48 protein-coding genes and 3 tRNA genes (2 of these 51 only partly in view) are annotated in these 57,135 nt (G+C 73.1%); 32 read left to right on the top strand and 19 right to left on the bottom strand.

Going from position 1 to position 57,135, the window contains the following annotated elements; genetic code table 11:
* The 8 genes from QC385_RS27280 to QC385_RS27245 all read left to right on the top strand — a co-directional run.
* A protein-coding gene (locus QC385_RS27280; protein WP_279544017.1) for an SLC13 family permease crosses the window boundary here: on the top strand, positions 1-1,272 show its 3' portion. The gene continues 96 nt to the left of window position 1, outside the view; 1,272 of the gene's 1,368 nt are visible here — the last part of the coding sequence; its start codon lies beyond the left edge, outside the window; it ends in the stop codon at positions 1,270-1,272.
* A gap of 47 nt (positions 1,273-1,319) precedes the next feature.
* Positions 1,320-2,777, top strand: coding sequence for an acyl-CoA synthetase (locus QC385_RS27275; RefSeq protein ID WP_279544016.1), 1,458 nt, complete (start codon positions 1,320-1,322; stop codon positions 2,775-2,777).
* The gene (locus tag QC385_RS27270; protein WP_279544015.1) at positions 2,770-4,146 is read left to right on the top strand and encodes a carboxyl transferase domain-containing protein; all 1,377 of its coding nucleotides are present in this window, start codon (positions 2,770-2,772) and stop codon (positions 4,144-4,146) included. Before QC385_RS27275 ends, QC385_RS27270 begins: the two co-directional genes overlap by 8 nt.
* 80 nt (positions 4,147-4,226) lie before the next feature.
* On the top strand, positions 4,227-4,580 hold the full coding sequence (locus QC385_RS27265; protein WP_279544014.1) for a CU044_2847 family protein: 354 nt from the start codon (positions 4,227-4,229) through the stop codon (positions 4,578-4,580).
* Positions 4,577-6,301 carry a VMAP-C domain-containing protein gene (locus QC385_RS27260; protein WP_279544013.1) on the top strand — a complete coding sequence of 575 codons (1,725 nt, stop codon included), beginning with the start codon at positions 4,577-4,579 and terminating at the stop codon, positions 6,299-6,301. The genes QC385_RS27265 and QC385_RS27260 overlap by 4 nt, the downstream gene beginning before the upstream one ends.
* Before the next feature lie 70 nt (positions 6,302-6,371).
* Positions 6,372-7,391: an AAA family ATPase gene (locus QC385_RS27255; RefSeq protein WP_279544012.1), complete on the top strand. Its 1,020-nt coding sequence runs from the start codon at positions 6,372-6,374 to the stop codon at positions 7,389-7,391.
* Positions 7,381-11,712 (top strand): SAV_2336 N-terminal domain-related protein, encoded by a 4,332-nt coding sequence (locus QC385_RS27250; protein ID WP_279544011.1) that lies wholly within the window; start codon positions 7,381-7,383, stop codon positions 11,710-11,712. The genes QC385_RS27255 and QC385_RS27250 overlap by 11 nt, the downstream gene beginning before the upstream one ends.
* A gap of 164 nt (positions 11,713-11,876) precedes the next feature.
* Positions 11,877-12,914 (top strand): rod shape-determining protein, encoded by a 1,038-nt coding sequence (locus QC385_RS27245; protein ID WP_279544010.1) that lies wholly within the window; start codon positions 11,877-11,879, stop codon positions 12,912-12,914.
* 24 nt (positions 12,915-12,938) lie between these two features.
* Here QC385_RS27245 and QC385_RS27240 read toward each other — a convergent pair whose 3' ends face one another.
* Complete coding sequence (locus tag QC385_RS27240) at positions 12,939-13,892, bottom strand: sensor histidine kinase (RefSeq protein ID WP_279544009.1); 954 nt, start codon at positions 13,890-13,892, stop codon at positions 12,939-12,941.
* On the bottom strand, positions 13,889-14,245 hold the full coding sequence (locus QC385_RS27235) for an STAS domain-containing protein (protein WP_279544008.1): 357 nt from the start codon (positions 14,243-14,245) through the stop codon (positions 13,889-13,891). The genes QC385_RS27240 and QC385_RS27235 overlap by 4 nt, the downstream gene beginning before the upstream one ends.
* A gap of 185 nt (positions 14,246-14,430) precedes the next feature.
* On the opposite strand from QC385_RS27235, the gene QC385_RS27230 reads away from it, so the two are divergent.
* From QC385_RS27230 to uppS, 4 genes are all read left to right on the top strand, one after another.
* On the top strand, positions 14,431-15,126 hold the full coding sequence (locus QC385_RS27230) for an ANTAR domain-containing response regulator (RefSeq protein WP_279544007.1): 696 nt from the start codon (positions 14,431-14,433) through the stop codon (positions 15,124-15,126).
* Positions 15,127-15,663: 537 nt separating this feature from the next.
* Positions 15,664-16,233 carry a cytochrome c oxidase assembly protein gene (locus QC385_RS27225; RefSeq protein WP_279544006.1) on the top strand — a complete coding sequence of 190 codons (570 nt, stop codon included), beginning with the start codon at positions 15,664-15,666 and terminating at the stop codon, positions 16,231-16,233.
* A gap of 11 nt (positions 16,234-16,244) precedes the next feature.
* Positions 16,245-16,385 carry a hypothetical protein gene (locus QC385_RS27220; RefSeq protein WP_279544005.1) on the top strand — a complete coding sequence of 47 codons (141 nt, stop codon included), beginning with the start codon at positions 16,245-16,247 and terminating at the stop codon, positions 16,383-16,385.
* Between the two features lie 307 nt (positions 16,386-16,692).
* Positions 16,693-18,426, top strand: coding sequence for a polyprenyl diphosphate synthase (gene uppS, locus QC385_RS27215; protein ID WP_279544081.1), 1,734 nt, complete (start codon positions 16,693-16,695; stop codon positions 18,424-18,426).
* Positions 18,427-18,436: 10 nt separating this feature from the next.
* On the opposite strand, the gene QC385_RS27210 is transcribed toward uppS, so the two are convergent.
* Positions 18,437-19,051, bottom strand: coding sequence for an RraA family protein (locus QC385_RS27210; RefSeq protein WP_279544004.1), 615 nt, complete (start codon positions 19,049-19,051; stop codon positions 18,437-18,439).
* 123 nt (positions 19,052-19,174) lie between these two features.
* On the opposite strand from QC385_RS27210, the gene QC385_RS27205 reads away from it, so the two are divergent.
* From QC385_RS27205 to QC385_RS27185, 5 genes are all read left to right on the top strand, one after another.
* Positions 19,175-20,179 (top strand): ketopantoate reductase family protein, encoded by a 1,005-nt coding sequence (locus QC385_RS27205; RefSeq protein ID WP_279544002.1) that lies wholly within the window; start codon positions 19,175-19,177, stop codon positions 20,177-20,179.
* Between the two features lie 254 nt (positions 20,180-20,433).
* Complete coding sequence (locus QC385_RS27200) at positions 20,434-21,129, top strand: type 1 glutamine amidotransferase domain-containing protein (protein ID WP_279544000.1); 696 nt, start codon at positions 20,434-20,436, stop codon at positions 21,127-21,129.
* Between the two features lie 3 nt (positions 21,130-21,132).
* Positions 21,133-21,696: a TetR/AcrR family transcriptional regulator gene (locus QC385_RS27195; protein WP_279543999.1), complete on the top strand. Its 564-nt coding sequence runs from the start codon at positions 21,133-21,135 to the stop codon at positions 21,694-21,696.
* Positions 21,697-21,874: 178 nt separating this feature from the next.
* Positions 21,875-22,537 (top strand): NADPH-dependent F420 reductase, encoded by a 663-nt coding sequence (locus QC385_RS27190; protein ID WP_443033006.1) that lies wholly within the window; start codon positions 21,875-21,877, stop codon positions 22,535-22,537.
* 96 nt (positions 22,538-22,633) lie between these two features.
* Entirely contained in the window at positions 22,634-23,551 is a 918-nt protein-coding gene (locus tag QC385_RS27185; protein ID WP_279543997.1) for a LysR family transcriptional regulator, read from the top strand.
* Between the two features lie 56 nt (positions 23,552-23,607).
* On the opposite strand, the gene QC385_RS27180 is transcribed toward QC385_RS27185, so the two are convergent.
* From QC385_RS27180 to QC385_RS27170, 3 genes are all read right to left on the bottom strand, one after another.
* Positions 23,608-23,681 (bottom strand) — tRNA-Ile (locus QC385_RS27180).
* A gap of 189 nt (positions 23,682-23,870) precedes the next feature.
* Positions 23,871-23,943, bottom strand: a tRNA-Asn gene (locus tag QC385_RS27175).
* 5 nt (positions 23,944-23,948) lie between these two features.
* Positions 23,949-24,021: transfer RNA gene (locus QC385_RS27170), tRNA-Asn, on the bottom strand.
* A 160-nt stretch (positions 24,022-24,181) separates the two neighbouring features.
* Between QC385_RS27170 and QC385_RS27165 the strand changes: the two genes are divergently transcribed.
* From QC385_RS27165 to QC385_RS27150, 4 genes are all read left to right on the top strand, one after another.
* Positions 24,182-24,487, top strand: coding sequence for a YtxH domain-containing protein (locus QC385_RS27165; protein ID WP_037671666.1), 306 nt, complete (start codon positions 24,182-24,184; stop codon positions 24,485-24,487).
* Between the two features lie 153 nt (positions 24,488-24,640).
* Complete coding sequence (locus QC385_RS27160) at positions 24,641-26,086, top strand: FGGY family carbohydrate kinase (RefSeq protein ID WP_279543996.1); 1,446 nt, start codon at positions 24,641-24,643, stop codon at positions 26,084-26,086.
* 102 nt (positions 26,087-26,188) lie between these two features.
* Complete coding sequence (locus tag QC385_RS27155) at positions 26,189-27,922, top strand: ABC transporter ATP-binding protein (RefSeq protein WP_279543995.1); 1,734 nt, start codon at positions 26,189-26,191, stop codon at positions 27,920-27,922.
* Complete coding sequence (locus QC385_RS27150) at positions 27,922-29,850, top strand: ABC transporter ATP-binding protein (RefSeq protein WP_279543994.1); 1,929 nt, start codon at positions 27,922-27,924, stop codon at positions 29,848-29,850. Before QC385_RS27155 ends, QC385_RS27150 begins: the two co-directional genes overlap by 1 nt.
* A 153-nt stretch (positions 29,851-30,003) precedes the next feature.
* Here the strand turns inward: QC385_RS27150 and QC385_RS27145 are convergent, their stop codons facing one another.
* The 5 genes from QC385_RS27145 to QC385_RS27125 form a co-directional block, all read right to left on the bottom strand.
* On the bottom strand, positions 30,004-31,296 hold the full coding sequence (locus tag QC385_RS27145) for an RNA polymerase sigma factor (RefSeq protein ID WP_279543993.1): 1,293 nt from the start codon (positions 31,294-31,296) through the stop codon (positions 30,004-30,006).
* An 86-nt stretch (positions 31,297-31,382) separates the two neighbouring features.
* Complete coding sequence (gene dnaG / locus QC385_RS27140; RefSeq protein ID WP_279543992.1) at positions 31,383-33,305, bottom strand: DNA primase; 1,923 nt, start codon at positions 33,303-33,305, stop codon at positions 31,383-31,385.
* A 116-nt stretch (positions 33,306-33,421) separates the two neighbouring features.
* Entirely contained in the window at positions 33,422-34,687 is a 1,266-nt protein-coding gene (locus QC385_RS27135; protein ID WP_279543991.1) for an NAD(P)/FAD-dependent oxidoreductase, read from the bottom strand.
* A 179-nt stretch (positions 34,688-34,866) separates the two neighbouring features.
* Positions 34,867-36,144, bottom strand: coding sequence for a deoxyguanosinetriphosphate triphosphohydrolase (locus QC385_RS27130; RefSeq protein WP_279543990.1), 1,278 nt, complete (start codon positions 36,142-36,144; stop codon positions 34,867-34,869).
* A gap of 141 nt (positions 36,145-36,285) precedes the next feature.
* On the bottom strand, positions 36,286-37,059 hold the full coding sequence (locus QC385_RS27125) for a sirohydrochlorin chelatase (protein WP_279543989.1): 774 nt from the start codon (positions 37,057-37,059) through the stop codon (positions 36,286-36,288).
* Between the two features lie 213 nt (positions 37,060-37,272).
* Here QC385_RS27125 and QC385_RS27120 point away from each other — a divergent pair, with 213 nt between their 5' ends.
* Positions 37,273-37,959 carry a SanA/YdcF family protein gene (locus QC385_RS27120; RefSeq protein WP_279543988.1) on the top strand — a complete coding sequence of 229 codons (687 nt, stop codon included), beginning with the start codon at positions 37,273-37,275 and terminating at the stop codon, positions 37,957-37,959.
* A gap of 68 nt (positions 37,960-38,027) precedes the next feature.
* Here QC385_RS27120 and QC385_RS27115 read toward each other — a convergent pair whose 3' ends face one another.
* Genes QC385_RS27115 through QC385_RS27105 form a run of 3 tightly spaced genes read right to left on the bottom strand, consistent with a single transcriptional unit; the run spans position 38,028 to position 41,602 of the window.
* A complete protein-coding gene (locus QC385_RS27115; protein WP_279543987.1) occupies positions 38,028-38,795 on the bottom strand; it encodes an enoyl-CoA hydratase-related protein in 768 nt (255 codons plus the stop codon).
* Between the two features lie 21 nt (positions 38,796-38,816).
* On the bottom strand, positions 38,817-40,085 hold the full coding sequence (locus QC385_RS27110) for a hypothetical protein (protein WP_279543986.1): 1,269 nt from the start codon (positions 40,083-40,085) through the stop codon (positions 38,817-38,819).
* On the bottom strand, positions 40,082-41,602 hold the full coding sequence (locus QC385_RS27105; protein WP_279543985.1) for an amino acid adenylation domain-containing protein: 1,521 nt from the start codon (positions 41,600-41,602) through the stop codon (positions 40,082-40,084). The genes QC385_RS27110 and QC385_RS27105 overlap by 4 nt, the downstream gene beginning before the upstream one ends.
* A gap of 312 nt (positions 41,603-41,914) precedes the next feature.
* Here QC385_RS27105 and QC385_RS27100 point away from each other — a divergent pair, with 312 nt between their 5' ends.
* On the top strand, positions 41,915-44,095 hold the full coding sequence (locus tag QC385_RS27100; RefSeq protein ID WP_279543984.1) for a molybdopterin oxidoreductase family protein: 2,181 nt from the start codon (positions 41,915-41,917) through the stop codon (positions 44,093-44,095).
* Between the two features lie 18 nt (positions 44,096-44,113).
* Here the strand turns inward: QC385_RS27100 and QC385_RS27095 are convergent, their stop codons facing one another.
* Positions 44,114-45,760, bottom strand: coding sequence for a M4 family metallopeptidase (locus QC385_RS27095; protein ID WP_279543983.1), 1,647 nt, complete (start codon positions 45,758-45,760; stop codon positions 44,114-44,116).
* Positions 45,761-45,899: 139 nt separating this feature from the next.
* Between QC385_RS27095 and QC385_RS27090 the strand changes: the two genes are divergently transcribed.
* Positions 45,900-46,316, top strand: coding sequence for a gamma-glutamylcyclotransferase family protein (locus QC385_RS27090; protein WP_279543982.1), 417 nt, complete (start codon positions 45,900-45,902; stop codon positions 46,314-46,316).
* A 28-nt stretch (positions 46,317-46,344) separates the two neighbouring features.
* On the opposite strand, the gene QC385_RS27085 is transcribed toward QC385_RS27090, so the two are convergent.
* A complete protein-coding gene (locus tag QC385_RS27085; protein ID WP_279543981.1) occupies positions 46,345-46,962 on the bottom strand; it encodes an NADPH-dependent FMN reductase in 618 nt (205 codons plus the stop codon).
* Between the two features lie 271 nt (positions 46,963-47,233).
* Between QC385_RS27085 and QC385_RS27080 the strand changes: the two genes are divergently transcribed.
* Both QC385_RS27080 and QC385_RS27075 read left to right on the top strand, forming a co-directional pair.
* The gene (locus QC385_RS27080; RefSeq protein WP_279543980.1) at positions 47,234-47,755 is read left to right on the top strand and encodes a hypothetical protein; all 522 of its coding nucleotides are present in this window, start codon (positions 47,234-47,236) and stop codon (positions 47,753-47,755) included.
* 189 nt (positions 47,756-47,944) lie between these two features.
* Complete coding sequence (locus QC385_RS27075; protein ID WP_279543979.1) at positions 47,945-48,622, top strand: class F sortase; 678 nt, start codon at positions 47,945-47,947, stop codon at positions 48,620-48,622.
* On the opposite strand, the gene QC385_RS27070 is transcribed toward QC385_RS27075, so the two are convergent.
* Positions 48,560-48,952 (bottom strand): winged helix-turn-helix transcriptional regulator, encoded by a 393-nt coding sequence (locus QC385_RS27070; RefSeq protein ID WP_279543978.1) that lies wholly within the window; start codon positions 48,950-48,952, stop codon positions 48,560-48,562. The genes QC385_RS27075 and QC385_RS27070 overlap by 63 nt on opposite strands.
* Before the next feature lie 104 nt (positions 48,953-49,056).
* Here QC385_RS27070 and QC385_RS27065 point away from each other — a divergent pair, with 104 nt between their 5' ends.
* The gene (locus tag QC385_RS27065; RefSeq protein ID WP_279543977.1) at positions 49,057-49,959 is read left to right on the top strand and encodes an NAD(P)-dependent oxidoreductase; all 903 of its coding nucleotides are present in this window, start codon (positions 49,057-49,059) and stop codon (positions 49,957-49,959) included.
* A 20-nt stretch (positions 49,960-49,979) separates the two neighbouring features.
* Here the strand turns inward: QC385_RS27065 and QC385_RS27060 are convergent, their stop codons facing one another.
* Positions 49,980-50,762, bottom strand: a complete 783-nt coding sequence (locus tag QC385_RS27060) for a sulfite exporter TauE/SafE family protein (protein ID WP_279543976.1) — start codon at positions 50,760-50,762, stop codon at positions 49,980-49,982.
* Positions 50,763-50,937: 175 nt separating this feature from the next.
* Here QC385_RS27060 and QC385_RS27055 point away from each other — a divergent pair, with 175 nt between their 5' ends.
* The 5 genes from QC385_RS27055 (at position 50,938) to QC385_RS27035 (ending at position 57,112) form a co-directional block, all read left to right on the top strand.
* The gene (locus tag QC385_RS27055) at positions 50,938-52,155 is read left to right on the top strand and encodes an NAD(P)/FAD-dependent oxidoreductase (protein ID WP_279543975.1); all 1,218 of its coding nucleotides are present in this window, start codon (positions 50,938-50,940) and stop codon (positions 52,153-52,155) included.
* Complete coding sequence (nirB, locus tag QC385_RS27050; protein ID WP_279543974.1) at positions 52,155-54,752, top strand: nitrite reductase large subunit NirB; 2,598 nt, start codon at positions 52,155-52,157, stop codon at positions 54,750-54,752. The genes QC385_RS27055 and nirB overlap by 1 nt, the downstream gene beginning before the upstream one ends.
* Complete coding sequence (nirD, locus tag QC385_RS27045; protein ID WP_150480729.1) at positions 54,749-55,099, top strand: nitrite reductase small subunit NirD; 351 nt, start codon at positions 54,749-54,751, stop codon at positions 55,097-55,099. Before nirB ends, nirD begins: the two co-directional genes overlap by 4 nt.
* A 72-nt stretch (positions 55,100-55,171) precedes the next feature.
* Positions 55,172-56,017 (top strand): maleylpyruvate isomerase family mycothiol-dependent enzyme, encoded by an 846-nt coding sequence (locus QC385_RS27040; RefSeq protein WP_279543973.1) that lies wholly within the window; start codon positions 55,172-55,174, stop codon positions 56,015-56,017.
* A 153-nt stretch (positions 56,018-56,170) separates the two neighbouring features.
* A complete protein-coding gene (locus tag QC385_RS27035) occupies positions 56,171-57,112 on the top strand; it encodes an SMP-30/gluconolactonase/LRE family protein (protein ID WP_279543971.1) in 942 nt (313 codons plus the stop codon).
* Positions 57,113-57,115: 3 nt separating this feature from the next.
* Here QC385_RS27035 and QC385_RS27030 read toward each other — a convergent pair whose 3' ends face one another.
* Positions 57,116-57,135: the 3' end of an oxidoreductase gene (locus tag QC385_RS27030; RefSeq protein ID WP_279543970.1), read on the bottom strand. 907 nt of this gene lie beyond the right edge of the window; the window shows 20 of its 927 coding nt (coding positions 908-927); its start codon lies beyond the right edge, outside the window; the stop codon is at positions 57,116-57,118.

Raw genomic sequence — 57,135 nt, 5'->3', positions numbered from 1 at the left:
GCCTTCGGGGTCGGCGGGCTCGTCGCCGATCTCGACGCGGACGGCATCTTCGCCGGCTTCCCCGGCGACCTGTTCGTCGTCCTGGTCGGCGTCACGTACCTCTTCGCCATCGCCCGCGCCAACGGCACCACCGACTGGCTGGTGCACGCCGCCGTCCGGCTCGTGCGGGGGCGGGTGGCGCTCATCCCCTGGGTGATGTTCGCGCTGACCGGCACCCTCACGGCGATCGGCGCGGTCAGCCCGGCCGCGGTGGCGATCGTCGCCCCGATCGCCCTGAGCTTTGCCGCCCGGTACGGGATCAGCCCGCTGCTGATGGGCGCGATGGTGGTCCACGGCGCCCAGGCCGGCGGCTTCTCCCCGATCAGCATCTACGGCTCGATCGTCAACGGCATCGTCGAACGCGAGAACCTCCCCGGCAACGAGGTGGTCCTGTTCCTGTCGTCCCTCGCGGCGAACCTGGTGATCGCGGGGGTGGTGTTCGTGGTGTGCGGGGGCTTGAAGCTGTGGGCGCAGGGGGCGGTGGACGAACGTGACGGCGGCGGCAGTCCCGCCCCGGCTGCGGGCAATCGTGCCGCTGGGGCGGCACCCGTCCCGCAGAAAGCGGCACCCCGCACCGCCGAGCCGCGGACCGACCCCACCTCGGCAACCGGCACGCCGAGCCCGGAGACGACCACCCTCACCCCGGCCCGCACAGCCACCCTCACCTCCCTCCTCGCCCTGGTGCTCGCCGTCCTCGTCTTCGATCTCGACGCCGGCCTCACCGCCATCACCCTCGCCGTCGTCCTCAGCACGCTGTGGCCCGACGACAGCCGCAAGGCCGTGGGCGAGATCGCCTGGCCGACAGTCCTCCTCATCTGCGGCGTCCTCACCTACGTAGGCGTCCTCGACGAGATGGGCACCATCACCTGGGCAGGCGAGGGCGTGGGCAACATCGGCGTCCCCCTGCTGGCAGCCGTCCTGCTCTGCTACATCGGCGCCCTCGTCTCCGCGTTCGCCTCCTCCGTGGGGATCATGGGCGCCCTGATCCCCCTGGCCGTGCCGTTCCTGGAACGGGGCGAGATCGGCGCGATCGGCATGGTGGCCGCACTCGCCGTGTCGGCGACGGTCGTGGACGTGAGCCCGTTCTCCACGAACGGCGCACTGGTCCTGGCCGCCGCCCCGGACGTCGACCGTGAGCGTTTCTTCCGGCAGCTGATGGTGTACGGAGGGATCGTGGTGGCGGTCGTACCGGCGGCGGCGTGGCTGGTCATGGTCGTCCCCGGCTGGGGATAGCCGGCCGCTGACCGGTCCGACAGAAAACAGCTAAGGAGATGTGACGCGTGACCCCTCTCTTCCCGGCCCTGACCGAAGCCCCGGCCGACGGCTCGGCCGACCGCCCCGCCCTCCGCTTCGGCGAGCGCTCCCTGACCTACGCGCAGCTCGCCGCCGCGGCCGGCGCACTCACAGGCCGCATCGGCGACGCCACGCGGGTCGCCGTCTGGGCTACCCCCACCATGGAGACCGCCGTCGCCGTCGTCGCCGCGCTGCTGGCCGGCGTGCCCGCCGTGCCGCTCAACCCCAAGTCGGGCGAGAAGGAGCTCGGGCACATCCTGTCCGACAGCGCCCCCGGCCTGGTGCTCACGGCACCGGACGACCAACTCCCGGCCCCGGTAAGGGATCTGCCCCGCCTCGACGTCGACGTGCACGGCACCGGGCCGGTCCCCGAGGAGCACGCCGACGAGTCCGACCCGGCGCTGATCGTCTACACCTCCGGCACCACCGGCCCGCCCAAAGGCGCAGTCATCCCGCGCCGGGCGATCGCCTCGACCCTGGACGCCCTGGCCGACGCGTGGCAGTGGACCAGTGACGACGTACTCGTGCACGGACTGCCGCTGTTCCATGTGCACGGCCTGGTCCTGGGCGCCCTCGGCCCCCTGCGGCGCGGCGGCTCGCTGCGGCACCTGGGCCGCTTCAGCACGCAGGGCGTCGCCCGGGAACTGAACGCCGGGGCGACCATGCTGTTCGGCGTGCCGACGATGTACCACCGGATCGCGGAGTCGGTGACCGGCGACCCGGAGCTGGTGAAGGCGCTGACCGGGGCCCGGCTGCTGGTGTCCGGTTCCGCCGCGCTGCCCGTGCACGACCACGGGCGGATCGCGACGGCGACCGGACGGCGGGTGATCGAGCGGTACGGCATGACGGAGACGCTGATGAACACCAGCGTCCGCGCCGACGGCGAGGCCCGCCCGGGCACGGTCGGCGTGCCGCTGCCGGGCGTGGAGCTGAGGCTGGTCGAGGAGGACGGCTCGGAGGTCACCGCGTACGACGGGGAGACGGTGGGCGAGATCCAGGTGCGCGGGCCGAACCTGTTCACGGAGTATCTGAACCGGCCCGACGCCACCGCCGCCGCCTTCACCGCCGACGGCTGGTTCCGCACCGGCGACATGGCGGTGCGCGACCCCGACGGCTACGTCCGGATCGTCGGCCGCAAGGCCACCGACCTGATCAAGAGCGGCGGTTACAAGATCGGGGCGGGTGAGATCGAGAACGCGCTCCTGGAACACCCGGGGGTGCGGGAGGCCGCCGTCACCGGGGAGCCGGACCCCGACCTGGGCGAGCGGATCGTGGCGTGGATCGTGCCGGCGGAGCACCGGTCCCCGCCGTCCCTCGACGAGTTGGCGGATCACGTGGCCAGTCGTCTCGCCCCGCACAAGCGCCCGCGGGTCGTCCACCACCTCGACGCCCTGCCCCGCAACGACATGGGGAAGATCATGAAGCGGGCGCTGCCCCATGACTGAGCGCCTCCCCGCGACCGAGCGCACCTCCGCGACCGAGCGCCTCTCCGCCCGCGCGGTCGCCGACGCCCTCGCCGACGATGCCACCTTCACCGAACTGCCCGTCACCATAAGGAAGTCCAAGCCGGACGGCCCGCTCGCCTGGCCCGGCTACGACGCCTCCCGCGCCCGTGCCGCCGAGCGCACCGGCGAGCAGGAGTCCGTGGTCTGCGGCAGCGCCCGGGTCGGCGGCAGCCGGGCCGTGCTGATCGCGTTCGAGTTCGGCTTCCTCGGCGGCTCCCTGGGCGAGCGCACCGGCGACCGGCTGGAGGCGGCGTACGCCTACGCCCGTGAGCACCGCCTCCCGGTCGTGCCGCTGGTCGCCACCGGCGGCAGCCGGATGCAGGAGGGCATGCTCGCCCTCACCCAACTCCAGCGGGTCGCCCGTCAGTCGGCGCTCACCAGGGAGGCGGGTCTCGCGCAGATCGCCGTGCTGCGCGACCCGACCACCGGGGGCGGCTGGGCCACCCTGGGCGCGGGCGCCGACGTGGTCCTCGCGCTGCCCGGGGCCCAGGTCGGCTTCGCCGGCTCCCGGGTGCGGCCGGCGGACGCGGCCCCGGCGGCGTACACGGCCGAGGCGCAGGTCGCGGCGGGGGCGGCGGACGCGGTCGTACGACCGGAGGAGCTGCGGGAGACGCTGGGCCGGTGGCTGCGGCTGCTGACGTGCCCGTCCGGCACACCGGCGCCGCCGCCCGGGCCGCTCGGTGACGACGCGGGCCTGCCCGCCACCGGCTGGGACGCCGTCCGGCGCGCCCGCTCGCCCCGGCGCCCGCGCGCCGCCGCCTACTTGGACGCCTACTTCTCCGACCGGGCCGCGATCAGCGGCGACCGCTGCGGCGGCACGGACCCGGACGGCATGCTGTGCGGCTTCGGCACGCACGAGGGGCGCACGGTCGCGTACGCCGCGCAGACCGGCACCGCGACCCGCCCCGCCGGCTATCGCACCGCCGCCCGTCTGATCCGCCTCGCGGACCGGCTGGGCATCCCGGTGCTGACCCTCGTGGACACCCCGGGCGCCGCCAACGACGCGGAGGCGGAGCGGCAGGGCGCGGGCGCCGCGATCGCGGACCTGTTCGGCGCGGTGGCGGGCGCCCGCACCCCGCTGACGACGCTGGTGATCGGCGAGGGCGGTTCCGGCGGCGCGCTGGCGCTGGCCGCGCCCGGCAACACCTGGGCCACCCCGGACAGTTACTTCTCGGTGATCGCGCCGGAGCTCGCGGCGGCCATTCTCAAGCGGCCGCCGCGCGAGGTGGAGGCGACGGCGGACCGGCTGCGCATCCGGCCGCAGGATCTCGTGGAGCTGGGGGTGATCCGGGGGACCGTGGGACCGTGAGTTCGGTGGATGCCCCACGCGACATCAAGTACCTTCCGTAACAACGGAAACGCTGAGCGCAGTGGGACGACGGGGGTGCCGTGGACGGGTTGGTCGAGTTCAGGACCGGTGACGGTGGCGTGGTCGCGGTCGAGGCGGTGGAGGAGCGGTCCGGCTCCCGCCTGGTCTCCCGCGGCGACGGCACGGTCCAGGCGACCCGCACCTTCGAGGGCGCCCTGGACGGGGTGCGCTCGGCGGCGGAGTCCGCGCTGCGGGTGTTCCGGGACGGCTCGCTCAAGCCCGACGGCGTGGAGATCGAGTTCGGGGTGAAACTCTCCGCGGAGACGGGCGCGTTCATCGCCAAGGGCACCGCCGAGGGCCATCTGGTGGTCAAGCTGTCCTGGTCCCCGTCCGCTCAGCAGGCCGGCGCTCCGGAGGCCGGCGCCGCGTCATGAACAGCGCCGTGGACAGCGCACTGGTGGGAGCCCTGAACAGCGCCGAGTGGCACGCCCGGATCGAGTTACGGGGCCGGGTGGCCGGAGCGGGCTTCCTGGTCGCGCCCGGCACGGTGCTGACGTGCGCCCACGTCGTCGGGGACAGCGAGGACCTGACGGTGACCTTCACGGAGCGGCCCGGCTCCGCGCCCGTGCCCGCCCGGGTGGTCGCCCATGGCGGCTGGACCGGCTCCAGCACCGACCTGGGCGACCTCGCCGTGCTGGAACTCGACCGGGAGACGCCCATCGCCCCGGCCGCCCTGGCCCCGGTCGACGCCGCGCACGGCACAACGCCGCGCAAGCTCGTCGTCTACGGCTTCCCGGCCGGCTTCGACGAGGGCACCCTCGCCGAATACCGCGTCACCGCACCGCAGTTGATCAAACGGGAGTGGATCCAGCTGGAGGCCTGGCACCCGGGCGGCCAGCCCCTGGCCCCCGGCTTCAGCGGGGCCGCCGTCACCCTGGCCGACACCGGCGAGGTCGTCGGCATGGTCACGGCGGCGGCCGGCACCCGGGACGTGCGCAACGGCCGGATGATGCCCACCCAGGTGATGGCCCGCTACTGGCCCGCGCTCCAGAGCCTGGTCCCGACCTCGGACCACACCACCGCCGACCGGGCCCGGCTGCGCGCCCTGGTGGAGAAGGCGGAGCGCGCCGGCGTGGACTGCGACCCGGTCCGGCTCTACACCGCGGCAGCCGACCCGTTCGATCCGCCGGCGCCCGAGGAGGGGTTCGACTCGCTGTGGTCGGCGGCCCTGTTCGTGCTGTGCGAACTCGACGGCCCGGGCGCGGCGCGGACGGTGTCCCGGTTCGCCGACCGGCTTCAGGCCCTGCTGCACACCCCGGCCGTGGAGCCGTCGGGGCCCGACTGGTCGCCCATCCTCGTGGAGCTCGGGCACAGCGGCGCGGGTGACGGCCTGGTCCGCGTCGAGGTGTCCGCGTACAGCGAGGGGCGGCGGCACCCGGTGGACTCGGGCACGGTCGAGCAGCACCGGCTGCGGGCGTACGTGCGGGACCACATCGAGGCGGCCTTCCGGTATCTGACGCCCGGTGCCGACGAGTTGGTCGCCTTCGCGCTGCCGCGGGACTGGCTGGACTGGCCCGTCGACCGCTGGGAGAGCGCCCCCGACGACCCCACCCCGCTCGGCTGCCTCTATCCGCTGGTCGTCACCGACCACGCCCGGCGCAAGGCCAGCACCCGGCATGTCCTGACCCGGGCCTGGAAGCGCCTGGACACCTTGCCGGGCGCGCGCATGCACCGTGTGGAGTGCGGCGGGCCGGAGGAGCCCGGGCGGCTGCGGCTGCGGCTGCGACGCCCCGACGCCTGCCTCGCCGGGTTCGGCGCCGCCCCGGCCGCCTCGCGCACCCGGCCGCACTTCGACACCTCGCTCACGGCGCCGGCCCCGGTGATCGTGTGGTCGCGCGACGGCTGCGGCTCGGGGCAGGAGGACTGCTCCGGAGCGGACGGCTGCACCGGCAAGGCCTTCCTCGACGCGCTCGACGCCTGCCTCACGGCCGTACCGCCCGCCGAACTGCCCCGGCAGATCCTGGCGCTGCGCGAGGAGGCCGACGCAGAGGAGGAGCACTGGGCCCACGGCATCCAGCTGCTGTGGGACGACCCGCGCGTCTTCACCGACCCGCACGCCGTCGCCGCGACCCACGCCCGGACCCCGGTGGCCTGACCCACCGCGGACCCGGCCCGGCGCCCTTGAGAACCACCAGCTCGAAAACGGAGAGCGGAGACCATCCCCCATGCCGCACTGGTCCGTCTACACCGGCAGGAACGAGCCGCACGACGGCATCGACGACCTCCCCGCCCCACCGCCCTGGCGTGCCTTCGACGGCGGGCCCGCCGCGTCACCGCCCGAGGAGGGCGAGGACGCGACGGCCGTCTCCCCCGACCGCGTGCACCGGGCGAAGTCGTACGTGGCCACCCCGGAGAGCGTCCGGCTCGTCAACGCCGCGCTCTGCCTGCGCCGCCCCCTGCTCGTCACCGGCCCGCCCGGCACCGGCAAGTCCTCGCTCGCGTACGCGGTGGCGCGCGAGCTGCGCCTCGGCCCGGTCCTGCGCTGGAACATCACCAGCCGCAGCTCCCTCGCCGACGGCCTCTACCAGTACGACCCGCTGTCCCGGCTGTACGCGGCCCGGGAGCGGCGGGACGGGTCCGGCCCGGCCGCCGGTGACGTCGAGGACCACCTCCGCCTCGGCCCGCTCGGCACGGCCCTGCTCCCCTACGAACGGCCGCGCGCCCTGCTCGTCGACGAGATCGACAAGAGCGACCTCGACCTGCCGAACGACCTGCTGAACGTCCTGGAGGAGGGCCAGTACGAGATCCCGGAACTGGTCCGTGCCGCCCGCCACTCCGGCGACGGCGCGGCCGAGGTCCTCGCGGACGGCACGGACACCCCGGTCACCGTCCACCGCGGCCGGGTCCGCTGCCGGGCCTTCCCCTTCGTCGTGATGACCAGCAACGGCGAACGCGAGTTCCCGCCCGCCTTCCTGCGCCGCTGCGTCCGGCTCAAGCTGCGCCGCCCCGACCGGGACCAGCTCACCGACATCGTCCGCGCCCACCTCGACACCCCGGACGGTCACGCGGACCGTCTGATCACCCGCTTCCTGGAGCGGGCGGGCGGCGGCGAACTCGCCACCGACCAGCTGCTGAACGCCCTCTACCTCACGGGCGTCGCGGGCCTCGACGCCGAGTCCCTGGACGACCTCGCCGAGCAGCTGATGCCGTACCTCAGCGCGACGGCCGACGGCGATGGCTTCTGACCACGGCACCGGGCCGTCCCCGGTCGCCCGGCTGGCCGCGGCCCTGTCCGCGGCCGGTGCGTCGCCGACGCCGCGGGAACTGGCCGAACTGCTGTGGATGGCCGCCCGGTTGGAACCGGCCCGACAGGAGGATGAGCCTTCGGAGCAGCCCGGCGGCGACGGCGACACTCCACCCGCACACGAGGGAAACGCCCCTGCGGAGGCGGAAACCCCCGCCCCCGTGCCCCCGCAACCGGAACCGGAGCCGGTCCGCCCCACCCCCGACCGCGTCCCGCTGGTCCTGCCCGCCCCGCAGTCCCCGCACCATGGGCACGACTCCCCGGGCGGCGGCGGATCCCCCCTCCTCGCCCCCGCGCCCCCGATGCTGCCCCACCCCCTCGCGCTCCAGCGCGCCCTGCGCCCGCTGAAGCGCAAGGTGCCCTCCCCGCACGCCCGGGTGCTGGACGAGCGGGCGACGGCAGACCGCATCGCCCGGCTCGGCGCCCACCCCGACGTGTGGCTCCCGGTGCTGCGCCCGGCCCCCGACCGCTGGCTGCGCCTGAACCTGGTGCACGACACCGGCCCCACCATGCCGGTCTGGCGCCCACTGGTGAGCGAACTGCACACCGCCCTCGCCCAGTCGGGCATCTTCCGTACGGTCACCCTGCACCCGGCGACCCCGGACGGCCGGGCCCGCCACGTCCCGGTCCTCGACGACGGCCGCACCGTCACCCTCGTGATCAGCGACTGCATGGGCCCGCAGTGGCGTCCGGGCGAGGCGGGCGACCGCTGGTACCGCACCCTGCGCCACTGGGCGCACCGCATGCCCCTCGCCGTGGTGCAGCCCCTGCCGGAGCACCTGTGGTCCTCGACCGCGCTGCCCGCCGAGCCGGGAGTGCTGACGTCCCCGTCCACGGCGGCGCCCTCGGCGGCCCTGGCCTTCACCCCGTACGAAGCCGCACCACCTCCAGACCTGGCCCTCCCTGTCCCGGTCCTGGAACCGGGTGCGCCGTGGCTCGCCCACTGGGCGGCCCTGGTCGCCGGCCCGGGCGGTGCCCGCGCCCAGGGCGCGGCGGCGTGGCTGCCGCCCGCTCCCGCACCGCCCGCGGAGCCGGCCCAGGACATCGCCGCTGCCTCCCCCGAGGACCTGGTGCTGCGCTTCCGGGCGACCGCGTCCCCGGAGGCCTTCCGGCTCGCCGGGCACCTCGCGCTGGCGGTCCCCTCGGTCCCGGTGATGCGCCTCGTGCAGCGCGCCGTGGACCGCGACCCGCGCCCGCAGCACCTGGCCGAGGTGATCCTCAGCGGCATGCTCACCGCCGTCCCGGGCCCGCCCGGCTCCTACGCGTTCCGGCCCGGCGTACGGGAGTTGCTCCTGCGCTCCCTGCCCCGCACGGCCCGCGGCCGGACCCGGGAGTTCCTCGCGCGGATCGGCAGCCTGATCGACGAGCGGGCGGGACTCGCGGCCGGGGAGTTCCGGGCGCAGACGGACGGCGGACAGGACGGCTCGGGACCGGCGTTCGCGACGGTCAGCGAGGAGACCGTGCGCCGGCTGGGCGGGCAGGGGCCGGCGGAGCGGTTGTTCGCCGGGCGCTACCGGCCGACCGGGCTGCGCGGGGCGAACCGGAGCCTGTGGAAGGCGGTGGACGTCCACACCGGCCGGCAGGTGGTCGTACGCCGGTACCGCGAGCAGCCCGCACCACAGGAACGGTTCCTGAGCGAGGCGCGCACCCTGGCCGGGCTGGCGGACCCGCACGTGGTGCGGGTGCTGGACTTCGGCGTGGCGGACGGCGTCCCGTACGTGGTCACGGAGTTCGTGGACGGGCTGACCCTGGCCGAGGTGCTCTCGGGTCTCTCCTTCCGGACGTTCGCCCGCCTGGTGAGCCAGGGCCTGGCCGGCCTCGAAGCGCTGCACGCGCACGGCCTGGTGCGCGGGGAGCGCGGGCCCGCTGGCCTGCTGCTGCGGCCCGACGGCACGGTGCTGCTGAGCCGGGTCGCACTCGGCGAGGAGTCGCGGGGCAAGGACCCCGAGTCGGACCTGGCCGAGTTCCGGTGGCTGCTCAAACAGCTGGCGACGAGCGTGTCGGTGCCCGCCGAGCACCGCGAGCTGCTCGACCTGATCGACGGGCGCAGGCTGCCCGCGGCCGCCCGGTACGCCGCCGGCCCGGCCGCGACGACCCAGTGGCCGCCCCCGCTCGACGTCACCCTGCTCGGACCCCTGCGCATCAGCCACGGCACCCGGCCCGTCGAGCCTCCCGCGCCGGAGGCCCAGGCGCTGCTGTGCATGCTGCTCCTCGCCCACGGGCGCCGTGTGACGCACGCCGAGCTGGCCCGGGGCCTGTGGGAGGAACCGCCGGCGGAGCGCCGGGCCGCGGCCCGCATCGAGGACCTCGTTGCGGAGCTGCGCCGGGTGCTGCCCCCCGGTGCCCTGGTCACCCTGCCGGACGGCTGCGCCCTGCACGCGCCGGACGTCCACGTCGACGTGTTCCACTGCGAGAAGCTGCTCGACGGCCCGGCGCGCGGCCCCGCCGAGGTCCAGCGCGCCCTCGACCTCTGGTACGGCCCGCCCCTGGACGGCGTCCCCGGCCCCGCGGCGGCGGCGGCCCGGGACCGTCTGCGGGTCCTGAAGTCGAGGCTCCGGGCCCTGCACGCCGAACTGGACGAGGCCCGGGAGGCCACCGCCCCCACGATTCTCTTCGAGGCCGACGACCTGAACCGGCCGGAGGCCCGGATCACGCTCGAGTACGCGGTGCACGAGATGCTCGCGCGCGGCGCCCTGGCCGCCCACCAGTTCGACGTACGCGTCCGCCCCGACGGCTACGTCGTCCACACCGAACCCGGCACCTACGTCCTCCCCGTCCTGGTCGCCGTCCTGCGCGGCCTGCCCGAGGTCCTCACCGGGCTCGCGGACCCGCCGTCCCTGACCGTCACCTTCTGGGACCGGTCCGCCCCGCCGCCGGACGTACCGCCGGTGCCCGCCGGCATCCAGGTGGTCGTCGCCCCGGCCGTGTACGAGGAGTTCGCCGCCAGCTCGGCCGCCCAGGGACCCCGGCGCTTCCAGCCCCTGTTCCAGGACGGCGCGACGGACACCCCGCCGGTCGCCTGGTCCTGCCCGCTGGCCCCGGCCGCCGCCCCGCGGCCCGAGACCCGCGACCTGGTGCAGGGTCCCTTCATCACGCACGACCTGCGCCGGCTCGGGATACCGGCCCCCGGCCGCACGGCCGTCGTCCACACCCGGCCCGACGGCCCGCTCACCCTCCTCGACCCCGCTCAGCCGCACGGCGACCGGCAGCCGAGCCTCGTGACGTACTACGAGGTGGACCTCACCACCCACCAGTCCCACCACCGGGTCTCCCTGCCGAGCTCCGGCAAGGGCGCGTTCACCGCCGCGGTCGAGCTGTCCTGGCACGTGGACGACCCGGTCGCCTTCGTGCGCGCCGAGGTCGGCCGGGTCTCCGAGCCGCTGCTCGGCCATCTGCTGGAGGAGGCGGCCCGGATCACCCGCCGCCATCCGCTGCGCCGGGCGGGCGCGGCCCAGCGCGCGGTCAACGCCGGGCTGCGCCGCTGGCCGGTGCCGGGGCTGTCGGTGGCGGCGTCGGTGCAGTTGGCACCGGAGGGGGCGGCTCTGCCCGGCATGCCGCAGGACCCGGCCCCCACGCAGCGCCCGCTGTCCGATCTCCTCGGCGAGGCCGAGACCGTCCTGATCGGCTTCGACGGCCCCATGGCCCGGCTGTTCTCGGCGCAGGCGGCGAGCGAGGCCGCGCTCGACCTGCTCGCCCTGGTCGCCGAGCACCGCGACCCCGAGGGCGCCCCGCCCGCCGCGGCGCGGGACACGTTCACGCATCCGCTCGACGTCCTGCGGGCCTTCGCCCAGGACCGGCTCGCCCCGCTGCTCCGCGACCGTCTCGGCGCCATCGAGCTGCGCGCGGTCCCCGACGCGCCGACGACCCACAACTCCGTGCCGCTGGTCCGGGCCCTGCACGGCTCCGGCCGCCGCGTCAGCGTGGTCACGGACGTCAGCGCACCGGCCGTGCACAGCTACCTGGAGCCCTACCGCCTCCCCCTGGCCGGCATCCACGCCCGCGGTGAGGACCTCACCCTGCTGACCCCGCATCCCGACTGCCTCCTGCGCGCGATGCACTCCCTGGGCGGCGCCGCCGCGACCGGCGTGCTCATCGGCTCCACGGTCGCCGAACTCACCGCCGCCCAGCAGGCCGGAGTGCGCTTCATCGGCCTCGCCCGCAACACCACCGCCGCCCGGCAGCTCGACGAGGCGGGCTGCGAGACCACCGTCACCTCGCTGGCACCGCTCCTGGAGGCGGCGCGCTCCCTCCCGGCCCGGTGAGGGACAACCGCCCGTTCGGCGGCGCCCCGCCCGGCCCCCTCAGAAAGGCGCCCCCGTCCCCTCCCGCGCACGATGCGAGGGAGGCCCGCCAGCCCGGCGGCCTCACGTCGCGAGGCCCGCCACCTGGCGGCCTCCCACGGTCTGTGCTCTCGGGAGGACCTGCCATGACCGCCAGTCTGGAGCAGTTGCGCCGCTGCCACTTCGCCGTCGACCTGGGGGCGGCCCGTACACGCGTCTACGTCAAGGGCGCCGGGCTCGTCGTCGACCAGCCGTCCGCCGCCGCCGTGAACACCCGCACCGGCGCGCTGATCGCGGTCGGCGAGCTCGCGGAGAAGATGACGGGCCGCACACCGGACTTCATCCGGGTGGTACGGCCGGTCTCCGGCGGCACCGTCGTCGACATCGAGATGGCGCAGCGCATGCTGCGGCACCTGCTGGGCGACAAGATGCGCCGCAGCCTGCGCCGCAAGCCGATCCTGCGCGCCGCGGCCTGCACCCCGCACGACGCCGACCCGCTCGCCCAGCGTGCCGCCATCGAGACACTGGTCGGTCTCGGGGCCCGCCGCGTGGAGCTGGTCGACACGCTGATCGCCGCCGCCGTGGGCTGCGGACTGCCCGTGGAGCAGCCCGAGGCCACGATGATCATGGTGTGCGGTGCCGCTGCCACACAGGTGGCGGTGCTGTCTCTCGGCTCGATCGTCACCGCCGAGCGCATCCCGGTGGGCGGCGAGGCCGTCGACAACGCGATCGTGCAGCACCTGCGGCACGAGCACGAGCTGATGCTGCCCAGCCAGTCGGTACGGCCCTTGCAGCTCGCCCTGTCCGGCAACGGCCTCACCTCGCAGGGTCCGGCCTCGACGGAGATCCACGGGCGGGACGTCGCCACCGGCCTGGCCCGCTCCGTCCAGATCGACACCGCCGCCGTACGGGACGCCATCCAGACGCCGCTCACCGCGGTCCTGGACGGCATCGGCAAGGTGCTGCGCTCCTGCCCGCCCGACCTGGTCGCCGACCTCGCCGACCGGGGAATCATGATGGTCGGCGGCAGTGCGCTGCTGCCGGGCTTTGACCAGATGCTGCGTCAGGCGACCGGCATGCCCGTGCACATCGCCGAGCGGCCGGACGTGTGCGCCGTGCAGGGCATCGGCGCGATGCTGGAGGGCAGGATCGAACCGCTGGCGCTGGATCCGCTGGGGTCCTGAGCGGCCGGGGTACGTGCCCTGCCCTCAGCGGGCGAACCAGCAGCGCACGGTCGTCCCGTCGTCTCCCCGGTGCACCCGCACCAGGTCGGCGATGAGGTTCACCAGCAGCAGTCCGCGCCCGCCTCGCTGGTCGCGGGGCACGGGTTGGCGCCCGGCCAGCGGATCCGCGAGCCGCCCTTCGTCGCGCACGTCGCACACCACGTACCCGTGCTCGGCCCACACCCGCAGCACCCCGGAACCGCCGCCGTGCACCACGCTGTTGGTGGTGAGCTCGGCCATGGCGAGGGCCAGGTCGTCCAGCTTGACGCCGGTGAGCCCGAGCCGCGTGCCCTCCGCGACGGCCACGTGCCGGGCCTGGGAGAGCGAGTCGGAGTCGAAGGTGAACGTCAGCGCGTCCGGTACGGGCGGCAGCGCCTCGTTGTACCGGTCGACGACGTCCCCGGGGGCGTACGCGTCACTGCCCTGCTCCACCCGGGAGCCGGAGGGGATGACGGTCGGGTGGGTGGCGTAGGCGTCGGCGAGGACGTGCTCGGGGAGCCGCCCGACGTCGTACGGGCACAGGATGGTCGCCGTACGGCCCCGGAAGGCCGCGTTGATGAGCGCCTCGTGCTGGACGCACGCGGGGTACTCGGTGTCGGAGCGCCCGGCCCAGATGGGCTCGCCGATGATCCGCACCCGGCGTCCGGCCGGCTGGGCGTCGGTGAACGCGCGTAGCACACCGGGAATGATCCGCCCGGGATTGCGGCCGGCCTCACACATGTCCAGCAGCCGCACCGCCGCGGCGGCCTCGCCCAGCGCGTCCCGGATCAGCGCGAGGTTCTTGCCGGGCACCGCCACCGCCACGGGGTCGCCCGCCGCCAGGCCCTCGCGTACGAAGGGCACGGTGACGTCGAGGTACTCGTCCTCGTCGCGGTAGAAGAGCGCGGGATGGACGAAGGGCTCCAGGGGGCCGAACGGTTCGGCCACGGCAGCGGTCATGACACCGATACCTCGATCCCGGCATGGCCGGGCCACAGCAGGTCCAGCGTCCGCCGCAGGGCCGCGGGCGGACGTCGTACCACGAACCGCCGGCCGTCCCCGAGCTGCCCGGCGGCGGTCGCGAGCGCGCCCGCGCCCGCGACGTCGACGAACGTCACGTCGGACAACTCCAGGTAGTACACGTCCTCATCCTCGCGAACGGCCTGCTCCAGTACGCCTTCCCAGATCGCACGTGTCGTCAGGACGACCTCGCCCGCCGCCCGGACACCCTGCCGCCCGGGCAACGGGAACACCGCCAGGCCCGGCACGGGACCACGGGCCCCGGCGGCCGGCACCCGATACTGAGTGTTCAAGCCCTCTCCCCACGTTTGTGGACCACGGCGCTGGTACCCGCCCGGGGCAATTTCATTCCCCGTGGTGGTGTGTAGTACGCCGTACGGCGGGCAGGCGCATCTCACACCGGCGTCGACGGGGGCGAGTGACGTCGGGCAGTTCCCGCGAGAGGAACACGACCGACGAGGACCGAAAAGGCGGTGACATGACGTCAGCGGCATCACCACATCGCACAGGAGGGTCGAACACACTGGTCATCAGTGGCCGCGTGGACGCGGACCGGGCCGAGCTCACCCCGTGCGGTGAGCTGGTTCGCGGCTGCGCGGAAACTCTGACCAGGACCCTGGCCGAGCTGCCGCCCACGATCACGCGGGTGGACCTGGACATGGAGGGCGTGCACTTCATGGACACGGCGGGTCTGCAGTTCCTCGACGTGCTGGGCGACTTCGCCCGGCGGCGGTTCGTGACGGTCACGACCGTCAACTGGAACGGCCAGCCGCGCCGGATCCTGGAACTGGCGGGCCTGGACACGACCGACCCCCTGCGTCCCGCGCCCCACCCCGAGCCCGAGCCCGCCCAGCCGTCGGCCCCGGCCCCCTCCGCGGTCGCCCTGGAACGCTCGGAGCGCCTGCACGTCCTCCAGGAGGAGGTCGAGCAGCTCCGCCAGGCGATCGCCTCCCGCCCGGTCATCGACCAGGCCCGGGGCATCCTCATGGCCAGCCACGGCTGCACGTCCGACGAGGCCTGGCACATCCTGCGCGAGACCTCCCAGCTGTCCAACACCAAGCTCCGCGACGTGGCCGCCGCCGTGACGGCCGGCGCGAAGCCCGACGGCCCCCGCCCGGCCCCCGAACTCCGCGAGGCCTTGCGGCGAGCCATCGCCCGCCGCCGCCCGACCTGAGACCGACCCCGCAGACTTCACCCCGAGCCGCCCGGCCCGACCGTGGCGGCCCCGACGTCCTTCGCGAAACCACCCACCGGTCCCGGCCACACCCCACCCCGCCCCGGACCGACCGCACACCGGCCACGGCCGACCGACCGTTCCCCGGACGGTCCGGCCACCACCCCAGGCGAATCCAACGGCCTACGCCACACCGCCCCACCGGCCCTTCTCGCATCCACCCCACCGGCCCCGACCACACCCCACCCCGGGCGAACACAACGCCGACGCCACCCCGCCCCACCGGCCCTTCTCGCATCCACCGCCGCACCGCCCCACCGCCCCCGACCACACACCACCCCGGACCGGACCGACCAGACACCGCCCCGGGCGAACACAACGCCGACGCCACCCCGCCCCACCGGTCCCTCTCGCATCCACCGCCCATCACCCCAGGGCGCAGCGCACCCGAACCAGGCCCGACCGCCCTCCATCCCGCACCGCCCACTCGGCAGCCCCAGCGGCCGACGCCACCCCGCCCCGCCGTTCACCGCGCACATGGCCGCCCACCTCACGGTCGGCATGGCGGCACCGATCCCGGTCGTCCTGTCCCGCCCCGTCACCCTGGCCCTGCGCGTCCTCCCCCTCCCGGCCCGCCGCGCCCTGGTCTCCTTGACGCGCTCCCGCCTCGTCACGGCCCTGGTCTTCCCACCGGTGGCCGCCGCCCTGGACATCGGCGGCCTGTGGCTCCTCTACCGGGCTCCCCTGCCGACGTCCCTGCACCACAGCCCCCTGCTCCTGCTGCACCTCTTCCTCGCCGGAACGCTCTTCACCTTCGCCCTGCTCGCCGTGGACCCGGTCCGCCACCGGCCGGGCTTCGCCGTGCGCGCCGGCACCCTCCTGACGGCCGCCGCGGCCCATGCCGTCCTGGCGAAGAGCCTGTGGGCGACGGGCCCGCCCGGCACGGCCTTCCTGCCCGCCGACCTGCGCCTCGCCTCGCAGCTCATGTACTACGGCGGTGACGCGGTGGAGGTCGCCCTGGCCGTGCTGCTGGCATCCCAGTGGTACCGCGCGCAGGGCCGGTCGCTCCGGCCCCACCGGGGTACCCGGCAGCCTGCACCGGCATGAGGAGACACACGATGAGCGACCAGACCCCGTCCCAGGCCGAAGGCGACCGCGAGGACGACCAGAACACGGACCCCACCCCCACCCCGACCCCGTCCCAGGCGGAGGGCGACCGCGACGACACCGCCGAGGAGGAGGACGACAGCAACTCCTAGGGCGTGTCCGCAAAGTCCCGTCGTCCGCCCGGAGGGCGGGCCTCGCGGCGTCCGGTGCGTGCTCTCGGCGTGCCGGGCGGACGCCCGCGTACTGGTTGTACGTGGGTGTTCGCCCGGTGCGGCGAGAGGGCGTGCCGGGCGTCGCGGGGCAGGCGGGACTTTGCGGACACGACCTAGGCCTGGTCCGACGCGGCCCCGGCCCACATGCACTGGCCACCGCACAACCTGACGTACCGTCCTCGTTGTGAGCGATGTACCTCCCGCGAACACCCGACGGGCAGCCAGGCGAGCGGCCTCCGCGCGCGCGGTGATCGGCGACGATCCGGCACTGCGGGCGGCCTACGGGCTGTGCCGGCGCCGAACCAGGGAGCAGGACCCGGCGGAGTACGCGCTGATCGAGCTGGTGCCCGCGGCGCTGCGCCCGGCCTGCTGGGCCCTGTGGGCGGCGGCCAGCGCACTCGACGACCTGGGCGACGACCGCACCGCGCCCGCCGCCGAACGGGCCGCCCGGGTCGAGGAGTGGATCACCGCCCTGCACCGCGAACTGCCCGTCGGCACGAGCCCGGACCCGATCCGCCACGCCCTCGTCGACACGGCGGCGCGCTGGCGGCTGGACCTGTCCGAACTGCACGGCGCCATGGTCCAGGTCCGGGACGACACCCACGGCAGGCACTTCGCCGACTGGGCCGCGTGGCGCACCTGGGGCCGGGACAACCTGCTGCCCTGGTTCGGCCAGGTCCGTACCCTCTTCGACCGGGCCGGCGTCCCCGTGGCACTGCGTCTGGACACCCGGGAGAGCTACGAGGAGTTCCTGGACGGCGTCCGGCTCACGGACATCCTCACCGACCTGTCCGCCGACCTCGCCCAGGGCGACCTCCTGCTGCCCGACGAGGCGCTGCGGCCCTTCCCCGGGGCCGCGGAGGACCTGGCGCACCGGCGCTGGAGCCCCGCCGTCGCCGCCCTGGTCACCGAGCTGACCGGCCTGGCCCGCCAGTGGGTGAGCCAGGACGCTCTCAGCCGCGGGATGCACCCCGGGCCCGCCACCGTCCTGCACACCCTGGCCGCGCTGCTGCGCGCCCAGCTCGACGCGATCGGCTCCGCCGGCCCGGCCCTCCTGCGGCGCCCGCCCCGGCCCGCGCTCGGCACCCGGGCCCGGATCCTCGTCCCCGCCCGGGCCCGCGCCGCCCTGGCCTGGAGCCTGACCTCGCTGACGGTGCCGCCCGCACGGCCCGCCGGGCACGGCAGCCCGCCCCCGGCCGACCGGACGGCACGCACCCGGAGCTTCCGGCCCCCGCCACCCCACCCCGACGGCCACCGGCCCCCGGACATCCCGCCGGACCGGCTTCCCGCCCACGTCGCCGTGATCATGGACGGCAACGGCCGCTGGGCCGAGCAGCGCGGCCTGCCCCGGCACGAGGGGCACCGGGCCGGCGCCACCGCCGTCCGCGAGGTGGTGCACGGCGCCCTGGAGATCGGCCTGCGGCACCTGACGCTCTACACCTTCTCCACCGAGAACTGGCACCGCGATCCCGAGGAGGTCGACGCGATCCTCGACCTCGTGCGCCGCGAGGTCGTCGACGACCCCTTCCGCGACCTCGACGTCCGGCTGCGCTGGCACGGCCGCACCGGCCGCCTGCCACCCGACCTGTCCGACCTCCTCGACCTGCGGGAGCGCGGTACCCGCACCCGCACCGGCCTGACGCTGACGATGTGCATCGACTACGGCGGCCGCGACGAGCTCACCCGCACCGCCGCCGCCCTCGCCCGCCGGGCCCGGGCCGGTCACCTCGATCCCGACCTGATCGGCGAGGAGGACTTCGCCCGGCACCTGCCCCGCCCGGACATGCCGGACGTCGACCTGCTCTGGCGCACCGGTGACGAGCAGCGCATCTCCAACTTCCTGCCCTGGCACACCGCCTACGCCGAGCTGCACTTCACGCCGGACCTCTGGCCCGACACCGACCGCCGCCACCTGTGGCAGGCGATCACCACGTACACCCGCCGCCAGCGCCGCCACGGCACCGTCCCGGCGGGCACATGAGGGAGTCCGGTCAGCCGGCGAAGCCCTGGTCGCTCAGCGCCTTCTCGACACGGGCACGGTGGTTGGCCTCCCAGGCGTCGAGGGACTCCTCGGCCTCCTTGGCCAGCTTCGCCCGAGCCGCCGCGAGGATCTCCTCCCGGCGGGCGGCGGGGGTGACGACGACGCCTTCCTCGTCGGCGACCACGATGTCGCCGGGGTGCACGAGCACGCCGCCGACGCGGGCCGGCTCACCGAGCGCGCCGGCCTTCTCCTTGGTTCCTGGGATCGGTATGACACCGCGTGAGAAGACGGGAAAGCCCGCCTCGCGCACCTCGCCGAGATCGCGGATGACACCGTCGACCACGAAGCCCGCGACCCCCCGGCGCTGTGCGACGGCGCACACGTTGCCGCCGGCCAGCGCGTAGTCCACGTCGCCCGACTCCACGACGATGACCGAGCCGGGCTCGGCGCGGTAGATCGCGGCGTGCAGCATCAGGTTGTCGCCGGGCACGCACCGCACGGTGTACGCCGGGCCCGCGACGCGGGGCGAGTCCCACAGCGGGCGGATGCCGGTGTCCATCACCTGGGCGCGGCCCAGCAGGTCGGCGAGGATGGTGGGAGGAATGTCCTGGAAGGGAGAAGTCACACCGGGGATCCAAGCAACAAGGCATCAGCCGACGCCACTTGGTTTCAGCCAGTGATCACGCCGGGCCGGCCGGAGCAGAACGCCCGCGGGTACGGTGACGACGTCGTACCAAGGGGGAGCGGAATGCGCTACGTCATCATCGGGTCCGGGGCGGTCGGCGGTTCGATCGGGGGGCGGTTGCACGAAAGCGGCCGGTCCGTCGTCCTGGTCGCCCGCGGCGCGCACTTCGAGGCGCTGCGCGACAACGGGCTGCGGCTGAAGGTCCCCACCGGCACGCTCACCCTCGACGTGCCCGTGGTGGCACGGCCGGAGGACGTCGGACTGTGCGAGGACGACGTGCTCGTCCTCGCCGTCAAGACCCAGGACACCGTGGCCGCCCTGGACGCCTGGGCCGCGCGGCCGGTGGCGGGCGGCGGCACGGCGGGCGACCGCCTGCCTCTGGTGTGCGCCCAGAACGGAGTGGAGAACGAGCGCCTGGCACTGCGCCGCTTCCGTGAGGTGTACGGCATGTGCGTCGTCCTGCCCAGCAGCCACCTGAACCCGGGCGAGGTCGTCGCGCCCTGCGGCCCGTACACCGGCGCCCTGGTCATCGGCCGGTACGGGACGGGCCCGGACGCGACCGCCCGGCGGATCGCGGACGACCTGGAGAAGGCCTGCCTCCTGGCTCCGGTGGTGACGGACGTGATGCGCTGGAAGTACGGCAAGCTCCTCGGCAACCTCGCCAGCGTGGTCGAGGCCGTGTGCGGCTCCGCCTCGGACGCCGCCGCGCGGGACCTGGTCGCCCGGGCGCAGGCCGAGGGCGCCGCGGTCCTCGACGCCGCGGGCATCCCCTACGCGAGCGAGGCCGAGATCACCGAGCTGCGCAGCGGGACGGTCGACCCGCAGCCGATCGCCGACGAGCTCACGCGCGGCTCGTCCTGGCAGAGCCTGGCGCGGGGCGCGGGTTCGATCGAGACGGACCACCTCAACGGGGAGATCGTGCTCCTCGGCCGGGAGCACGGCGTGCCCACCCCGGTGAACGCGGCCTTGCAGCACGCCGCCCGGGAGAGCGTGTCCCGGCGCCGCGAGCCGGGCGGCCTGACGGCCGAGGACCTGAACAGGCGCATCACGGAGGGCGTCACCGCCTGAGGACGATGGTCGATTTTCGCCGAGGGCCGGATCGGCTCACCGAGGCGCCATTGGAATTCCGATGCCAGGCATTGGATTCCTCATTGGATACCTATCGGACCGCGGCCTACTGTCGAGGACATCGCCGCTCTGACGAACTGCACTCACCGTGTCAGTGATCGCAGAGTGTCAGCGGACGCGGCACTGCGGAGCGCGCGATACGCAACCACCCTCCAGGCCCCGGCGAGCCGGGCCCGTACCCTCGGAGAAACACCATGTCGAAGATCCTTTTCGTGATGACCGGCGTCGACCACTGGACGCTGGCTGATGGCTCCAAGCACCCGACCGGCTTCTGGGCCGAGGAGGCCGTCGCCCCGTACAAGTCGTTCAGGGCCGCGGGCCACGAGATCGTCGTAGCCACCCCGGGCGGCGTCGTCCCCACGGTGGACAAGGCCAGCCTCGCCGCCGAGGCCAATGGCGGCCAGGAGAACGCCGACAAGATCGCGAGCGCGCTCGCCGCGATGACCGAGCTGTCGAACCCGATCAAGCTCGAGGACGTGAACCTCGACGACTACGCCGCCGTCTTCTACCCCGGCGGTCATGGCCCGATGGAGGACCTGGCCGTCGATGCCACCTCCGGCAGGCTGCTCATCGACACCCTGGAGTCGGGTAAGCCGCTGGGCGTGGTCTGCCACGCCCCGGCCGCCCTGCTCGCGGCCGTGAAGACCGACGGGTCCAACGCCTTCGCGGGCTACCGGGTGGCGGCGTTCACCGACGCCGAGGAAGCGCAGGCCGGCCTCGCCGACAAGGCGAAGTGGCTGCTGGAGACCCGCCTGACGGAGGTGGGCGTGCAGGTGCAGCCGGGCGAGCCGTGGGTTCCCAACGTGGTCGTCGACCGCAGCCTGGTCACCGGCCAGAATCCGGCCTCCTCCGCCCCCGTCGCCGCGGAACTGCTCAAGAAGCTGGCCTGAGCCATGGGCACTGACCGGCTGGACGAGGTCCTGGACGCCACCTACGACTGTCTGACCCGGTACGGCGTGCGGCGCACCACCATGGACGACATCGCCACCACCATGGGCGTGTCCCGGTCAGCGGTCTATCAGTACGTCCGAAGCAAGGACGACGCCTTCCGGCAACTCGCCCACCGGCTGCACACCCAGGCACTGGAGCGCGCCCGGCGGGCGGCGGCCGCCGAGGACACCCCGTACGCCGAGCGCGTCCGGGGCGTCCTGGCCGCCAAGCTCGACCTGGCCCTCCAGCTCGCCGGGGACTCCCCGCACACCGCCGAACTCCTGGACGAAAAGGCCCGGCTGTTCGGGGAGATCTGCACCGCCTTCACCGCGGACCTGCGACGTCTGCTGATCGGCCTGTTCACCAAGGCCGGCACCACGGGCGGTATCGATCCCGGCAAGGCGGCGGATATCGCGATCGCCCTGGCGATCGGACTGGAGTCGGTGGGCGACGGCAGGCTGCTGCTGGGGCCCGCGACCGACGCGCTTGTGTCCGGCCTGCTGGGCGCCCCGGTCGCGACCCGCTGACCGCGCGCCCCGAGGCGTTCGTTCTCCCGTTTCCCTGTCGTTTCGCTCTGTGCCGCTGAGCCATGCCCGTTTCCAGCCGGTTCGGCCACCGCCCGCCCGCCTGGGCGCCTCCCGGCTCCGCCGGCACCGCCGCAACCACCCCGCCCTCCGCACCCATCCCGACCCAAGGAGCCCCCTCATGAAGATCGGCATCATCGGCGCCGGAGCCATCGGCGGCAATCTCACCCGGCGGCTGACCGCCCTCGGGCACGACGTCTCCGTCGCCAACTCCCGTGGCCCGCACACCCTGACCGCGCTGGCCGAGGAGACCGGCGCCACCGCGGCAGCGGTGACCGAAGCGGCCCGCGGCGCCGAGGTCGTCGTGGTCACCATCCCGCTCAAGAACGTCCCCGACCTTCCCCCCGGCCTGTTCGACGGGGCCGCCGAAGGCTTCGCCGTGATCGACACCGGCAACTACTACCCCAAGCAGCGCGACGGGAGGATCGCCGCCATCGAGGACGGCGGGCTCACCGAGAGCCGCTGGACCCAGCAGCACCTCGGTCACCCGGTGATCAAGGCGTTCAACGGCACCTACGCCCAGGACATCCTCGACAAGCCACGCCCGGAGGACGACACCGAGCGGATGGCGCTGCCGGTCGCGGGCGACGACGAGGCCGCCAAGAGGATCGTCCGCGATCTCATCGACGAGCTCGGCTTCGACACCCTGGACGCCGGCGGCATCGACGACTCCTGGCGCCAGCAGCCCGGCACCCCCGTGTACGGCCTGCGCGGCGGCGTCGACGCGGTGAGGAAGGCCCTGGCCGAGGCGTCCTCCAAGCGCCCGGCCGCGTTCCGGGCCTGAGGCTTCGGATTCCGCTACAGCCCCCTTGCCATAGGAGGCGGATAGGATTTCCGGATTTCCCACGTGAGACATAGGGGTTCCGATGGCCCGATCGGGGTGCGGCAGTCCGCTGCGGCACCCCCACCGGACCTGAACCTGCTGCGCACCTTCCTGGCTGTGTACCGCTCCGGTTCCTTCACCGCCGCCGCAGCACTGCTGGGCCTGTCCCAGCCCACGGTGACCACCCAGATTCGCGCCCTGGAACGGCAGACGGGCCGCGAGCTGTTCCAGCGCCTGCCGCGGGGCGTCGCCCCGACACCCGTCGCCCACGACCTCGCGGCCGGCGTGGCCGCGCCCCTGGACGCGCTCGCCGCCGTCGCTGGGCACGACATCGCACCGGACGAGCCGGCCGCCCCCGTCCATCTGGCAGGTCCTGCCGAACTGCTGTGCACCCGGGTCCTGCCGACGCTCGCTCCGCTGGCCGCCGACGGTGTACGGCTGCGCGTGACCACCGGCCTGACCGACCCGCTCCTGGAGGAGTTGCGCTCCGGACACCATGACCTGGTGATCGCCACCGTCCGGCCGCGCGGGAGGGCGCTGGCCGCCGTGCCGTTGATGGACGAGGAGTTCGTCCTGGTCGCCGCGCCCGCCTGGGCCGACCGCCTGAGGGAACGGCTGGCCGCCGACGGCCCGGCCGCGCTGCACGCCGTCCCCCTGGTCACCTACGCCGAGGATCTGCCCATCGCCCGCCGCTACTGGCGGCACGTCTTCGGCACCCGGCTGTCCCGCCCCGCCGCGGTCACCGTGCCCGACCTGCGCGGCGTACTCGCCGCGGTCGCCGCGGGAGCCGGTTTCACCGTCCTGCCCCGCTTCCTGTGCCAGGACGAACTCGCCTCCGGCGCCCTGGTGCCCCTGCACGAGCCAGACGATCCGCCCATCAACACCGGCTACCTCGTCCAGCGCCCCGGCAGGCCCGGCAACCCCGACGTCACCCGGGTCCGCGACCTCATCCTCGAGGCGGGCCGCACCTGGTGAGTTCGCGACTCAAGGCCACCGAAGGGACGTTTCCGCGAGTCAGATCACTGCTGAGGTGGGGCGGGTGGGACTCGAACCCACGGCCGACGGATTATGAGTCCGCTGCTCTAACCGGCTGAGCTACCGCCCCATAGCGGCGTGTCGCGTACATGTGTGCGCGCCGTCTGCCGCAGCATAGCCGCTCATACGATCTCCTGCTTCGCGTGGTCGGCTTCGCACGGCCCTCGTGACCATGAGGACTCCGACCAGCGCCGCACGGTTCCCAGGAGATCGGAACGGACATGAAAAAGGACCCCTGTGGGGGTCCTCGTTCAGCGTGCTCCCCCGACTGGACTCGAACCAGTAACCTGCCGGTTAACAGCCGGCTGCTCTGCCAATTGAGCTACGGAGGACCGAGCTCCCCGGACTGGACTCGAACCAGTAACCTGCCGGTTAACAGCCGGCTGCTCTGCCAATTGAGCTACCGAGGAAGGTCTCGTTTTGCATCGAACGCACCTACCTGGGTATTCGCCAGGGGGCGCGCGCTCGCTGCGACACATACATTAGCGCAAGCAGGGGGGTGCTTCGCCAATCGGTACTCCCCGGCGCCCGCGCCGCACCGGAGACCCACGCAAGGGAAGGGTGACAGCCATGCGTTACCGGCTCACGTTCGTCGCCGGAGTCGTCCTGGGTTACGTGCTGGGCACGAGGGCCGGACGCGAGCGCTACGAACAGCTGAAGAAGTCGGCCCGCCAGTTCGCGCAGAACCCCGCCGTCCGCAACACCGCGGAGTCGGCGGCCCACCAGGGCCGCGAGTTCGCGGGCAAGGCGTACCACGTGGTGAGCGACAAGGTCGGCGACCGTGTCCCCGACTCGGTGGCCGAACGAGTCCGCCACCTCAAGGAGCGCGCCACCCACAACGGCGGCGAGGACGACTGGGGTACAAGCAATACGTAACAGTTCCTTGTCAGGCGCCGGGCACAGCCACGCCCTCAAGGGGCGCGGGGAACTGCGCGACCAGCCACGACGAGGCCCGCACCCGGAACCCGGCGACATCCCCCACGGCGCCCACGGCTCGAGCCGGCGCAGCGGTACGGCAGAATTTTGGCCATGGGGATAGTCGCCGGGTTGGACAGTTCACCCGATTTCACTCGCATCGTCGTCTGTGACTCGGACACCGGAGCCGTGCTCAGGCAGGGATACGCACCGCATCCGGTGGAGAGCCCCGACGGCGGTCGGCCGTCCGACGTCGACCCGCAGGCCTGGCTGCTGTCCCTGGGCGAGGCCGCGGGCGGCGGACTGCTGGAGGGCGTGCAGGCCATCGGCGTCTCGGCGCAGCAGAACGCCGTCGTGCCGCTGGACGCGCAGGGCAACACCGTCCGGCCGGCGATGGTCGGCGGCGACAAGCGCACGCAGGTCGCGGCGGCCGATCTGATCGACGCGCTCGGCGGGCGCGAGGCATGGGCGCAGGCGGTGGGGTGTGTGCCGCAGGCCGCGCAGCCGGTGACGAAGCTGCGCTGGCTGGCCCGGACCGAGCCCGAGAACGCGCAGCGCACCGCGATCCTCCTCCAGGCGCACGACTGGCTGGTGTGGCAGTTGCTGGGCCGCCCGATCCGCAGGACCACCGACCGGGGCGGGGCGTCCAGCACCGGGTACTGGTCGGCCGCGACCGGCGCCTACCGGCCCGACCTCGTCGAGCTGGCGCTCGGGCACCAGGCCATGCTGCCGGAGGTGATCGGCCCGGCGGACGCGGCCGGCAGAACCCCGGAGGGGCTGCTGATCTCCGTAGGCACCGGCGAGACCATGGCGGCGGCGTTCGGGCTGGGCATCGGCCTCGGGGACGCGGTCGTGTCGCTGGGCGCGTCCGGGTCCGTGATGGCCGTGCACCCCGAGGCGCTGGTCGACGGCTCCGGGATGATCACCGCCCTCGCCGACGCGACCGGCATGCACCTGCCCGTCGTCACCACGCTGAACGCCGTACGGACGCTGCGCGGGACCGCCGAGCTGCTGGGGCTGCCCGATCTGGAGAGCCTGTCCGAGCTGGCGATGAAGTCGACGCCGGGGTCGCACGGGCTGGTGCTGCTGCCCTATCTGGAGGGTGAGAGGACGCCGAACCTGCCGCACACCGCCGGGACCCTGGCGGGGCTGCGGCGCGAGTCGATGAAGGCGGAGCATCTGGCGCGGGCCGCGTTCGAGGGCATGCTGTGCGGGCTGGCGGACGCGCTGGACGTGCTGCGCGCCCGGGGCGTGGAGGTGCGGCGGGTGTTCCTGCTCGGGCCGGCCGCCGAGCTGCCCGCCGTGCAGGCCGCCGCGCCCTCGCTGTTCGGGACGCAGGTCGTGGTGCCGCAGCCGGCGGACTACGCGGCGATCGGCGCCGCCCGGCAGGCGGCCTGGGCACTCGGGATGTCCCAGGGTTCGCTCGACGCACGGACCCCGCCGACCTGGCAGGGCGCGGTCGCGCAGGTACTGGAGCCCGGGGAGGAGCTGGCCGTGGGGCAGGCGGTGCGGCAGCAGTTCGTGGCGGTGCGGGAGCAGACTCACCCTGGGGCCTTTTGACCGCCTGTTGGGTTAATTCAGTTGAGGTAACGCGGGTGGAGTGTTCGACGATAGGGGCCAGGGGCAACCAACCGCCCCGTCGTCCATCTTGAGAGAAGCAGCGTGCTCATACGACTCCTGCGCACCCACCTCAGGCCCTACAAGAGGCCCATCACCCTGCTGGTGCTGCTGCAGTTCCTGCAGACCTGCGCCACGCTCTACCTGCCCACACTCAACGCGGACATCATCGACCAGGGTGTCGTGAACGGCGACACCGGCTACATCCTGGGCTACGGCGCGCTGATGATCGGCATCTCGCTGGTCCAGGTCGTGTGCAACATCGGTGCCGTGTTCTACGGCGCCCGTACGGCGTCGGCGCTCGGGCGGGACGTGCGCGGGGCCGTGTTCGACCGCGTGCAGTCGTTCTCCGCGCGTGAGGTCGGTCACTTCGGGGCGCCGTCGCTGATCACCCGCACGACGAACGACGTCCAGCAGGTGCAGATGCTGGCGCTGATGACGTTCACGCTGGTGGTGTCGGCGCCGATCATGTGCGTGGGCGGCATCGTGCTGGCGCTCGGCCTGGACGTGCCGCTGTCCGGGGTGCTGGTGGCGGTCGTGCCGGTGCTGGGCATCTGCGTGACGCTGATCGTGCGGCGGCTGCGGCCGCTGTTCCGTTCGATGCAGGAGCGGCTGGACACGGTGAACCGGGTGCTGCGCGAGCAGATCACCGGCAACCGCGTCATCCGTGCCTTCGTCCGGGACGAGTACGAGCAGCAGCGCTTCCGGAAGGCCAACACCGATCTCACGGACTTCGCGCTGGGCACCGGCAACCTGCTCGCGCTGATGTTCCCGATCGTCATGACGGTGGTGAACCTGTCGTCGATCGCCGTGGTGTGGTTCGGCGCGCACCGCATCGACAGCGGCGGGATGCAGATCGGGGACCTGACCGCGTTCCTCGCCTATCTGATGCAGATCGTCATGTCCGTGATGATGGCCACCTTCATGTTCATGATGGTGCCGCGCGCGGAGGTGTGTGCCGAGCGCATCCAGGAGGTGCTGGACACCTCGTCGAGCGTCGTGCCGCCGTCGGCGCCCGTGCGGGAGCTGCGCCGGCACGGTCATCTGGAACTGCGCGGGGCGGGCTTTCGCTATCCGGGTGCCGAGGAGCCGGTGCTGCGGGCGGTGGACCTGGTGGCCCGGCCGGGCGAGACGACCGCCGTCATCGGCTCGACCGGCAGCGGGAAGTCCACGCTGCTCGGGCTGGTCCCGCGGCTGTTCGACGCGACCGACGGGCAGGTGCTCGTGGACGGGGTCGAGGTGGCGCGGATCGACCCGGAGCTGCTCGCGAAGACCGTCGGGATGGTGCCGCAGAAGCCGTACCTGTTCGCGGGCACGGTGGCGACCAACCTGCGCTACGGCAACCCGGACGCCACCGACGAGGAGCTGTGGCACGCGCTGGAGGTGGCGCAGGCCAGGGACTTCGTGGAGCGGCTGGAGGGCGGGCTGGACGCGCCGATCTCGCAGGGCGGGACGAACGTCTCCGGCGGTCAGCGGCAGCGGCTCGCGATCGCCCGGACACTCGTGCAGCGGCCCGAGATCTACCTCTTCGACGACTCCTTCTCCGCGCTCGACTACGCCACGGACGCCGCCCTGCGGGCCGCGCTCGCGCGGGAGACCGCCGAGGCGACCGTCGTGATCGTCGCCCAGCGGGTGGCGACCATCCGGGACGCCGACCGGATCGTCGTCCTGGACGAGGGCCGGGTCGTCGGCACCGGCAGGCACCACGAGCTGATGGCGGACAACGAGACCTACCGGGAGATCGTGCTCTCCCAGCTCACGGAAGCGGAGGCTGCCTGATGGCGGGGCCCATGGGGCGGATGATGGCCGGGGGCGGCCCCGACCAGCGCTCGCTGGACTTGAAGGGGTCGGGCAAACGGCTCGTCGCGCAGTTCCGGCCGGAGCGGCTGACCATCTGCGTGCTGCTGCTGTGCGTGGTGCTGAGCGTCGGCCTCAACGTCGTCGGACCGAAGATCCTCGGCAAGGCGACCGACCTGGTCTTCGCGGGCATCGTCGGGCGGGACATGCCGGCGGGGGCGAGCAAGGAGCAGGTCCTCGACTCCATGCGGCAGCGCGGGGACGGGGATGTCGCCGACATGCTGCGCAGCACCGACTTCACCCCCGGCAAGGGCATCGACTTCACGGCCGTGGGGAACGTGCTGCTGCTCGCGCTGGCCGTGTTCACGGTGGCCGGGCTGCTGATGGCGGTGGCGACGCGGATGGTGAACCGGGCCGTGAACCGCACCATGTTCCGGATCCGCGAGGACGTGCAGACGAAGCTGTCCCGGCTGCCGCTGTCGTACTTCGACAAGCGCCAGCGCGGCGAGGTGCTGTCCCGCGCGACGAACGACATCGACAACATCGGGCAGACGCTCCAGCAGTCGATGGGGCAGCTCATCAACTCGATGCTGACCATCATCGGCGTCCTCGCGATGATGTTCTACGTCTCCTGGATCCTCGCGCTGGTCGCGCTGGTGACCGTGCCGCTGTCGTTCGCCGTCGCCAGGCGCGTGGGCAAGCGGTCGCAGCCGCACTTCGTGCAGCAGTGGCGCTCGACGGGCAAACTCAACGCGCACGTCGAGGAGATGTACTCCGGGCACGCGCTGGTGAAGGTGTTCGGGCGGCAGGAGGAGTCGGCGCGGCAGTTCGCCGAGCAGAACGAGGCGCTCTACGAGGCAGGGTTCCGGGCGCAGTTCAACAGCGGAGTGATGCAGCCGCTGATGTTCTTCGTGTCGAACCTCAACTACGTGCTGGTCGCGGTCGTCGGCGGGCTGCGGGTCGCCTCGGGCTCGCTGTCGATCGGTGATGTGCAGGCCTTCATCCAGTACTCGCGGCAGTTCTCCATGCCGCTGACGCAGCTCGCGTCCATGGCGAACCTGGTGCAGTCGGGTGTCGCCTCGGCGGAGCGGGTCTTCGAGCTGCTGGACGCGGAGGAGCAGAGCGCCGATCCGGTGCCGGGCGTGCGGCCCGAGGAACTGCGCGGGCACGTGGCGCTGGAGCACGTGTCGTTCCGCTACGACCCCGACAAGCCGCTGATCGAGGACCTGTCGCTGAAGGTCGAGCCCGGGCAGACGGTGGCCATCGTCGGCCCGACGGGTGCCGGCAAGACGACGCTGGTGAACCTGCTGATGCGGTTCTACGACGTCACCGGCGGGCGCATCACCCTCGACGGCGTCGACATCGCGCGGATGTCCCGGGACGAACTGCGCGCCGGGATCGGCATGGTGCTCCAGGACACCTGGCTGTTCGGCGGCACGATCGCGGAGAACATCGCTTACGGGGCGTCCCGGAAGGTGACCCGAGGGGAGATCGAGGAGGCGGCCCGGGCCGCGCACGCGGACCGGTTCATCCGCACGCTGCCGGACGGGTACGACACGGTGATCGAGGACGAGGGGGCGGGGGTCAGCGCGGGTGAGAAGCAGCTGATCACCATCGCCCGGGCGTTCCTGTCCGATCCGGTGATCCTGGTGCTGGACGAGGCGACGAGTTCGGTCGACACGCGTACGGAGGTGCTGATCCAGAAGGCCATGGCCAAACTCGCGCACGGGCGGACGTCGTTCGTCATCGCGCACCGGCTGTCGACGATCCGGGACGCGGACGCGATTCTGGTGATGGAGAACGGGGCGATCGTGGAGCAGGGCACGCACGGGGAGCTGCTGGCGGCGGACGGTGCGTATGCGCGGTTGTACAAGGCGCAGTTCGCGCAGGCGGTGGCTGAGGTCGACTGAGTCGCCTTCGGGGGTGCCATGTGGTGTCGTGGGGCGACTGCGGGCCCGTTGCGGCTGGTCGCGCAGTTCCCCGCGCCCCTGGGTACGTGCAGCTGACGCCCTTCAGGGGCGCGGGGAACTGCGCGACCGACCCCCACCGGCCCGCAGACGACGTCAGTCCAGGTAGCCCCTCAGCTGGTCCGCGAAAGCGTGGTCCCTCAGTTTGTTCAGGGTCTTCGACTCGATCTGCCGTATGCGCTCCCTGGTCACGCCGAAGATGCGGCCGATCTCCTCCAGCGTGCGGGGGCGGCCGTCGGCGAGGCCGTAGCGGAGCTGGACGACCTTGCGCTCCCGCTCCCCCAGTGTCGACAGGACCGCCTCCAGGTGCTCCTTGAGGAGGAGGAACGCGGCGGATTCGACGGGACTGGTGGCGTCGCCGTCCTCGATGAGGTCGCCGAGGGCGACGTCGTCCTCCTCGCCCACGGGCGCGTGCAGCGACACCGGTTCCTGGGCGAGGCGCAGCACTTCGCTGACGCGCTCCGGGGGCAGGTCGAGGTGGGCGGCGACCTCTTCCGGCGTCGGCTCGTAGCCCCGTTCCTGGAGCATGCGGCGCTGGACGCGGACGACCCGGTTGATGAGCTCCACGACGTGGACCGGGACGCGTATCGTGCGGGCCTGGTCGGCCAGGGCGCGGGACATGGCCTGGCGGATCCACCAGGTGGCGTAGGTGGAGAACTTGTAGCCGCGGGCGTAGTCGAACTTCTCGACGGCACGGATGAGCCCGAGATTGCCCTCCTGGACGAGGTCGAGCATGGTCAGCCCGCGCCCGACGTAGCGCTTGGCGACGGAGACGACCAGGCGCAGGTTGGCCTCGATGAGGCGCCGCTTGGCCATCCGGCCCATGACGACGAGGCGGTCGAGATCCAGCGCCAACTGGCTGTCCAGGTCGGGGGCGAGCCGCAGCTTCTCCTCCGCGAACAGGCCGGCCTCGACGCGGCGGGCGAGCTCGACCTCCTCGGCGGCGGTCAGCAGGGGGATGCGGCCGATCTCCCGCAGGTACTGGCGGAACAGGTCCGAGGAGGGGCCGCTGGTGTCGGCGCGGGCCGGCGGCGGTTCGACGGCTTCGGGAGCATCGGCCGCCTCGACGGCCTCGGCGGGCGGCTCCTCCGGTTCCGGCTCGGGGCGGAGCACGACGCGGCCCTGCGCCGGGACCGCGGGAAGGACGTCGTCCTCCGCGTCCGGTGCGGTGCCGTCGGCGCCGACGGCAGCGCTGACGTCGGTCTGGGTGAGGGTCTGGGTCTGCACGGGGGCGACCTCCAGGATGATCGCTGCCAAGGAGTACGGCAGCGGTACTTCGGGGACGGAGTCGGCGGCCTCGCCGCTGTCCGTCCCGTACGCGATGAGCGGAACCGCGGGGGTCTGGGACCCGTCGGGGACGGATCGGCCGCGCTCCGAGGACTCAGGCACCGGAACCCAGTGTGGGGTAAGACACATCGTCGCCACGAGGGGCGTGCGATGACTTTTTGCTTCCGGTCCGTGACCGCGCGGTGACCTCAGAGCGCGGCGGCGCCGTGTTCCCGCAGAGCCTGGTCGTACTGCTGGAGGACCCAGAGTTCGTTCTGCACGGCGGCCAGCTGGGCCGCATCGCCGTGGCTGCCGAGGCGGGTGAGCTGGCTCGTGATGTCGCGGATGCGGCGTTCCACGGCGCGGCGGCGGACGGTGACCAACTGGGCGCCCGCGTAGGTCTCGTCGACGCCCTTCACGCCCTTGTGCAGCAGGATCGCCTCGACGGCCAGCTCCGTCACCATCGCGCGGACCGCGTCGTCCGGGGCGGCCTCGCGCACCTTGACCAGGTAGTCCTGGGGGTCCGCGACGCCCGGTTCGGCGCCGCCGGCGTCCATGATGGCCTGGCGTACGGCGGCGTAGGGCGGGGCGGTGAACTCGTCGACGCCGTAGGCGTCGAAGGCCGGGGAGACCAACTCGGGTCGCTGGAGGGCGAGTTTGAGGAGTTCTCGTTCGGTGGCGTAGACGGGGTTGCGGAGGTTGAGGGCCGGGCCGCGGGGGCCGGCGGACGGCTGGGCGGAGGCGTACTGCTGCGATCCGTGCTGCCGACTGTCCGGGGCCGGGCCCTTGCCGCCGCGGTCGCGGGCCCAGCGGGCCAGCTGCGCCACGCGCTTGACCACGAACTGGGTGTCGAGGATGCCGAGCATGCCGGCGAGCTGGACGGCGACCTCGTGCTGGGCGCCGCTGTTCTTGATGCGGGCGACGATCGGGGCCGCCTCGTCCAGGGCGGCGGCGCGGCCCGCGGGCGTGTCCAGGTCGTAGCGGACGACGATCTGGCGGAGGGCGAACTCGAAGAGCGGGGTGCGGGGTTCGACCAGGTCCGCCACCGCCTCGTCGCCCTTGGCGAGCCGCAGGTCGCAGGGGTCCATGCCGTCGGGGGCGATGGCGATGTACGTCTCGGCGGCGAACTTCTGGTCGTCCTCGAACGCGCGCAGGGCCGCCTTCTGGCCTGCCGCGTCGCCGTCGAAGGTGAAGATGACGCGGGCCGAGCCGTTGTCCATCAGCAGCCGGCGGAGGATCTTGATGTGGTCGCCGCCGAAGGCCGTGCCGCAGGTGGCGATGGCGGTCGTCACCCCGGCCAGGTGGCAGGCCATCACGTCCGTGTAGCCCTCGACGACCACCGCGCGGCTCGTCTTCGCGATCTCCTTCTTCGCCAGGTCGATGCCGTACAGGACCTGGGACTTCCGGTAGATCGCCGTGTCGGGCGTGTTGAGGTACTTGGGGCCGTTGTCCGCCTCGTACAGCTTGCGGGCGCCGAAGCCGACGACCTCGCCGCCGATGTCGCGGATGGGCCACATCAGGCGGCCGCGGAAGCGGTCGATGGGGCCGCGGCGGCCCTCCTGGGCGAGGCCGGAGAGGATGAGCTCCTTGTCCGTGAAGCCCTTGCCGCGCAGATAGCGCGTGAGGTGGTCCCAGCCCTGGGGGCTGTAGCCGACGCCGAAGTGGACGGCGGCGGCCTGGTCGAAACCGCGCTCGGCGAGGAAGACCCGGCCGGTGTCGGCCTCGGGGGAGGTCGCGAGCTGTTCCGCGTACCACTCGGCCGCGATCTTGTGGGCCTCGACCAGGCGGATCCGTTCGCCGCGCTGGTGGGAGGGGTTGTACCCGCCCTCCTCGTAGCGCAGGGTGATGCCCGCCTGACCGGCCAGGCGCTCGACCGCCTCCGAGAAGGAGAGGTGGTCGATCTTCATCACGAACGTGATGGTGTCGCCGCCCTCCTGGCAGCCGAAGCAGTGGAACAGTCCCTTGCTGGGGCTGACCTGGAAGGACGGTGACTTCTCGTCGTGGAACGGGCAGAGACCCTTGAGGTTGCCGCCGCCCGCGTTGCGCAGCTGGAGGTACTCGGACACCACGGCGTCGATCGGGACCGCGTCCCGTACCGCCTTCACGTCCTCGTCGTTGATCCGTCCAGCCACGCAGTGATTCTACGGGGCAGAACTGACACTCCTGCGGCGGTGACCGCCCCCCGGCCGGGGGTCCGGGGGTTGCCCCCGGGAATTGCAGCACGGTGGTGCAGTGACAGTCCTGACGGCTACGAGCCGAGGCCGTCCAGCGGCACGTGCGGGTCGGCCAGCGCCTCCGTGTTCACGCGGGCCTTGGAGCGGATCAGCTGCTGGATCTTGTCTGTGACATCCCACACGTTCACGTTCATCCCGGCCAGCACCCGGCCTTCCTTCACCCAGAAGGCGATGAACTCGCGCCGGCTCGCATCGCCCCGGATCACCACCTGGTCGTACGTCCCCGGCGGCGCCCAGCCGGAGTACTCCATCCCGAGGTCGTACTGGTCGGAGAAGAAGTAGGGCACACGGTCGTACGTCACGTCCCGGCCGAGCATGCAGCGGGCGGCGGCGGGGCCGCCGTTCAGCGCGTTGGCCCAGTGCTCCACCCGCATGCTGGTCTCGAAGAGGGCGTGGTGGAAGGAGGCCACGTCGCCGGCCGCGTAGATGTCAGGGTCGGAGGTGCGCAGCCGCTCGTCGACCACGACGCCGCCGCCCCGCGCCCGGTCGGCGATCTCCAGCCCGGCCGCCTCCGCGAGAGCGACCCGCGGTGCCGCGCCGATCGCGGCCAGGACGTCGTGCGCCGGGTGTTCCTCGCCGTCTTCCGTACGGGCCGCGAGGACCATGCCGTCCTGGCCGACGATCTCGGTGAGCCGGGTGCCGAACTGGAAGCGGACGCCGTGGTCGCGGTGCAGGTCGGCGAAGAGCTGGCCGAGCTCGGGGCCGAGGACCGAGTGCAGCGGGGTCGGCCCGCTGTGGATCACGGTGACCTCCGCGCCGTACTCGCGGGCCGCCGCCGCGACCTCCAGGCCGATCCAGCCGGCGCCCGCGATCACGAGGTGGCCGTTGTCCCGCCCGAGGTTGGTCAGCACGTGTTTGAGCCGTTCGGCGTGGGCGAGGCGGCGCAGGTGGTGGACACCGGCCAGGCTCGTGCCCGGGATGTCGAGACGGCGGGGCTCGGCGCCGGTCGCCAGGAGCAGCTTGTCGTAGCGGACGACCGTGCCGTCCTCGCCGAAGCGGACCGTCTTGGCCGTGCGGTCGATCGCGTCGACGGTCTGGCCGAGGTGCAGCTCGATGTCGTTCGCCGCGTACCAGGCGGGCTCGTGCACGAAGACACTGTCGCGTTCCTCCTTGCCGAGGAGGTAGCCCTTGGACAGCGGCGGGCGCTCGTAGGGGTGGTCACGTTCGTCGCAGATCAGTATCACGCGGCCGGTGAAGCCCTCCGCCCGGAGCGTCTCGGCCGCCTTGGCGCCGGCGAGTCCGCCTCCGACGATGACGAATGTCTGATCCGCGTCGACCACTTGGTGCCTCCTCGTAAGGGTGTCGCCACTTGCGAGCGTCCCGCACGGAGCGTGATGCGGGAAGAGGGAGTGACCCGATCAGGCCACGGAGGGTCACGATCGGGCGTGCCGTGTTCCCTTGTATCCCGGGTGTTGTGCCCTGTTTCCCGTCGTTTTTCCCGTTGGTTTTCCCGCCAGTCTCATGCGTGCCCTGTCAGACGGGCGTGAAGCGAGCGGGCGGAGGTGTCGGTGAGGGAGGCGATGTGGTCGACGATCACCCGCTTGCGGGCCCGGTCGTCCGGCGCCCGGTCGAACAGGGCGCGGAACTGCGGGTCCAGGCCGTCCGGGGCGCGGGCGGTGAGCGCCTCGGCCAGTTCGGCGACGACGATGCGCTGGTCGGCGCGCAGGCGTTCCTGCTCGGCGCGCTGCATGACGTAGAGGTCGGCGACGGCCTTGAGGACGGCGCACTCCAGACGGGCCTCGCGCGGCACGACCAGTTCCGCGGCGTACCGGGTGAGCCGTCCGGCGCCGTACATGGTGCGGGTCGCGCTCTCGGCGGCCAGGCAGAAGCGGCCGATGAGCTGGCTGGTGGCGTCCTTCAGCCGGGCCTGGGCGACGGCGGTGCCGTCGTAGCCGTGCGGCCACCACTCCTGGGCGAGGAGCCGGTCCAGGGCCTCGGCGAGTTCGGCGGGGTCGGTGTCCGCCGGTACGTACCGGTCGCGGGCGACCTGGAAGACGTCCTGCCGTTCGGGTTCCGCGTGCAGGCAGTTCGGGTCGATGTGGCCGGCGTGCAGGCCGTCCTCCACGTCGTGCACCGAGTAGGCCACGTCGTCGGACCAGTCCATGACCTGCGCCTCGAAGCAGATACGGGCACCGGGGGCGCCTTTGCGGACCCAGTCGAAGACCGGGCGGTCGTCGTCGTAGACACCGAACTTGCGGGACGCCGGGTCACTGGGGTGGGCGCCGCGGGGCCAGGGGTACTTCGTGGCGGCGTCGAGGGCGGCGCGGGTGAGGTTGAGGCCGACGGAGCCTTCGGGGGTGAACCTTTTGGGCTCGATGCGGGTGAGCAGTCTGAGGGACTGGGCGTTGCCCTCGAAGCCGCCGCAGTCCGCCGCGAACTCGTTGAGGGCCTGTTCGCCGTTGTGGCCGAAGGGCGGGTGGCCGAGGTCGTGGGAGAGGCAGGCGGCTTCCACGAGGTCCGGGTCACAGCCGAGGGCCGCGCCCAGTTCGCGGCCGACCTGGGCGCATTCGAGGGAGTGGGTGAGGCGGGTGCGGGGGCTGGCGTCCCAGGCCGGGCCCATCGTGCCGGGCGTCACCACTTGGGTTTTGCCGGCGAGTCTTCTCAGGGCGGCGCTGTGCAGGACTCGGGCCCGGTCGCGTTGGAAGGCGGTGCGGCCGGGGCGTTTGTCTGGTTCCGGGGCCCAGCGGTCGGCTGACGCCGGGTCGTAGGCCGGGGGGGTTTGTGAGGTGCCTGCCATGGGTCGACAGTACGGGCATGGGTGTGCTGTGTGCCTGAGCGTTTGCCGGGTTCGGGTGTGTGGCGGGTGCGGGTCGGGGTGGCTGGTCGCGCCCACGCGGCGGAGCCCCGCGCCCCTCAGGTACCTGCACCAACCCGCGTTTTAAGCCGAAGCCAATTCGGGCACAGCCGACGAAGCCGCCGCCAGGGCCTCGTCGTAGCGGTGGAGGAGGAGGTGGGCCATGGACGAGTGCGTGCCGAGGGGGGCCGCCGCTATCCAGGGGGCCGACTGGGCGCACTCCGTGGCGAAGCGGCCGGGGGCCGTGAAGTAGGAGGCCAGGGCTATGTGGCGGCGGCCCCTCGCGAGCAGGGTGCGGACGGCCGTCTCGACCGTCGGGGCCGCTGCGGAGGCGTAGGCGGGGATGACGGGGACGCCCAGGCGAGCGGCGAGGAGGTGGGCCGTGCGGCCGGTGTCCGTCTTGGCGTCCGGGTCGCGGGAGCCGGCCGCGGCGAGTACCACCGCGCTGCTGCTGCGGGGCGTGCCGCCCCAGCCTGCCTCCGTCAGGCGGGCCTGGAGGGCGTCCACCAGGAGGGGGTGCGGGCCCAGCGGGGCCGCCACGTGGGTGCGGGCCCGGGAGGCCGCGGCCATCTCGGGGATGTCCTGCTTGACGTGGTAGCCGCGGCTGAGGAGGAGGGGGACCAGGACCGCCTCCGTGTCTCCCAGGGCGGCGAGCGTGTCGGGGAGCAGGGGGGCGTTCAGTTCGATGTGCCCGAGGTGCACCGGCACGTCGGGGCGCAGCGCGCGGACCCGGTCCAGGAGCGCGCGTACGGTGCTCAGCGCTCGGGGGTCGCGGCTGCCGTGCGCCACGACCACGAGGGCGGGCGCGGCCGGGCGGCGCGTGGCGGGCTGCGGGACGAGGCTGAGCTGACTGGGCATGCAACCGATGGTCGCCGCCGCACGTTGCCTTCCCGTTGCGTGGGCGTCACGGGTGTTTTCCGGCGGTTCACGATGTGGGACGGGTGGAGTGTGAGGCGGCCTGACCTGGCGGTTCCGTGTAACGCGTGAAGCTGGTCACGCGGAGGCGGATGAACCGGGCGGTCCGTGTGGACGTCCCTGACTGCGAGGGGCCGACCTGGGGAGGGACCGCCGATGCGTCGTGTGACGTTCCGCAGACCACGGCTGCCGCGTACCCGGCGGGGGCAGCGGCGGCTCGTGCAGGCCGTGATGGCCGGGTGCGTGCTCGCGCTGCTTCCGGCGACCTGGATGTACGTGGCCGCGGGTGACCGGCTGCGGACGGCGGCGGACGTGCCGCGTACCGAAGTGGCCGTGGTGTTCGGTGCCGGGTTGTGGGACGGGGAGCCGTCGCCGTACCTCGCGCACCGGCTGGACGCGGCGGCCGGGCTGTACCGGCAGGGCCGGGTCGAGGTGGTGCTCGTCACCGGGGACAACAGCCGCGAGGACTACGACGAGCCGGACGCGATGCGCGTGTACCTGACGCGGCACGGGGTGCCCGACGGGCGGATCGTCAGCGACTACGCGGGGTTCGACACCTGGGACTCCTGCGTGCGGGCGAAGAAGATCTTCGGGGTGGACGAGGCCGTGCTGATCAGCCAGGGGTTTCACATCCGGCGGGCGGTGGCCCTGTGCGAGGCGGCGGGCGTCGAGTCGTACGGGGTGGGGGTCGACGCCGTGCATGACGCGACCTGGCACTACGGGGGCGCCCGGGAGATCCTCGCCGCCGGGAAGGCGGCTCTGGACGCGGTGTTCCGGCCGGATCCCCGGTTCCTCGGGCCCCGGGAGCCGGGTGTGGAGCGGGCGTTGGCCACGGTCGAGTAGCGGACCGGGCCGTCCGCCGGGGGCGGGAGCGCGGTCGGTGCGCTCCCACCCCCGGCCGGACTGTGACATCAGCGTCCGTGGAAGCGCGGGGGGCGCTTCTCGAGGAACGCCGTCATCCCCTCCTTCTGGTCGTCGGTGGCGAACAGGGCGTGGAACACCCGCCGTTCGAAGCGGAGGCCGTCCCGCAGGCCCGTCTCCAGGGCCCGGTCGACGCACTCGCGGGCCGCCCTGACCGCCGTACGGCCGTACGAGGCGATGGCCGCCGCCGCTTCCAGGGCCTCGGCGAGGACCCGGTCGTCGGGGACCACGCGGGAGACCAAGCCGCAGCGCTCGGCCTCCCGGGCGTCCATCGTGCGGCCGGTGAGCACCAGGTCCATGGCCTTGGCCCGGCCCACCAGGCGGGTCAGCCGCTGGGTGCCGCCGATGCCGGGTATCACGCCCAGCTTGATCTCCGGCTGACCGAACAGGGCCGACTCGCCCGCGACGACCAGGTCGCACATCATGGCCAGCTCACAGCCGCCGCCGAGCGCGTAGCCGGCCACGGCGGCGATCTTCGGGGTGCGCAGGTCCGCGAAGTCCTCCCAGGCCGCGAAGTAGTCCTCGGCCATCATGTCCACGGCCGACCTGCCCGCCATCTCCTTGATGTCCGCGCCGGCGGCGAAGACCTTCTCCGAGCCGGTGACGACGAAGCAGCCGGCGTCAGGGTCGTCGTCCAACGGGCGGAGGACGCCGAGGAGTTCGGCGAGCAGTTCGGAGCTGAGCGCGTTCAGGGCGTGCGGGCGGTGCAGGCGGACGGTCACCACACGGCCGTCCCTTTCGACTTTCAGGTGGTTCATCTTTCCTCCCTGGAAGGTGGGTCACGAGTCCCAGATCGCGCCGTACGCCGGAATCCCCCGCCGTTCCAGGCCGTGCACCACCTGCCAGGTCAGCCGCTTGTTGGAGATGCAGATGACCGCCTCCGCACCGAAGTCGCGGTACGCGGCGTGGGCGAGCCGCACCATGTCGGGCTTGCCGTGCCGGGAGGTGTCCCAGACCAGGGCGTGCGGCTGGACGGCGAGGATCTCGTCGACGAGGGCGTCACCGTAGGTGGCGCGGGGGTCGCGGGTCGCCCAGACCAGGCGCGAGGGGACCTCGGCGGCGAGCAGATGGGGCAGGCAGGGGCCGATGCCGCTGCCGGTCGCCACGTAGACCACCTTCCTGAACAGGACCTCGATGTTGGCGACTCCGGCCGTGGTGATGCCCTTCACCCACACCCGCGGGGGCAGGTCGTCGATGAAGGAGCCGGTCCAGTCACCGGCGCGGGAGATGGTGAGCCGGAAGCCGGAGCGGCCGGGGGCCGGGACGTTGGCGAAGGAGTGCCACTCCTTCAGCGGGCTGCGGCTGATCGCGGTCGAGGAGCCGGCGAAGGGGGTCTCGCCGTAGTCGAAGTGAGCCAGCGTCACGTGCGGGGAGGGGCGTTCGGTGCGGACGTCCACCTTGCGCAGCCGCAGCCAGGGCAGCGCCACGCTGAACGTGACGACGGCGAGGACCGCGAGCGGTACCGGTCCCTGGCCGGAGAGCAGGGTGTGGGTCCAGAAGAGCGCGAGGGCGCTCCAGCCGCCGAAGCGGTGGATCTTCTCGAAGTGGTCGTGGTGGCGGGAGCGGAAGGGTGGCAGGGCCGTGGCGACGATCAGGGCGAGGAGGGCCACCAGGGTCCAGCTCACCGTGATCAGCGGCAGGTCCGTCCCGGCGCGGGTCACCGCGACCGTCAGGGCCAGGAACCAGGCCGCCCCGGCCAGCGCCCCGCCCACGTGCAGCCCGCCGAAGTGGTACACCTTGCCGAGCGTCCAGCGGACCTTCAGCGGCCAGCTCACCGGGGCCGAGGTCGCCAGCCGGAACAGCAGGTTGATGACGTACTGCTGGCGTACGAGGACGGCCAGGGCGAGGTTGGCGAGGGCCGCGTGCCCGAGGGTCGGCGTGGCCGGGGGTCCGGCGGCCCACAGGAACGCCGCGTTGGCCAGGAGCACGAGGGCCGCGAGGCGGTTGTAGTGCATCAGGCGGGGGTGCTTGAGCAGGCGGCGGGGGGCGGGCAGGAGCGGCGGGAGGTCGCCCGTGTCCTGGCGGGCCCGGGCGGGTGACGTGGTCATCGGGCCACCGCCACGCGCTCGTCGAGCATGCCGAGCAGGGCTTGTTTGTCGACCTTGCCGCGGTCGGTCTCGGGAAGGAAGGCGAGGGGCAGGACCTGCTCGGGGACGCAGTAGTAGGGCAGGGCGTCCGCGACGGCGCGGCGGGCCGTGTCCGGGTCGACGTCGGCGGGGCAGACGAAGGACACCAGGGTGCGGGCGTCGCGTTTCAGGGTGACGGCGCGGGTGCAGCCGGCGGCCGTCTCCAGGACGGAGGAGACGGAGTCCAGCTCGACGCGGAAGCCGCGCACCTTGACCTGGTCGTCGGTGCGCCCGAGGTGCTCCAGCTCGCCGTCGGGGGTCCAGCGGCCGAGGTCCCGGGTGCGGAACATGCGCCGGCCGCCGCCGAGGAAGGGGTCGGGGGCGTAACGCTCGGCGTTGAGGGCGTCGTCGCCGAGGTAGCCCGCGGAGACGCAGTCGCCTCCCGCCCACATCTCGCCGGCCTCGCCTACGGGCAGGGGGCGCCGGTCGGGGTCGAGGACGTAGACCGTGTTGTTGGGGGTGGGGCGGCCGATGGTGAGCAGCGGGGCGGCCGGGTCGTGGCGGCTCATCGTATTGACGATCGTGGTCTCCGTCGGACCGCAGCAGTTGTGGAAGGCGGCCTGCCGGGCCCAGCGGTCGGCCAGCGGGCGCGGGCAGGGCTCCCCCGCGACGGCGACCGTGCGCACGCGCGGGCACGCGGCGGGGTCGAGGCCGGACAGCACGGTCGGCGTGGCGATGAGCACGTCGGCGGTGCGGGCCGCCGCGGCGATGTCCTTGCCGCGGATGACGAGGGTGCCGCCGTGGGTGAGGCAGCCCAGGATCTCCCAGGCGGCCATGTCGAAGGCGATGTTGAGGAGCTGGGCGACCCGGTCACCGGGGCGGATGCCGAGACCGCCCGGCTCGGTGAGCAGGATGTTGGCGACGTTGCGGTGGGTGACCTTCACGCCATTGGGGCGGCCGGTGGTGCCGGAGGTGAACAGGACGTAAGCGCCGTCGTCGCCGGTGACGCGCGGGCGCGGGGCCGGGGCGTACGGCTGCGGCTCGTCGAGCGCGAGCAGCAGGTGACCGTCCGGCAGCGGCACGCGGTGGGCGTGTTCGGCGGCCGTGAGGACGACCCGGGTGCGGGCGGTGCGGATGACGTGGGTGAGCTGGGCCGGGGGTGCGAGGCCGATGTCCTGCGGGACGTAGGCGGCGCCGGCCTTCAGGATGCCGAGCAGGCCGACGAGCATCGGGATCGAGCGGCGGACGAACAGGCCGACGTGGTCGCCGGGGCGTACTCCCTCGCGGACGAGGCGGGCGGCGAGGGCGTCGGCGTACCGGTCGAGCTCGCCGTAGGTGAGGCACGCGCCCTGGTGTTCGGCGGCCACGGCGTGCGGGACGGCCGCGGCGTGCCGGGCGACGGCGTGGTGCAGGAGCGGGTCGGGGACGGGGACGCTGGGGCCCCGGCCGTATCGCCGGAACAGCTCTCGGTCCTGGGGGGTCAGATGGCGCAGAGGCATGATCGGTTGGCCTCCTGGCTGTTTCGAGTGTGGGAGTCGAACGCCGTACGGAGTCGTGCGAGCGCTGCGCGTAGCGAGAGCGTAGTGGCGCTGCTTCAACACTCAACTAGGTCGGATCAGCCAAGAAAGGAGAGCAATGAGCCACATGTGGCGTTTTTCGTCACATCGGCAACGTCCGTGCCGGTCGGCGGCGACGTGAAGGTGGGCAGGCGTGTGCCTCACGCGGGCGGACCGGCGGCGGGGAGGTTGCCGTCCCTGCCGCGTAACAGGGAACCGTCCCGGGCGTAACACGGCCGAAGCACGCTGAACGGTATGCAGACCACCGCCACGCCCACGCACTGCCCGTACTGCGCCTTGCAGTGCGGGATGAACCTGACGCCCGCGCCGGACGGGACCGTCGAGGTGAGCGAGCGTACGGACTTCCCGGTGAACCGGGGCGCGCTGTGCGGCAAGGGCCGTACGGCGCCGGCGGTGCTGGCCTCGAACGTGCGCCTGACGTCACCGCTGGTGCGCGACGGGGGCGAGCTGGTGCCGGCCTCCTGGGACGAGGCGCTGGACCGGATCGCCGAGGGGCTGCGCCGCACGCGCGCCGAGTACGGGCCGGACGGGGTCGGGGTGTTCGGCGGGGGCGGTCTGACGAACGAGAAGGCGTACACGCTCGGCAAGTTCGCGCGGGTCGTGCTCGGCACGTCCCAGATCGACTACAACGGCCGTTTCTGCATGTCGTCGGCCGCGGCGGCCGGGATCAAGGCGTTCGGCCTCGACCGGGGGCTGCCGTTCCCGCTGGAGGACATCCCGAAGACCGGCTGCGTGATCCTGGTCGGGTCGAACCTCGCGGAGACCATGCCGCCGTCCCTGCGTTTCCTCACCGAGCTGAAGGAGAACGGCGGCACGCTGGTCGTCATCGACCCGCGCCGCACGAGGACCGCCGAGCAGGCGGACCTGCACCTGGCGCCCCGGCCGGGCACCGACCTGGCGCTCGCCCTGGGCCTGCTGCACCTGGTGATCGCCGAGGGCCGGGTGGACGAGGAGTACGTCCGGGAGCGGACGGCGGGCTGGGAGGACGCCCGGGCCGCCGCGATGGCGCACTGGCCGGAGTACGTGGAGCGGATCACGGGGGTTTCCGTCCCCGAACTGCGGGAGACCGTACGGATGTTCTGCGAGCCCGAGTCGGCGATGGTGCTCACGGCACGCGGGCCCGAGCAGCAGTCCAAGGGCACCGACACGGTGGGCGCGTGGATCAACCTGTGTCTGGCGACCGGCCGGGCGGGCCGCCCGCTGTCCGGGTACGGCTGCCTGACCGGGCAGGGCAACGGGCAGGGCGGCCGCGAACACGGCCAGAAGGCCGACCAGTTGCCGGGCTACCGCAAGCTCGACGACCCGGCGGCGCGGCGGCACGTCGCCGACGTGTGGGGCGTGGACCCGGACTCGCTGCCCGGCCCGGGGCGCAGTGCCTACGAGCTGCTGGACGCGCTGGGCACCGACATCAAATCCCTGCTGCTGATGGCGTCCAACCCGGTGGTGTCGGCCCCGCGGGCCGCGCACATCGAGGAGCGCCTCAAGTCCCTGGACTTCCTGGCCGTCTGTGACGTGGTGCTGTCGGAGACGGCGGCTCTCGCGGACGTGGTCCTGCCGGTCACGCAGTGGGCCGAGGAGACGGGCACGACGACCAGCCTGGAGGGCAGGGTCCTGCTCCGCCGCCAGGCCATCACCCCGCCCGACGGCGTCCGCAGCGACCTGGAGGTCATGCACGAACTGGCCGCCCGCCTGGGCGTGGAGAAGGGCTTCCCGACCGACCCGGAGGAGATCTTCGAGGAACTCCGCCGGGCGAGCGCGGGCGGCCCCGCGGACTACTCGGGGATCACGTACCGCAGGATCGTGGAGGAGAACGGGCTGTTCTGGCCTTGTCCGGCGGTGGAGCCGGAGGGTCTGACGGGGGACCAGGACGGGGCGGGCGGCCCGGGCGCGCAACGGGGCGCGGCGGGCCGCCCGGCCTCCACCGAGACGGAGGAAACGGTGGGCGTTGCCCACCCCGGCACCCCGCGCCTCTTCCTCGACCGTTTCGCCACCCCCGACGGACGCGCCCGCTTCGTCCCCGTCTCGCACCGGGCCATCGCCGAGGAGCCGGACGACGAGTACCCGGTGCTGCTCACGACCGGGCGGGTCGTGGCGCAGTACCAGTCCGGGGCGCAGACCCGGCGTGTGGCGGAGCTGAACGCCGCCGCGCCCGGGCCGTTCGTGGAGCTGCATCCGCGGCTGGCGGCCCGGCTCGGGGCGGCCGAGGGCGATCCGGTGGCCGTCGTGTCCCGGCGGGGCCGGGCCGTGGCGCCCGCCCGGATCACCGACACCATCCGGCCCGACACGGTCTTCATGCCGTTCCACTGGCCGGGCGAGGGCCGCGCCAACTCCCTCACCAACCCCGCGCTCGACCCGACCTCCCGGATGCCGGAGTTCAAGGCGTGCGCGGTGCGGCTGGAGGCGGTGCGGCCCTGAGTTCCGCGCCGGTGCGGCTCACTTCACGTTGACCGCGCTCCAGGCCGCCGCCACGGCCTTCTGCTCCGTGCCGCCACCGCCGAAGAGGTCCTTCGCCGCGTTCAGGGTCGCCGTACGGGCGCCCGCGTAATCCGTCGAGGACGTCATGTAGACCGTCAGGGCGCGGTACCAGATCTTGCCCAGCTTGGCCCGGCCGATCCCGTTCACCGTGGAGCCGTCGCAGGTCGGGGAGGTGTGGCTGACGCCGTTGATCGTCTTCGCGCCGCTGCCCTCCGCGAGCAGGTACGCGAAGTGGTTGCCGACGCCCGAGGAGTAGTGCACGTCGAGGTCGGCGAGGCCCTCGCTCCAGCAGTCGGCGGACTTGCCGTCCTTCGACGGCTCGTCCATGCGGCGCAGGGCCTCCCGGCCGAGCCCGGAGCGGACGACCTTCTCGCCGATGAGCCAGTCACCGGGGTCCTTCGCGTTGTCCGCGTAGAACTCCACCAGCGTGCCGAAGATGTCCGACGTGGCCTCGTTCAGGCCGCCGGACTCGCCCGAGTACGTCAGCGCCGCCGTCTTCGACGTCACGCCGTGGGACATCTCGTGTCCGGCCACGTCCAGCGAGACCAGCGGTCCGAGCTGCTTGCCGTCGCCGTCGCCGTACGTCATGCAGAAGCAGTTGTCGTCCCAGAAGGCGTTGTTGTAGTCCTTGCCGTAGTGGACGCGGTTGTACGAGCCCTTGCCGTCGCCGGCGATGCCGTCGCGGCCGTGCAAATTCTTGAAGTAGTCCCAGGTGACGTCCGTGCCGTACTGGGCATCCACCGCGACCGTCGCGCGGTCGGAGACCGTGCCCGTGCCCCAGTGGTTGTCGGCGTCCGTGAACACCGTCGCGGGGGCGCGGGTCAGGCAGACGGTCAGCAGGCACTGGTCCGTCTTGTTCGCCGCGTCGCCCGTGTACGTACCGCCGCGCGTCGCGTCCTTGAGGCGGTACGACGACCCGGACTCCGTCGTCTCCAGCGGAACCGTGCCGCCGTAGAGGGACTCGCCGTCGCCCGACGCCGATTCCAGGGTGTCCCAGGCGTCGATCCGGTCGCCGGTCGTCGCGTCGGTCAGCACCGTGCGCCCGACCGGGTTGCCGAGCCCGTCGTGCGCCACCGCGTCGGTCTGCCAGGCCAGCTTCGGGGCTCCGTGCAGGGCGTCGACGACCAGCCGCGGCTTGGCGGTCAGCTTCTTCAGGGTCTCGCCGAGGTGCGCGGCGCGCAGCAGGTTCGCGGCGAGGTCGGCGGCCTTGGGGGCGGTCACCTTCGGGGTGACGCTCTCCAGGGCGAGCGCGGACTTCGTCGCCCGGCTCGCGCCGCGGTAGGTGCCGTCCGGGTTCAGGTGGAGCACGAAGTCGCCGCCCAGGACCGGGAGTCGGTGGTACGTGCGGTCGTAGCGGACGTGCCGGGTGCCGTCCTCGTCGACGACCACGTCCCGGACCTTCGTCTTCTGGGCTGTGGTGAGGCCCAGTTCCGCGGCCCGCTCGGAGAGGACCGTCCCGGCACTCTCGATCGCGTCGGACCGGGTCGGCCGGTCCTCCGCCAGGGCGGTGGGCGAGAGCGCGGCGGCCAGCAGGGCGGCGGTGCCGGTGACGGCCACCCCGGCGATGACGGGACGGGACCCTCGGACGTGACGTATCCGGCTCATCGGTCTCCTCATACGGGCGCACCCGGTCGCGTGGGGTCGACCGGGTGCGGTGTTGATGTTGACCGCGAGTCAAGTCGGGCCGGACATGTCATGTCCATAGGCCCGCTGTGCAGGAGTGTGAGGGTGGAGAATCGTTCCTGTGACCCTCCCCTTCTTCGTCTACGGCACCCTCCGCCCCGGTGAGGTCAACCACGGCCTCTTCCTGCGCGGCCGCACCCGCTCCGAGGTGCCGGGGCGGCTCCCGGGCGCGGTGCTCTACGAGGGGCCGGGCTATCCCTACGCGGTCGAGGATCCGGACGGCGGGGTCGTGTGCGGGGAGCTGGTGACCGCGCACCCGGAGACCTACGCGGAGCTGCTCGCCGAGCTGGACCGGCTGGAGGACTACGTGCCGGGCGACCCGCGCAGCCTGTACGAACGCGTCGAGCGGAAGGTCGTACGCGAGACGGACGGGGCGGCCGTCCGGGCCTGGGTGTACGTCGCCGCACCCGCCGTCGCCGCACGGCTGCGGACCCGGGGGAGGCCGATCGCGGGCGGGGACTGGCGGGTGCGGGGGTGAGAGGGGTCGGGCAGGGCGCGGCCGGGGCTCAGCCCGCGTACGGCGTCTTCGCCCTCGCCTCGCGCAACGCCCGGCCCCACCACACCAGTTGGTCCAGCATGGTCTTGGCCGCGGCGTCCGGGCCGGACGGGTCGTGCAGGGCGCCCGCGTCGTCGAAGGACGCGCCGGCGTTGTGGAAGGAGACCGTGTCGCGGACCGTCACGGCGTGGAGCTCGGCGAAGACCTGACGCAGGTGCTCGACGGCGCGCAGGCCGCCGGCCAGTCCGCCGTAGGAGACGAGGGCGACGGGCTTGGCCCGCCACTCGCCGAAGTGCCAGTCGACGAGGTTCTTCAGGCCCGCCGGGAAGGAGTGGTTGTACTCGGGCGTGAGGATGACGAAGGCGTCCGCGCGGGCCAGTTTCGGGGTGACACCGGACAGCGCGGCGGTCGCCTCGGGGGTCGGTTCGAATGACGTCGGCAGATCGACGTCGGCGACGTCCACGACCTCGGTGACCAGGTCGCCCCGGTCCCGGAGGTGGTCCAGGAGCCAGCCGGCGACGACCGGGCCGAAGCGGCCATGGCGGTTGCTGCCGACGACGAGGGTCACCCGCAGGGGCTCGGTCGCGGGCTGGACAGGGGCGGGTGCGTTCGTAACGGCTGTGTTCATGCGGCACAGCCTCATACCTCAAGCTTTCTTGAGGTCAAGCCCCGACGGACGCGGCATCCGGGTCACCCGTTCACACGCGCGTCCCGGGCTTTTCCGCGCCCCGTCCACTGAACGCCCGTGACCTGCCCAAACGGCCACGAGGAGCAGCCTGTCCGCCTCCCCCTGACACCCATTCACCCCAATTCTGACGCACCATCAGAACGCGCGGTCGCCCCGCTGCCCGTTACCTCGGAAGGGCAGGTGCACGAACGAACAGCTCGGAGGAGCACCGATGCGACGTACCGCCCGGCCGCTGACCGGTACCGCGCTCGCCGTCGCCGCCGCGGCTATCGCCGCCGCTCCCGCGTACGGCGCGCCCACCGATGACGTGGAGGTGTCCCCGTCCTCGGTCGTCCCGGGCGGACACGTCACGGTGCGCACGGCGGCCTGCGGCGACGGCGGGACCGCGACGGGCGACGCCAGCGCGGTCGGGGCCGGTTCCCTCAGCCTCGCGCCGGGCCGAAACGAGCAGGACGCGACAGGGCGGTTCAGGGTGCCGCCGAGCGCGCAGCCGGGGACGTACGAGATCACGGCGACGTGCACCGGGAGCGGCCGGCGCATCACCGGTGACCTGGTGGTCACGCTGACGTCCGAGGGCCGGCAGGTCCATCCCAGAGGGAGTGTGAAGACGGGGGTCGGCGGTGCCCTGGGCCCCGATCCCGTGCAGACCGCGGCCGGCGTGGCGGCCCTCGCCGTCGCCGCCGCGGGCGGTACCTGGCTCCTGCATCGCCGGGCGAGAGGCGACGGGATCTGACGGACACCCTCCGCTGTCCGTCGCCGGTACCGCATCTCCCCTCCCCCTCCGGGTCCGACGCCCCTCGCGGCCCGGAGGGGGCACGGGGCGGACTCCGGGACCAGAGGGGTCTGGGGGCCGGTGGCCGGAAACCGGGCGGCTTGGGGATCAGGAACCGGACGGCTATCGGGGATCGGGAAAGGGTCGGGCATGCGCAGGTTCCCCAGGTACGGCAGCAGGTTCGGCAATCCGGCCAACGCCGCCATGGCGGCCGTCACGGTGTTCGCCCTGTGCTCCGGGACATGGCTGCTGCGCAACGGCGCCGAGACGCACGCCCCGCCGCAGCCCTCCGCCGCGCAGGCCCGCGCCGGGCAGGACGGCCGGGCGGGACAGGACGGCCGGGCCGGTGAGCGGCCCGGCGTGCCCGCGCTGCCGCCCTCGCCGCCCGACCGCATCCGCATCCCGGCGATCCGGGTGGACGCGCCCCTGACCGGCCTCGGCCTGACGAGGACCGGCAGTCTCGACGTACCGCCCGCCGAGCGGAAGAACCTCGCCGGCTGGTACGAGGCCGGCACCACGCCCGGCGAGCGGGGCACCGCGATCGTCGCCGGCCACGTCGACAACGCCGACGGCCCGGCCGTCTTCTACCGCCTCGGCTCCCTGGCCAAGGGCCGCACGATCGAGGTGGACCGGCGCGACGGCAGCGTCGCGGTGTTCACCGTGGACGCCGTCGAGGTGTACGCGGCGAAGGACTTCCCCGACGAGAAGGTCTACGGCGCCGCCCACCGCCCCGAACTGCGGGTCATCACCTGCGGCGGCGGCTACTCACGCGGCTCCGGTTACCAGGGGAACGTCGTGGTCTTCGCGCATCTGACCGGCAGCCGGTGAGCCTCCCAGGACGTTGGCCCTCCCCCAGGCGCCCAGCGGTTCCAGAGCCTCGTTCAGGGAGACGCCCCGGGGTGTCAGCGAGTACTCCACGCGGGGCGGCACCTCGTCGTACGCCTCGCGGTGCACCAGCCCGTCGGCCTCCATCTCCCGCAGATGCGAGGCGAGCACCTTCTCGGTGATCCCCGGCAGCTCTCGGCGCAGCTCGCCGAAGCGGCACGGCCGTTCGTGCAGCGCCCAGAGGATCAGCACCTTCCACTTGCCGCCGATCACGTCCATCGCCGCGTCGATCCCGCAGACGTACGCCCCCGGCCGCCGTCCCGTCCTCTGCATGCCCGAGCCCTCCCCTTCTCCTGCCTGGACCCTTCCCCTGGGGTAACCACCCACTTCGAAGTACGTACTTGAGCGGGCGCTCCCCTCGGACGAGCCTAAACGCCATGACCGACAACGCAGTTGCTTCCCGCACCCCTCTCACCGTCCTCGGCACCGGCGACATGGGCACGGCCCTGGCCCGCGCCTGGCTGGCCGCCGGGCACCCGGTGACCGTCTGGAACCGCACCGCCTCCCGCGCCGAACCCCTCGCCGCCGAGGGCGCCACCGTCGCCCGGACCGCCGCGGAGGCGGTGGCCGCGAACCGGCTCGTGGTCCTCTGTCTGCTCGACGACGCCTCCGTGGGCGAGGCCCTCGACGGGGCCGCTCTCGCGGGACGGGACCTGGTGAACCTCACCACGGGCACGCCCGGCGAGGGCCGCAGCCGCGCCGCCTGGGCCAAGGAGCGCGGCGCCCGCTTCCTGGACGGCGGGATCATGGCCGTCCCGCCGATGATCGGAGCCCCGGAGTCCGGCGGGTACGTCTTCTACAGCGGCTCGCCCGAGCTGTTCGAGGAGCACCGGGACACCCTCGCAGTCCCGGCCGGCACCCGGTACGTCGGGGCCGACCCGGGCTTCGCCGCGCTGCACGACGTGGCGCTGCTCAGCGCGATGAGCTGCATGTTCGCGGGCGTCACGCACGCCTTCGCGCTCATCCGCCCGGAGGACATCGCCCCGAAGGACTTCGCGCCGCTGCTCGTGGACTGGCTGACCGCGATGGCCCCTGCCGTGCACCAGACCGCCGACCAGCTTCAGAGCGGCGACTACACCAGGAACGTCGTCTCCAACCTCGCCATGCAGGTCGCCGGCAACGCCACACTGCTGCGCACGGCCGGGGAGCAGCGGGTGAGCCCGGAGCTGCTGACGCCGTACATGGCGCTGATGGAGCGGCGCCTCACCCGGGGGCACGGCGACGAGGACGGCACGGGGATCATCGAGCTGCTGGATTTGCGGGCGGGGGCGCCCTCCTAGTACCGCCTAGTACCGCGGCACTAGGCCAGCCACTGCTCGTACGCCAGGTTCGCCACCAGCGCGAACACCACCGTCAGCAGCACGACGCGGACGAAGCCGCTGCCCTGCTTCAGGGCGGTGTGGGCGCCGAGCGTGCCGCCCGCCAGGTTGAACACGGCCATCAGGGCGGCCAGCTGCCACAGGACCGCGCCCTGCCAGGCGAAGGTCGCGAGGGCACCCGCGTTGGTGCAGCAGTTGACGATCTTGGCGGTGGCGGAGGCCGTGACGAGGTCGAGGTGGAGCAGGGCGGTCAGCGCGAGGACCAGGAAGGTGCCGGTGCCGGGGCCGATGAGACCGTCGTAGAAGCCGATGCCGAGGCCGGCGAGGCCGATCGCCGCGAGGATCTGCCGTCGGGTGGCCGGGCCGGTCGCGGGGGCCGTGCCGAAGGCGGGCCGCAGGATCACGAAGGCGGCCACCCCGAGCAGCACCACCATGATCACCGGCTTGAGGACGTCGGTGCTCATCCCGGCCGCGAAGAAGGCCCCGGCGGAGGATCCGGCGAGGGCGGCCAGCCCGATGCGCACCGCCGTACGGACATCCACCGGGGCCTTGCGGGCGTATGTCACCGCCGCGCCCGTCGTGCCGACGATGGCCACCGCCTTGTTGGTGCCCAGGGCGTGCGCGGCGGGCGTGTGCGACGGCAGTCCGAGCAGCAGCACCGGCAGCAGCAGGAGCCCGCCGCCGCCGACCACGGCGTCGATCCACCCGGCGGCGAGAGCCGCGAGGCAGAGCAGAGCGATCATGGTCAGCGATATGTCGGGCATGATCGGGAGCCTATGCGACCGCGGTGCGAGGCCTGTGCGACGCTGTCCTCACAGCCCGCCGTCGCCGCACCCCAGGAACCCTCACATCCGCCCCGGGTCCCCGCTGAGGGCAGCGTTCCCCGTGGGAAACAGTCGTGATGCTGCCGGGTAACACCGGCACCGCACGCTCGAGTACATGACCTCGAATGAGCGTGTGGTGGTGATCGGCACCGGCCTCGCGGGCGTACGGCTCGCCCGGCGGCTCGGTGAGCTCGGCACGCCCGCGTTGCTGATCGGCGAGGAGGAGCACCGGCCCTACAACCGGGTGCTGCTCGCCGAGGTGCTGGCCGGACGTTACAGCCCCGAGGTGATCGCCCTGCCCGCGCCCGCGCAGGCCACGCGCGGCCGGGTCGTCGGCATCGACCGCGACGGGCGGACCGTCGAGTGCGCCGACGGCACGGTGATCGCATACGACCGGCTCGTCCTCGCCACCGGTTCCAACCCCGTCCTGCCGCCGCTGCGCGGCCTGTTCACCCCCGACCACGTGCTGCCGGAGGGCGTCCACGCCTTCCGGACCATGGACGACTGCCTGGGCCTGTCCAAGGCGGTCCGGCCGGGGGCGAAGGCGGTCGTCATCGGCGGCGGGCTCCTCGGGGTCTCCGCGGCCCGTGCGCTCGCCCTGCGCGGCGCCCAGGTCGTCCTCGCCCAGCAGTCCGAGCGGCTGATGGAGCGCCAGCTCGACCCGGCCGCCTCCAAGCTGGTCAAGCGGCACCTGACCGACCTGGGCGTCGAGGTGCACACCGAGTGCCGCGTCCGGGACGTGCGCTGCGTCGGCGGCGCCGTCCGCTCCGTGGAAATGGCCGACGGGTTCGCGCTCGACGCCGACCTCGTCGTCGTGGCCTGCGGTGTCCGCCCCCGGGTGGGTCTCGCGCAGGCCGCCGGCCTCGACGTCCGCAAGGGCGTCGTCGTCGACGACGAGCTGCGCACCTCCGACCCGTACATCCACGCCATCGGGGACTGCGCCCAGCACGACGGCGTCCTCTACGGCCTCGCCACTCCCGCACTCGAACAGGCCGACGCGCTCGCGGAGCTGCTCGCCGGCGACGCGGACGCCCGCTACACCGGCACCCGCTCCCTGACGCGACTCACCCTGAACGGGCACGACAGCCCCTTCGACCTCGCCGCGTTCGGCGAGACGGAGGCGCTCCCGGGCGACGACGTCGTCCAGCTCGCCGACGCCACCCGCGGCACGTACCGCAAGGTCGTCGTCCGCGACGACCGCCTGGTCGGCGGGGTCCTCGTCGGCGAACTCGGCACCGTCGGCGCGCTCGCCCGCGCCTGGGAGGGAGCAGAGCCGCTCCCGACTGACGGCGGCCCGCTGCTCCACCTGCTCACCAATGATGGAGGCTCCTGATGTCCACGGCCACCCCCACGATCGTGCTCGTCGGCCACGGCATGGTCGGCCAGCGCTTCCTCGAAGCGCTCGCCGAGCGCGGCCTGACCGCCACGCACCGCGTGGTCGTGCTCTGCGAGGAGCCGCGCCCGGCCTACGACCGCGTCCAGCTCACCTCGTACTTCTCGGGCAAGACGCCCGAGGACCTGTCCATGACGGACCTGCGGTTCATCGAGGACCACGGCATCGAGCTGCGCGTCGGTGACCCGGCGGAGACGATCGACCGCGAGGCGCGCAGGGTGACCGCCCGCTCCGGTCTCGTCGTCGACTACGACGTGCTCGTCCTGGCCACCGGCTCGTACCCGTTCGTGCCGCCGGTCCCCAACAAGGACGCCGAGGGCTGCTTCGTCTACCGCACGATCGAGGACCTCCTCGCCATCGAGGAGTACGCCAAGAAGGCGACGACGGGTGCCGTGGTCGGCGGCGGTCTGCTCGGCCTGGAGGCCGCGGGCGCGCTGAAGGGTCTCGGACTCACCTCCCACATCGTGGAGTTCGCGCCCCGCCTGATGCCCGTCCAGGTCGACGAGGGCGGCGGCGCCGCCCTGCTGCGCACCATCGAGGACATGGGCCTGAGCGTCCACACGGGCGTCGGCACGCAGGAGATCGTCGTCGGCGAGGACGGCGCCGTGACCGGCATGAAGCTGTCCGACGGCTCCGAACTCTCCACCGACCTGGTGGTGTTCTCCGCCGGTGTCCGCCCCCGCGACCAGCTGGCCCGCGACTGCGGCCTGACGGTCGGCGAGCGCGGCGGCATCGCGGTCGACGAACAGTGCCGCACGGTGAACGACCCGCACGTGTTCGCGATCGGCGAGTGCGCGCTGGCCGCCGACGGCCGGGTGTACGGCCTGGTCGCGCCCGGTTACGAGCAGGCCGAGACGGCCGCCGCGACGATCGCGGCGGACGAGGCCGCCTTCACCGGCGCCGACCTGTCCACCAAGCTGAAGCTGCTCGGCGTGGACGTGGCGTCCTTCGGTGACGCGCACGGCACCGCCGAGGACTGCCTCGACGTCGTCTACTCCGACTCCCGCGCGGGCCTGTACAAGAAGCTGGTCATCGGCCGCGACGGCACGCTGCTCGGCGGCATCCTGGTCGGCGACGCGGAGGCGTACGGCACGCTGAAGGCGTTCACCGGCTCGGTCCCGCCGGTCGCCCCCGAGGCCCTCGTCCTGCCCGCAGGTGCGGGCGCCCCGGCGCAGCTCGGCCCGTCCGCACTGCCGGACGACGCGATCATCTGCTCCTGCCACAACGTCTCCAAGGGCACGATCCGCGGCGCGGTCACCGACCACCAGTGCACGACCGTGCCCGAGGTGAAGAAGTGCACCAAGGCCGGCACCGGCTGCGGCTCCTGCGTCAAGGTCCTCGGCCAGCTCGTCACCGCCGAGCTGGAGGCCAGCGGCGTCGAGGTCGACAAGGGCCTGTGCGGCTGCTTCTCGCAGACCCGCGAGGAGCTGTACGAGATCGTCCTCGCCCTGCGCATCAACAGCTACCAGGACCTGCTGGACCGCCACGGCCGCGAGGAGGCCAGGGGCGGCAGCGGCTGCGAGATCTGCAAGCCGGCCGTCGGCTCGATCATCGCCTCCCTCGCTCCGACGATCGGCGCGAGCGGCTACGTCCTGGACGGTGAGCAGGCCGCCCTCCAGGACACCAACGACCACTTCCTGGCCAACCTCCAGAAGAACGGCTCGTACTCGGTCGTCCCGCGCATCCCCGGCGGTGAGATCGCCCCGGAGAAGCTGATCGTGATCGGCGAGATCGCCCGCGACTTCGGCCTCTACACGAAGATCACCGGCGGCCAGCGGATCGACATGTTCGGCGCCCGCGTCGAGCAGCTGCCCCTGATCTGGGCCCGTCTGGTCGACGCCGGCTTCGAGTCCGGCCACGCCTACGGCAAGTCGCTGCGCACGGTGAAGTCCTGCGTCGGCCAGACCTGGTGCCGCTACGGCGTCCAGGACTCCGTCCGCATGGCGATCGACCTGGAGCTGCGCTACCGGGGCCTGCGGTCGCCCCACAAGCTGAAGTCGGCCGTCTCCGGCTGCCAGCGCGAGTGCGCCGAGGCCCAGTCGAAGGACTTCGGCGTGATCGCCACCGCCAACGGCTGGAACCTGTACGTCGGCGGCAACGGCGGTGCCACGCCGCGCCACGCGGACCTGCTCGCGCAGGACCTGTCGGACGCCGAACTGGTCCGCCTGATCGACCGGTTCCTGATGTTCTACATCCGTACGGCCGACCGCCTGGAGCGCACCTCGACCTGGCTGGAGCGGATCCCCGGCGGCCTGGAGCACGTACGGGACGTCGTCGTCCACGACTCGCTCGGCATCTGCGACGAGCTGGAGAAGCTGATGCAGGCGCACGTCGCGCACTACCGCGACGAGTGGGCCGAGACCATCAACGACCCCGAGAAGCTGGCCCGGTTCGTGTCCTTCGTGAACGCGCCGGACACCCCCGACCCGGTCGTCGCGTTCGTGCCCGAGCGCGACCAGATGAAGCCCGACCTGCCGCTGCTGTCCATCGGTATGCGACCCGCCGAAGACGTACTGGAAGGAAGCGCCCAGCGATGACCCTGGCACCCGAGACCACTGATCTGAAGGTCGAACTCGCTCTGGACGGCGACTGGTTCGCGGTCTGCGACCTGAGCATGCTGCTCCCGGGCCGCGGGGTGGCGGCACTGCTGCCGGACGGCCGCCAGGCGGCGATCTTCCGGGACCGCTCCGGTGAGCTGTTCGCCGTCGACAACCGCGACCCGTTCACCGGCGCGGCGGTCCTCTCCCGCGGCCTGACCGGCACCCACCAGGGCCGCCCGTTCGTCGCCTCGCCCCTGCTGAAGCAGCGCTTCGACCTGGCGTCCGGGCAGTGCCTGGACGACGAGGAGGTACAGGTGGCGACGTACAAGGTGCGCACCGCGTAGGAACGCGAACGCCCGTTCGGAAACACCCCTCCCCGGAGGGGTGTTTCCGTTTGCGCCCGGCAAACTGGGGCCATGGTTGCGCAGCCGAACGACAGGCCCGGCCTCTCCTGGCTCGGCCCTCCGATCGACGCCCGCCCGCTGTTCGAGCCGGAACTGGAGGCGCTGCTGAGGCTGTTGCGGCGCCTGCGGCCCGGTCAATGGAACGAGACGGCCGTGCCGGGCTGGACCGTGCACGACGTCGCCGCTCACGTCCTCGGTGACTACAACGCCCGCCTCGGCCGCCGGGAGTTCGGCCCCTTCGCGCCGGGAGAGACCCTGGAGGCGTTCATCCACCGCGCCAACCAGGAGTGGGTCGACCGCCACCGGGACATGGACCCTGCCTCGCTCGTCGACGCCTTGAAAGAGGCCGGCACCGAACTGGCCCGCCGTTTCGCCCGCGCCGACCTGGACGCGCCGTCCCTGGGCGTGTCCTGGGCCGGGGTGGACCCGGCGCCGATGTGGCTGGACTGCGCCCGGGAGTTCACCGAGTACTGGACGCACCGCCAGCAGATCCGGCACGCGGCCGGGCTGGGCACCGACCCCGAGCCGGGGGCCCTGTCCATGGTCCTGGACACGTTCATGCGGGCCCTGCCCCACACCTTGCGGGACACCGCCGCGCCGGCCGGCACACGGGTGGCGCTGACGGTCACCGGCCAGGGAGGGGGCACCTGGACCGTGGCCGCCGGGCCGGAGGGCTGGTCCCTGGCGCAGGACCCCGACGTCCGGCCGACGGCAGCCGCCGTGGAGCTGGACACGGAGACCGCTTGGCGGCTGTGCACGCGGGGTGTCCGGCCGGCCGCCGCGCTCGCGCGGGCCCGGGTCGACGGGGACCGCCCGCTCGCCGAGGCCGTGTGCCGGATCGTGTCGATCGTCTACTGATCAACTGGCGGGCGGGGCTGTCGGGTTGCTGTCGAGTTCGCCGACTCGGCTGCCGTGCCGGGGGTACTTCGCGTTTCATCGAGTCACAGCGTCTCGTCCAGTCACAGCTTTTCGTCGAGTCACATCCCCCCTTCCTGCCACGGAGGCCCCACCATGACTCGGAACCACCCCCAGCCGTCCCGGCGGACCGTGCTCGGCGGGGCGGTCGCGGCGCTCGCGGTGGCCGCCGGCGCCACCGGCACGGCGCAGGCCGTTCCCGGGACCGGCCGGCCGACCGAGTTCCCGCTGCCCGACGGCTGGCTCCCCGAGGGGATCACCATAGGCGGCAGCCCGTACGCGTACATGGGCTCGCGCGCCGACGGCGCGATCTACCGCACCGACCTGCGCACCGGCAAGGGCCGGGTCCTGCACGAGGGCACCGCCGGTCTCGCGTCCATCGGCCTGAAGCTGGACCGGGACAGCCTGCTGTACGTGGCCGGCGGCGCCGGAGGCACCGCGAGGATCGTCGACGCGCGCACCGGCGAGCTGCTCACCACCTACCAACTCACCCGTGACACCGGCCCGTTCATCAACGACGTCGTCCTGCACGAGGACCGCGCCTGGTTCACCGACTCCCGTGCGGCCGTCCTCCACGGTGTGCCGCGCGGCCGGCGGGGCGAGGTCCGCGCCCTGCCGCTCACCGGCGAGTGGGTGCAGGCGCCCGCCGGGACCAACAGCGCCAACGGCCTGGTCGCCACGCCCGACGGACGGGGTCTGATCGTCGTCAACGCAGGTCAGCTGTACCGCGTGGACCTCGAGACCGGCCACGCCACCGAGGTCACACTGCGGGGCGCGCCGGACGTGGCGGGCGGCGACGGCCTGGTCCGGCTCGGCCGCACCCTGTACGTCGTCCAGAACCGCCTCAACAAGATCACTGTGTGGGACCTGGACAGGAAGGCCGCCACCGCCACCCTGACCAGGACGATCACCGACCCCCGCTTCGACGTCCCCACCACCGCCGCCCGCTACGGCGACCGCCTCTACCTGGTCAACGCCCGCTTCACCAGCCCGCAGACGCCGGAGACGACGTTCAACGCGGTGGCCGTGTCCCTCTGAGCGTCATGCCTTCAGCGCGCCGT

Origin of the sequence: Streptomyces sp. DH10, assembly GCF_029813805.1 — a bacterium.
Taxonomy (GTDB): Bacteria; Actinomycetota; Actinomycetes; order Streptomycetales; family Streptomycetaceae; genus Streptomyces; species Streptomyces coeruleofuscus.
This window is presented reverse-complemented; position numbering and strand designations above follow the sequence as displayed.

Excerpts from the sequence above, each read along its gene's own strand:
- QC385_RS27270 (WP_279544015.1), top strand. The coding sequence starts at position 2,770 with ATGACTGAGCGCCTCCCCGCGACCGAGCGCACCTCCGCGACCGAGCGC.
- QC385_RS27260 (WP_279544013.1), top strand. The coding sequence starts at position 4,577 with ATGAACAGCGCCGTGGACAGCGCACTGGTGGGAGCCCTGAACAGCGCC.
- QC385_RS27255 (WP_279544012.1), top strand. The coding sequence starts at position 6,372 with ATGCCGCACTGGTCCGTCTACACCGGCAGGAACGAGCCGCACGACGGC.
- QC385_RS27250 (WP_279544011.1), top strand. The coding sequence starts at position 7,381 with ATGGCTTCTGACCACGGCACCGGGCCGTCCCCGGTCGCCCGGCTGGCC.
- QC385_RS27245 (WP_279544010.1), top strand. The coding sequence starts at position 11,877 with ATGACCGCCAGTCTGGAGCAGTTGCGCCGCTGCCACTTCGCCGTCGAC.
- QC385_RS27240 (WP_279544009.1), bottom strand. The coding sequence starts at position 13,892 with ATGACCGCTGCCGTGGCCGAACCGTTCGGCCCCCTGGAGCCCTTCGTC.
- QC385_RS27230 (WP_279544007.1), top strand. The coding sequence starts at position 14,431 with ATGACGTCAGCGGCATCACCACATCGCACAGGAGGGTCGAACACACTG.
- QC385_RS27225 (WP_279544006.1), top strand. The coding sequence starts at position 15,664 with ATGGCCGCCCACCTCACGGTCGGCATGGCGGCACCGATCCCGGTCGTC.
- QC385_RS27220 (WP_279544005.1), top strand. The coding sequence starts at position 16,245 with ATGAGCGACCAGACCCCGTCCCAGGCCGAAGGCGACCGCGAGGACGAC.
- QC385_RS27205 (WP_279544002.1), top strand. The coding sequence starts at position 19,175 with ATGCGCTACGTCATCATCGGGTCCGGGGCGGTCGGCGGTTCGATCGGG.
- QC385_RS27200 (WP_279544000.1), top strand. The coding sequence starts at position 20,434 with ATGTCGAAGATCCTTTTCGTGATGACCGGCGTCGACCACTGGACGCTG.
- QC385_RS27195 (WP_279543999.1), top strand. The coding sequence starts at position 21,133 with ATGGGCACTGACCGGCTGGACGAGGTCCTGGACGCCACCTACGACTGT.
- QC385_RS27190 (WP_443033006.1), top strand. The coding sequence starts at position 21,875 with ATGAAGATCGGCATCATCGGCGCCGGAGCCATCGGCGGCAATCTCACC.
- QC385_RS27165 (WP_037671666.1), top strand. The coding sequence starts at position 24,182 with ATGCGTTACCGGCTCACGTTCGTCGCCGGAGTCGTCCTGGGTTACGTG.
- QC385_RS27160 (WP_279543996.1), top strand. The coding sequence starts at position 24,641 with ATGGGGATAGTCGCCGGGTTGGACAGTTCACCCGATTTCACTCGCATC.
- QC385_RS27150 (WP_279543994.1), top strand. The coding sequence starts at position 27,922 with ATGGCGGGGCCCATGGGGCGGATGATGGCCGGGGGCGGCCCCGACCAG.
- QC385_RS27130 (WP_279543990.1), bottom strand. The coding sequence starts at position 36,144 with ATGGCAGGCACCTCACAAACCCCCCCGGCCTACGACCCGGCGTCAGCC.
- QC385_RS27125 (WP_279543989.1), bottom strand. The coding sequence starts at position 37,059 with ATGCCCAGTCAGCTCAGCCTCGTCCCGCAGCCCGCCACGCGCCGCCCG.
- QC385_RS27120 (WP_279543988.1), top strand. The coding sequence starts at position 37,273 with ATGCGTCGTGTGACGTTCCGCAGACCACGGCTGCCGCGTACCCGGCGG.
- QC385_RS27115 (WP_279543987.1), bottom strand. The coding sequence starts at position 38,795 with ATGAACCACCTGAAAGTCGAAAGGGACGGCCGTGTGGTGACCGTCCGC.
- QC385_RS27110 (WP_279543986.1), bottom strand. The coding sequence starts at position 40,085 with ATGACCACGTCACCCGCCCGGGCCCGCCAGGACACGGGCGACCTCCCG.
- QC385_RS27105 (WP_279543985.1), bottom strand. The coding sequence starts at position 41,602 with ATGCCTCTGCGCCATCTGACCCCCCAGGACCGAGAGCTGTTCCGGCGA.
- QC385_RS27100 (WP_279543984.1), top strand. The coding sequence starts at position 41,915 with ATGCAGACCACCGCCACGCCCACGCACTGCCCGTACTGCGCCTTGCAG.
- QC385_RS27095 (WP_279543983.1), bottom strand. The coding sequence starts at position 45,760 with ATGAGCCGGATACGTCACGTCCGAGGGTCCCGTCCCGTCATCGCCGGG.
- QC385_RS27085 (WP_279543981.1), bottom strand. The coding sequence starts at position 46,962 with ATGAACACAGCCGTTACGAACGCACCCGCCCCTGTCCAGCCCGCGACC.
- QC385_RS27080 (WP_279543980.1), top strand. The coding sequence starts at position 47,234 with ATGCGACGTACCGCCCGGCCGCTGACCGGTACCGCGCTCGCCGTCGCC.
- QC385_RS27075 (WP_279543979.1), top strand. The coding sequence starts at position 47,945 with ATGCGCAGGTTCCCCAGGTACGGCAGCAGGTTCGGCAATCCGGCCAAC.
- QC385_RS27070 (WP_279543978.1), bottom strand. The coding sequence starts at position 48,952 with ATGCAGAGGACGGGACGGCGGCCGGGGGCGTACGTCTGCGGGATCGAC.
- QC385_RS27065 (WP_279543977.1), top strand. The coding sequence starts at position 49,057 with ATGACCGACAACGCAGTTGCTTCCCGCACCCCTCTCACCGTCCTCGGC.
- QC385_RS27060 (WP_279543976.1), bottom strand. The coding sequence starts at position 50,762 with ATGCCCGACATATCGCTGACCATGATCGCTCTGCTCTGCCTCGCGGCT.
- QC385_RS27055 (WP_279543975.1), top strand. The coding sequence starts at position 50,938 with ATGACCTCGAATGAGCGTGTGGTGGTGATCGGCACCGGCCTCGCGGGC.
- nirB (WP_279543974.1), top strand. The coding sequence starts at position 52,155 with ATGTCCACGGCCACCCCCACGATCGTGCTCGTCGGCCACGGCATGGTC.
- nirD (WP_150480729.1), top strand. The coding sequence starts at position 54,749 with ATGACCCTGGCACCCGAGACCACTGATCTGAAGGTCGAACTCGCTCTG.
- QC385_RS27040 (WP_279543973.1), top strand. The coding sequence starts at position 55,172 with ATGGTTGCGCAGCCGAACGACAGGCCCGGCCTCTCCTGGCTCGGCCCT.
- QC385_RS27035 (WP_279543971.1), top strand. The coding sequence starts at position 56,171 with ATGACTCGGAACCACCCCCAGCCGTCCCGGCGGACCGTGCTCGGCGGG.